Origin of the sequence: Nonomuraea jabiensis (assembly GCF_014204795.1) — a bacterium.
Classification (GTDB): domain Bacteria; phylum Actinomycetota; class Actinomycetes; order Streptosporangiales; family Streptosporangiaceae; genus Nonomuraea; species Nonomuraea jabiensis.
Window position 1 is genome coordinate 3,573,763 of sequence record NZ_JACHMB010000001.1, and the last position, 56,842, is coordinate 3,630,604.

54 protein-coding genes and 1 pseudogene are annotated in these 56,842 nt (G+C 69.8%); 40 read left to right on the forward strand and 15 right to left on the reverse strand.

The annotated features are described in order from the left end of the window. Window positions 1-26: 26 nt before the first annotated feature. Window positions 27-1,322: a cytochrome P450 gene (locus tag HD596_RS16120; RefSeq protein WP_185070024.1), complete on the forward strand. Its 1,296-nt coding sequence runs from the start codon at window positions 27-29 to the stop codon at window positions 1,320-1,322. On the opposite strand, the gene HD596_RS16125 is transcribed toward HD596_RS16120, so the two are convergent. Next, entirely contained in the window at window positions 1,252-4,047 is a 2,796-nt protein-coding gene (locus HD596_RS16125) for an AfsR/SARP family transcriptional regulator (RefSeq protein ID WP_185070025.1), read from the reverse strand. The two genes, HD596_RS16120 and HD596_RS16125, sit on opposite strands and share 71 nt — an antisense overlap. 189 nt (window positions 4,048-4,236) lie before the next feature. After that, window positions 4,237-4,833: a hypothetical protein gene (locus HD596_RS16130; RefSeq protein ID WP_185070026.1), complete on the reverse strand. Its 597-nt coding sequence runs from the start codon at window positions 4,831-4,833 to the stop codon at window positions 4,237-4,239. A gap of 291 nt (window positions 4,834-5,124) precedes the next feature. Between HD596_RS16130 and HD596_RS16135 the strand changes: the two genes are divergently transcribed. Beyond that, window positions 5,125-5,544, forward strand: coding sequence for a VOC family protein (locus HD596_RS16135; protein ID WP_185070027.1), 420 nt, complete (start codon window positions 5,125-5,127; stop codon window positions 5,542-5,544). Here HD596_RS16135 and HD596_RS16140 read toward each other — a convergent pair. After that, window positions 5,535-6,158 carry a TetR/AcrR family transcriptional regulator gene (locus HD596_RS16140; RefSeq protein ID WP_313044233.1) on the reverse strand — a complete coding sequence of 208 codons (624 nt, stop codon included), beginning with the start codon at window positions 6,156-6,158 and terminating at the stop codon, window positions 5,535-5,537. The genes HD596_RS16135 and HD596_RS16140 overlap by 10 nt on opposite strands. Before the next feature lie 68 nt (window positions 6,159-6,226). On the opposite strand from HD596_RS16140, the gene HD596_RS16145 reads away from it, so the two are divergent. From HD596_RS16145 to HD596_RS16210, 14 genes are all read left to right on the forward strand, one after another. Continuing rightward, complete coding sequence (locus tag HD596_RS16145) at window positions 6,227-6,592, forward strand: MmcQ/YjbR family DNA-binding protein (RefSeq protein ID WP_185070029.1); 366 nt, start codon at window positions 6,227-6,229, stop codon at window positions 6,590-6,592. Window positions 6,593-6,627: 35 nt separating this feature from the next. Continuing rightward, the gene (locus tag HD596_RS16150) at window positions 6,628-7,143 is read left to right on the forward strand and encodes a GNAT family N-acetyltransferase (RefSeq protein ID WP_313044235.1); all 516 of its coding nucleotides are present in this window, start codon (window positions 6,628-6,630) and stop codon (window positions 7,141-7,143) included. A gap of 131 nt (window positions 7,144-7,274) precedes the next feature. Further along, window positions 7,275-7,652: a hypothetical protein gene (locus HD596_RS16155; RefSeq protein WP_185070031.1), complete on the forward strand. Its 378-nt coding sequence runs from the start codon at window positions 7,275-7,277 to the stop codon at window positions 7,650-7,652. 19 nt (window positions 7,653-7,671) lie between these two features. After that, entirely contained in the window at window positions 7,672-8,562 is an 891-nt protein-coding gene (locus HD596_RS16160; protein ID WP_185070032.1) for a DMT family transporter, read from the forward strand. Next, a complete protein-coding gene (locus HD596_RS16165; protein WP_185070033.1) occupies window positions 8,559-9,182 on the forward strand; it encodes a GntR family transcriptional regulator in 624 nt (207 codons plus the stop codon). Before HD596_RS16160 ends, HD596_RS16165 begins: the two co-directional genes overlap by 4 nt. A gap of 68 nt (window positions 9,183-9,250) precedes the next feature. Then, on the forward strand, window positions 9,251-9,601 hold the full coding sequence (locus HD596_RS16170; RefSeq protein ID WP_185070034.1) for a hypothetical protein: 351 nt from the start codon (window positions 9,251-9,253) through the stop codon (window positions 9,599-9,601). 269 nt (window positions 9,602-9,870) lie between these two features. Next, complete coding sequence (locus HD596_RS16175) at window positions 9,871-11,349, forward strand: sugar transferase (protein WP_185070035.1); 1,479 nt, start codon at window positions 9,871-9,873, stop codon at window positions 11,347-11,349. 2 nt (window positions 11,350-11,351) lie between these two features. Next, window positions 11,352-12,419 (forward strand): glucose-1-phosphate thymidylyltransferase, encoded by a 1,068-nt coding sequence (locus HD596_RS16180; RefSeq protein ID WP_185070036.1) that lies wholly within the window; start codon window positions 11,352-11,354, stop codon window positions 12,417-12,419. Beyond that, complete coding sequence (rfbB, locus tag HD596_RS16185) at window positions 12,416-13,342, forward strand: dTDP-glucose 4,6-dehydratase (RefSeq protein ID WP_185070037.1); 927 nt, start codon at window positions 12,416-12,418, stop codon at window positions 13,340-13,342. The genes HD596_RS16180 and rfbB overlap by 4 nt, the downstream gene beginning before the upstream one ends. 25 nt (window positions 13,343-13,367) lie before the next feature. Further along, window positions 13,368-14,219 (forward strand): dTDP-4-dehydrorhamnose reductase, encoded by an 852-nt coding sequence (rfbD, locus tag HD596_RS16190; protein WP_185070038.1) that lies wholly within the window; start codon window positions 13,368-13,370, stop codon window positions 14,217-14,219. After that, on the forward strand, window positions 14,204-15,160 hold the full coding sequence (locus tag HD596_RS16195) for an endonuclease/exonuclease/phosphatase family protein (protein ID WP_185070039.1): 957 nt from the start codon (window positions 14,204-14,206) through the stop codon (window positions 15,158-15,160). The genes rfbD and HD596_RS16195 overlap by 16 nt, the downstream gene beginning before the upstream one ends. Before the next feature lie 52 nt (window positions 15,161-15,212). After that, the gene (locus HD596_RS16200; RefSeq protein WP_185070040.1) at window positions 15,213-15,992 is read left to right on the forward strand and encodes a WecB/TagA/CpsF family glycosyltransferase; all 780 of its coding nucleotides are present in this window, start codon (window positions 15,213-15,215) and stop codon (window positions 15,990-15,992) included. Then, complete coding sequence (locus HD596_RS16205; RefSeq protein ID WP_185070041.1) at window positions 15,989-17,104, forward strand: hypothetical protein; 1,116 nt, start codon at window positions 15,989-15,991, stop codon at window positions 17,102-17,104. The genes HD596_RS16200 and HD596_RS16205 overlap by 4 nt, the downstream gene beginning before the upstream one ends. Window positions 17,105-17,173: 69 nt before the next feature. Next, window positions 17,174-20,053 (forward strand): LamG-like jellyroll fold domain-containing protein, encoded by a 2,880-nt coding sequence (locus HD596_RS16210; protein ID WP_221519351.1) that lies wholly within the window; start codon window positions 17,174-17,176, stop codon window positions 20,051-20,053. Here the strand turns inward: HD596_RS16210 and HD596_RS16215 are convergent. Further along, complete coding sequence (locus HD596_RS16215) at window positions 20,050-20,880, reverse strand: glycosyltransferase family 2 protein (protein WP_185070042.1); 831 nt, start codon at window positions 20,878-20,880, stop codon at window positions 20,050-20,052. The genes HD596_RS16210 and HD596_RS16215 overlap by 4 nt on opposite strands. Beyond that, complete coding sequence (rfbC, locus tag HD596_RS16220; protein ID WP_185070043.1) at window positions 20,874-21,431, reverse strand: dTDP-4-dehydrorhamnose 3,5-epimerase; 558 nt, start codon at window positions 21,429-21,431, stop codon at window positions 20,874-20,876. The genes HD596_RS16215 and rfbC overlap by 7 nt, the downstream gene beginning before the upstream one ends. A gap of 97 nt (window positions 21,432-21,528) precedes the next feature. Here rfbC and HD596_RS16225 point away from each other — a divergent pair, with 97 nt between their 5' ends. From HD596_RS16225 to HD596_RS16270, 10 genes are all read left to right on the forward strand, one after another. Then, complete coding sequence (locus tag HD596_RS16225) at window positions 21,529-22,734, forward strand: class I SAM-dependent methyltransferase (protein WP_185078513.1); 1,206 nt, start codon at window positions 21,529-21,531, stop codon at window positions 22,732-22,734. Continuing rightward, on the forward strand, window positions 22,731-23,510 hold the full coding sequence (locus HD596_RS16230; protein ID WP_185070044.1) for a sugar phosphate nucleotidyltransferase: 780 nt from the start codon (window positions 22,731-22,733) through the stop codon (window positions 23,508-23,510). The genes HD596_RS16225 and HD596_RS16230 overlap by 4 nt, the downstream gene beginning before the upstream one ends. Continuing rightward, the gene (locus HD596_RS16235) at window positions 23,507-24,154 is read left to right on the forward strand and encodes a PIG-L deacetylase family protein (RefSeq protein ID WP_185070045.1); all 648 of its coding nucleotides are present in this window, start codon (window positions 23,507-23,509) and stop codon (window positions 24,152-24,154) included. Before HD596_RS16230 ends, HD596_RS16235 begins: the two co-directional genes overlap by 4 nt. Next, a complete protein-coding gene (locus HD596_RS16240; RefSeq protein ID WP_185070046.1) occupies window positions 24,154-25,170 on the forward strand; it encodes an NAD-dependent epimerase/dehydratase family protein in 1,017 nt (338 codons plus the stop codon). Before HD596_RS16235 ends, HD596_RS16240 begins: the two co-directional genes overlap by 1 nt. Continuing rightward, on the forward strand, window positions 25,167-26,432 hold the full coding sequence (locus HD596_RS16245) for a DUF4910 domain-containing protein (protein ID WP_185070047.1): 1,266 nt from the start codon (window positions 25,167-25,169) through the stop codon (window positions 26,430-26,432). Before HD596_RS16240 ends, HD596_RS16245 begins: the two co-directional genes overlap by 4 nt. Further along, complete coding sequence (locus tag HD596_RS16250; RefSeq protein ID WP_376775851.1) at window positions 26,420-27,409, forward strand: hypothetical protein; 990 nt, start codon at window positions 26,420-26,422, stop codon at window positions 27,407-27,409. Before HD596_RS16245 ends, HD596_RS16250 begins: the two co-directional genes overlap by 13 nt. Before the next feature lie 11 nt (window positions 27,410-27,420). After that, window positions 27,421-28,896 (forward strand): oligosaccharide flippase family protein, encoded by a 1,476-nt coding sequence (locus tag HD596_RS16255; RefSeq protein WP_185070048.1) that lies wholly within the window; start codon window positions 27,421-27,423, stop codon window positions 28,894-28,896. A 16-nt stretch (window positions 28,897-28,912) separates the two neighbouring features. Further along, on the forward strand, window positions 28,913-29,791 hold the full coding sequence (locus tag HD596_RS16260; protein ID WP_185070049.1) for a glycosyltransferase family 2 protein: 879 nt from the start codon (window positions 28,913-28,915) through the stop codon (window positions 29,789-29,791). Between the two features lie 7 nt (window positions 29,792-29,798). Then, window positions 29,799-30,620, forward strand: a complete 822-nt coding sequence (locus HD596_RS16265; protein WP_185070050.1) for a class I SAM-dependent methyltransferase — start codon at window positions 29,799-29,801, stop codon at window positions 30,618-30,620. Window positions 30,621-30,751: 131 nt separating this feature from the next. After that, entirely contained in the window at window positions 30,752-31,597 is an 846-nt protein-coding gene (locus HD596_RS16270; protein WP_246554494.1) for a hypothetical protein, read from the forward strand. Here HD596_RS16270 and HD596_RS16275 read toward each other — a convergent pair. Next, window positions 31,590-32,714, reverse strand: coding sequence for an acyltransferase family protein (locus HD596_RS16275; protein WP_185070052.1), 1,125 nt, complete (start codon window positions 32,712-32,714; stop codon window positions 31,590-31,592). The genes HD596_RS16270 and HD596_RS16275 overlap by 8 nt on opposite strands. A gap of 149 nt (window positions 32,715-32,863) precedes the next feature. On the opposite strand from HD596_RS16275, the gene HD596_RS16280 reads away from it, so the two are divergent. The 3 genes from HD596_RS16280 to HD596_RS16290 are packed head-to-tail and all read left to right on the forward strand — an operon-like array spanning window position 32,864 to window position 35,847. After that, window positions 32,864-33,703, forward strand: coding sequence for a hypothetical protein (locus tag HD596_RS16280; RefSeq protein WP_185070053.1), 840 nt, complete (start codon window positions 32,864-32,866; stop codon window positions 33,701-33,703). Between the two features lie 9 nt (window positions 33,704-33,712). Beyond that, window positions 33,713-34,444, forward strand: coding sequence for a GumC domain-containing protein (locus HD596_RS16285; RefSeq protein ID WP_185070054.1), 732 nt, complete (start codon window positions 33,713-33,715; stop codon window positions 34,442-34,444). After that, the gene (locus HD596_RS16290; RefSeq protein ID WP_185070055.1) at window positions 34,441-35,847 is read left to right on the forward strand and encodes an O-antigen ligase family protein; all 1,407 of its coding nucleotides are present in this window, start codon (window positions 34,441-34,443) and stop codon (window positions 35,845-35,847) included. The genes HD596_RS16285 and HD596_RS16290 overlap by 4 nt, the downstream gene beginning before the upstream one ends. Here HD596_RS16290 and HD596_RS16295 read toward each other — a convergent pair. Together HD596_RS16295 and HD596_RS16300 are read right to left on the reverse strand one after the other, a co-directional pair. Continuing rightward, window positions 35,736-36,284, reverse strand: coding sequence for a dTDP-4-dehydrorhamnose 3,5-epimerase family protein (locus tag HD596_RS16295; protein WP_185070056.1), 549 nt, complete (start codon window positions 36,282-36,284; stop codon window positions 35,736-35,738). The two genes, HD596_RS16290 and HD596_RS16295, sit on opposite strands and share 112 nt — an antisense overlap. Before the next feature lie 32 nt (window positions 36,285-36,316). After that, on the reverse strand, window positions 36,317-37,240 hold the full coding sequence (locus HD596_RS16300) for a glycosyltransferase family 2 protein (RefSeq protein ID WP_185070057.1): 924 nt from the start codon (window positions 37,238-37,240) through the stop codon (window positions 36,317-36,319). 106 nt (window positions 37,241-37,346) lie between these two features. Between HD596_RS16300 and HD596_RS16305 the strand changes: the two genes are divergently transcribed. The 3 genes from HD596_RS16305 to HD596_RS16315 all read left to right on the forward strand — a co-directional run bounded on the left by HD596_RS16305 (window position 37,347) and on the right by HD596_RS16315 (window position 40,656). After that, window positions 37,347-38,159, forward strand: coding sequence for a 2OG-Fe(II) oxygenase (locus HD596_RS16305; protein WP_185070058.1), 813 nt, complete (start codon window positions 37,347-37,349; stop codon window positions 38,157-38,159). Continuing rightward, complete coding sequence (locus HD596_RS16310) at window positions 38,159-39,082, forward strand: right-handed parallel beta-helix repeat-containing protein (protein ID WP_185070059.1); 924 nt, start codon at window positions 38,159-38,161, stop codon at window positions 39,080-39,082. The genes HD596_RS16305 and HD596_RS16310 overlap by 1 nt, the downstream gene beginning before the upstream one ends. 650 nt (window positions 39,083-39,732) lie before the next feature. Beyond that, a complete protein-coding gene (locus HD596_RS16315; protein ID WP_185070060.1) occupies window positions 39,733-40,656 on the forward strand; it encodes a right-handed parallel beta-helix repeat-containing protein in 924 nt (307 codons plus the stop codon). On the opposite strand, the gene HD596_RS16320 is transcribed toward HD596_RS16315, so the two are convergent. From HD596_RS16320 to HD596_RS16340, 6 genes are all read right to left on the reverse strand, one after another. After that, complete coding sequence (locus HD596_RS16320; protein WP_185070061.1) at window positions 40,653-41,309, reverse strand: class I SAM-dependent methyltransferase; 657 nt, start codon at window positions 41,307-41,309, stop codon at window positions 40,653-40,655. The two genes, HD596_RS16315 and HD596_RS16320, sit on opposite strands and share 4 nt — an antisense overlap. Window positions 41,310-41,367: 58 nt before the next feature. Next, window positions 41,368-42,291, reverse strand: a complete 924-nt coding sequence (locus HD596_RS16325) for an NAD-dependent epimerase/dehydratase family protein (RefSeq protein WP_185070062.1) — start codon at window positions 42,289-42,291, stop codon at window positions 41,368-41,370. 139 nt (window positions 42,292-42,430) lie between these two features. Then, on the reverse strand, window positions 42,431-43,477 hold the full coding sequence (locus HD596_RS16330) for a 2-oxoacid:ferredoxin oxidoreductase subunit beta (RefSeq protein WP_185070063.1): 1,047 nt from the start codon (window positions 43,475-43,477) through the stop codon (window positions 42,431-42,433). After that, on the reverse strand, window positions 43,470-45,314 hold the full coding sequence (locus tag HD596_RS16335; RefSeq protein WP_185070064.1) for a 2-oxoacid:acceptor oxidoreductase subunit alpha: 1,845 nt from the start codon (window positions 45,312-45,314) through the stop codon (window positions 43,470-43,472). Before HD596_RS16335 ends, HD596_RS16330 begins: the two co-directional genes overlap by 8 nt. Before the next feature lie 191 nt (window positions 45,315-45,505). After that, window positions 45,506-45,595: a putative leader peptide gene (locus HD596_RS65645; RefSeq protein WP_364758193.1), complete on the reverse strand. Its 90-nt coding sequence runs from the start codon at window positions 45,593-45,595 to the stop codon at window positions 45,506-45,508. Between the two features lie 33 nt (window positions 45,596-45,628). Beyond that, complete coding sequence (locus HD596_RS16340; RefSeq protein WP_185070065.1) at window positions 45,629-47,203, reverse strand: polysaccharide deacetylase family protein; 1,575 nt, start codon at window positions 47,201-47,203, stop codon at window positions 45,629-45,631. Between the two features lie 187 nt (window positions 47,204-47,390). Between HD596_RS16340 and HD596_RS16345 the strand changes: the two genes are divergently transcribed. From HD596_RS16345 to HD596_RS16365, 5 genes are all read left to right on the forward strand, one after another. After that, window positions 47,391-47,762, forward strand: coding sequence for an NADH-quinone oxidoreductase subunit A (locus tag HD596_RS16345; protein WP_185070066.1), 372 nt, complete (start codon window positions 47,391-47,393; stop codon window positions 47,760-47,762). Between the two features lie 856 nt (window positions 47,763-48,618). Beyond that, the gene (locus tag HD596_RS16350; protein WP_185070067.1) at window positions 48,619-49,149 is read left to right on the forward strand and encodes an NADH-quinone oxidoreductase subunit B; all 531 of its coding nucleotides are present in this window, start codon (window positions 48,619-48,621) and stop codon (window positions 49,147-49,149) included. Between the two features lie 512 nt (window positions 49,150-49,661). Next, complete coding sequence (locus HD596_RS16355; RefSeq protein ID WP_313044259.1) at window positions 49,662-50,192, forward strand: NADH-quinone oxidoreductase subunit C; 531 nt, start codon at window positions 49,662-49,664, stop codon at window positions 50,190-50,192. Then, on the forward strand, window positions 50,185-51,126 hold the full coding sequence (locus HD596_RS16360) for a complex I subunit 1/NuoH family protein (RefSeq protein WP_185070068.1): 942 nt from the start codon (window positions 50,185-50,187) through the stop codon (window positions 51,124-51,126). The genes HD596_RS16355 and HD596_RS16360 overlap by 8 nt, the downstream gene beginning before the upstream one ends. A 58-nt stretch (window positions 51,127-51,184) precedes the next feature. Next, window positions 51,185-52,150 (forward strand): hypothetical protein, encoded by a 966-nt coding sequence (locus HD596_RS16365; protein ID WP_185070069.1) that lies wholly within the window; start codon window positions 51,185-51,187, stop codon window positions 52,148-52,150. 272 nt (window positions 52,151-52,422) lie between these two features. Here HD596_RS16365 and HD596_RS16370 read toward each other — a convergent pair whose 3' ends face one another. Continuing rightward, on the reverse strand, window positions 52,423-53,805 hold the full coding sequence (locus tag HD596_RS16370; protein ID WP_185070070.1) for a serine/threonine-protein kinase: 1,383 nt from the start codon (window positions 53,803-53,805) through the stop codon (window positions 52,423-52,425). A gap of 313 nt (window positions 53,806-54,118) precedes the next feature. Here HD596_RS16370 and HD596_RS61760 point away from each other — a divergent pair, with 313 nt between their 5' ends. From HD596_RS61760 to nuoK, 3 genes and pseudogenes are all read left to right on the forward strand, one after another. Next, on the forward strand, window positions 54,119-55,444 hold the full coding sequence (locus tag HD596_RS61760) for a 4Fe-4S binding protein (protein WP_246556254.1): 1,326 nt from the start codon (window positions 54,119-54,121) through the stop codon (window positions 55,442-55,444). After that, a complete protein-coding gene (locus HD596_RS61765) occupies window positions 55,441-56,244 on the forward strand; it encodes an NADH-quinone oxidoreductase subunit J family protein (protein WP_313044263.1) in 804 nt (267 codons plus the stop codon). Before HD596_RS61760 ends, HD596_RS61765 begins: the two co-directional genes overlap by 4 nt. Further along, window positions 56,244-56,525: pseudogene (gene nuoK / locus HD596_RS16385) on the forward strand (NADH-quinone oxidoreductase subunit NuoK); the annotation flags it as partial. The gene HD596_RS61765 and the pseudogene nuoK, both read left to right, overlap by 1 nt. Between the last annotated feature and the right edge of the window lie 317 nt (window positions 56,526-56,842).

Below are 56,842 nucleotides of genomic sequence, written 5' to 3' on the forward strand. Positions count from 1 at the left end.
ACTTCTGGAACTAAGAGGGCCGACGAGTGACGCATGCAGCTGGTTCGGAGCGACCTCCCGGGCCCCGAGGGCACTGGTTGTTCGGCAACACCGAGGAGTATGACCGGGACAGGAACGCCTTCCTGGAACGGTGTCACCGCGAATACGGGGACGTCTTCTCGTTCGACGCCCGCACCATCGTGGTGTCCTCACCGGATCAGGTGCATGCGTTGCTCACCAGGACCAACAGAGACTTCCTGGCCGAGAATTCGCCGCTGGCGGGAAGCACGGACACCGAGCGGATGGCGGCCGACGCCGAGCTGTGGACGACGACCCGCCGCGCCGGCTGGCAGGGGCTGCACAGGAGGGTGGCGCAGGCGCACGCCGAACGGCTGCGGGAGATCTTCCTCAAGACCGTCGGTGAGGGGGAGATCGACGTGCTCGCCACGATGGCCGACTTCTTCGGCCGGGCGACCGCCGACTTCTGCCTGAGCGCGGACGCGGAAGGCGTGCCGGAGGCGCTGGCCGAGAGCGTCGCGGCCATCGACCCTTTGTCGCGTGATTCGCTGCAGCTCCCGCCGTGGTGGCCGTCGCGCAAGGTGCGGCGCTTCGCCCGCTCCCGCAAGCGGCTCCTGGCCCTCATGACCGACATCGTGCGCCGCCGCCGGCAGGCCGCCGAACCCGCCGCCCGGGATCTCCTCGGCGTGCTGCTCGCCCCGGGCGATCAGCAGCTGTCCGACCTGCAGATCGAGCGGTTCCTGCGCGGGATCATGCTGGCCGCGCTGGGCGTCCCGGCCGCCGCGCTCACCTGGATCGTGTACGAGCTCAGCACCCGGCCCGACGTGCTGGCCCGCCTGGAGGCCGAGGCCGCGTCGGCCGGCGACGTGCCGGTCATGGGGGACCTGCCGTACACCGAGGCGTTCGTCAAGGAGGTGCTCAGGCTGTGGCCGCCGACCTGGCTGATCGGCAGGACCGTACGTCATGAGACCGAGCTCGACGGGTGGCGTCTCAAGAGGGGGGATCAGGTGCTGTTCAGCCTGTATCGCCTGCATCGCGATCCGCGCTGGTGGTCCGACCCGGACCGGCTGGTGCCGGAGCGGTGGCTGGAGCCCCGCGCCGCGCCCGTCAGGCACACCTACCTGCCGTTCGGCGCCGGGCCGAGGGTGTGCGTGGGCACGCAACTCGGCATGATGCAGCTGACCCTGGCGACGGCCTGGCTGGTCGGCGGCATGAGCCTGGCGCGGACGCGGGAGACGGCGATGGTGCCCGACTTCAGCGGTCTGCTGGTGCCGCGTGACCTGAGGGTCCGGCTGGAGCGGAAGGCGGTGCGGCAAGGCGCCTGATCTTCTCCTCAACGTTCCCGGCCTCGGCCGTGCGGTGCTGCTTGCGGTAGAGATCGAGCGCCCGCTGCCAGGCGTCGCGGGCGGCGGCGGTCCGGCCCGTTTCGTGGTGGACGTCGCCGATGCGGACGAGGGTGTCGGCGCCCTGGTAGGCGTTGCCGAGCTTGTCGCGCAGTTCGAGACTTCGGCCGTAGTGGTCGAGCGCCTGATCGTGTTGCCCCGCCCAGTGGGCGATGTAGCCGAGGCTGTCGAGGGTGGCGGATTCGCCGTTCAGGTCCTCGTGCTTCTGGAACAGCTCCAGAGCCTGCTCGCAGTACGACCGCGCCTGCGGGTAGTGGCCGAGCTTGGCGTGGCACCAGCCGGCGGCGCTGAGCGCGTTGGCCTCCCAGAGGGGGTCCCGGAGTTCGCGCTGGAGGCGCAGGGCGTTCTCGACGTGCGGGAGCGCGCGCTCGGGCGCGCCTCGCTCCAGCCAGGCGAACCCGAGGGTGTGGCTGGTGTGCGCCTGCCCGGCGAGGTCTCCTTCCTGCTCGAACAGCTTGTACGCGAGCAGCAGGTGCTCCAGGCCCTCGTCGGCCCGGGAGTCCTGCGCGTAGGCGTACCCCAGATACCAATGGGCGAAGGCCCGGGGGCCCGGCCGGCCCAGCCGCTCGGCGGCGGCCAGGGCCGTCTCCCAGGACCGGGTGCGCAGCTCGTGCTGGCACCGCTTGTGGTAGGTGTCCATGGCCCACGCCAGCCGCCAGACGGCCGCGTCCAGGCCCAGCTTCTCGGCGTGCCGCTGTACGGCGATGAGGCTGGACTGCTCGTCCTCGAACCACGCCCAGGCCGACGCGGCGTCCTCGAACTCCTCCCGCCCTGCCTCGCCGGAGACCCGCGCGGCGAAGGGACGGTTGGGGTTGAGCAGCCGGTCTCCGGCGCACGCGGTGACCACGTAGGCGTCGACCAGGCGGGTCAGCGCCTGCGTCCGCTCGTGATCGGGCAGATCGGACTGCGCGCGTTCGGCGGAGTAGAGGCGGACCAGGTCATGCGTGCGATACCGGCCGGGACGGTGCTGCTGGATCAGGTTGGCGGCTTCGAGGCGCCGCAGCGACACCCTGGTGCCGGAGAGGGGCAGGCCGGCGAGCGCGGCGGCCGACCGCAGGCTGATGTCCGGCCACGGGGCCAGCCCCAGCAGCGCGAACAGGCGGGCGGTGCCGGGGTGGAGGGCCTCGTACGAGGACTTGAACGCGGCCCGTAGGTCCGCGTTCAAGTCGCCGGTCTGCAGGGCGTCGAGGCGGGTGGCGGGGCTGCTCAGCTCCTCGGCGAGGACCGACAGGGGGAAGTCGGGGTGCATGGCCGCGCGTGCGGAGAGCACGCTGATCGCCAGGGGGAGGCCGCCGCTGTGCTCCACGAGGGCGGCCGCGCTGCCGGGATCCGCGCCGATCCTCGATTCGCCCAGGTGCCGGCCGAGCAGGTGGCGCGTCTCGGCGGGCGTGAGGGCGTCCAGCCCGATCAGGCTCGCGCCGCGGGTGGCGTTCAGGCCCGGGAGCCGGTTGCGGCTGGTGATCACCACGACGCAGCCGGGGCTGCCGGGCAGCAGCGGCTCGACCTGGGCCACGTCGCGGGCGTTGTCGAGGACGACGAGCAGGCGGCGGTCGGCGACCAGCGACCGGTAGAGCCCGGCCTGGGCCTCCTCCCCGGCCGGGACGGCCGCCGCCGGGACCCCGAGGGAGCCGAGGAAATGGCGCAGCGCCACATGGGCCGGCAGGGGATCGCTGCCGGGGTCGAACCCGTGGAGGTTGACGTAGAGCTGGCCGTCGGGGAAGAGGTCGAGGTGGTCGTGCGCCCAGTGCAGGGCCAGCGAGGTCTTCCCCATTCCTCCGGTGGCGCTGATGGCGGCGATGGCCACGCTGCTCCTGGCCCGGTCGCGGGCGAGGCGGTCCAGCTCGGCGCGTTCGCGTTCGCGGCCGACGAAGTGCGGTGGCGGAGCGGGTAACTGCCGGGGGATCGGCGAGACCGGCGGGCGTGGCCGGGGTTCCGGCGTGGTGTCAGCGGTGAGGATCCGCTGGTGCAGCTGTTGCAGCTCGCGTTCGGGCTCCAGCCCCAGCTCCTCGCTGATCCGTTCGCGCAGTCCCCGGTAGACCGCCAGGGCGTCGGCGCGCCTGCCGCTCCGGTGCAGCGCGAGCATGAGCTGGCCGTGCGCCGACTCGCGCAGGGGATGGTCCGCGACGACCGCGGTGAGCTCGGTGACGGCTTCGGCGTGCCTGCCCGTCGCGAGCATGGCCGAGCCCCGCTCCTCCACCGCTTCCAGCCGCAGCTCCTCGAGCCTGGCCACTTCCGCCTGGACGAAGGAGCCGTCGATCCCCACCAGCGGCGCCCCGTGCCAGAGGCTCAACGCCTCGTCGTAGCGGGTCACCGCGGTCTCCGGGTCACCCGCGGCCATCGCCTTGCGGGCCCGCGCCACGCCGTCGAGGAACCTGGCCAGATCGAGCTGGCCGGGCGCCAGCCGTACGACGTACCCGGGCCGCTGCGTACGGATCAGCCCGTCCCCCGCGATGGCGCACGTCTTCCTGAGGTCGGAGACCAGCGTCCTGACGCGGGAGGAAGGGGAGTTCGGCAGCGGCTCGCCCCACAGCGACTCCGCCAGCCGCTGGACCGACACGACGCGGTTGGCGCTCAGCAGCAGGATCGCCAGCAGCGCCCCCTGCTTGCCGGTCAGGACGACGTGTCCGGTCTCGGTCCGGAGCTCCACCGGTCCGAGAAGGCGGAACCTGGCTCGCGCAAGACCTTCAGAACTCACCGGCGACCTCCAGCGGAACCAGCTCCCCGACGTGAGGATAGTCGAGGCTTGATCATCGGTCCCTTGGCGATCAGGTCGCCCGAGGCGTCACGGCGGAACGCCGCGGTGCGGGGGGCACCGGGCCGGCGCCCCCCGTACCGGTCACTGGGCGGCGGGCTCGGGGGTGTCCTCGGGGTCGGGCGCCGGCTCCTGCTCGGGCTCGTCGCCCACCTCGGTGCCGTCGGGCTGGACCCTGACCTCGCCCGAGCCGTGCAGGTTCCAGGTGAAGTCGGACTTGCCGTCGTCGTTGATGTTGTACGTGACCTTGCCGTCGCCGGTCCAGCCGTCCTGGGCGCTGCTGGTCACGTAGCTGGTCGTGCAGGTTTCCGAGCCTTCGTTGTCGTTGTTGAGCGTATCGGTGAGATTGCACGTCGCGCTGGCGATCACCCGGTCGTCGCGCTCGAGGCGCGCCTGGACCACGAACTTGTCGAACCGCTTCCCGATCCAGGCCCCCGTATTGGTGTCCCACCGGATCTCGATCCGGCCACGGCGCGTGTTGCCGTCCTTGTACACGCAGGAACGGGCCTTGGCGTTGACGTCGGGCTTGTTCGGCAGGTTGAACGTCCTCGTGTCCCAGCTCGCGCTGCAGGTCCAGCTGGCGGCGGTGGCGGGGGACGAGACGAGGACGGACCCGCCGGCCAGGGTCGCGGTGGCCACCGCCACCGCCGCGATCCCGGACCGAATGCTGATCGAAGGCATGCTCAATCTCCTGACAGTCGTTTTTCGCGTGCCTGATCAGGCTGTCGGACGGGCGCCCGGGTGTCGTTGGCCCCGCGTCCACACTTCTGCGCGGAGCGTCCACGCCGGATTCGTATTTCTCAATTGGCACGGTGCCGTCGCCGCCGGACCTGCCGTGTTTACTTCGCTGTCATCCGGATCTTTCATTATGAAATGAGTACGGCGCAGGCCGATGCCGGCCGCCGAATCACCGTCCAACCATGAACCCGCAGGTGGACAGGGGGATTCGGGCGGCAGAAAACGGAGGTATGCATGGACGTGCGGCTGGACCATCTCGTCTGCTGGGTCTCCGACCAGCTCGATTCCCTGCATTTCTACGAGCAGGTTATCGGCCTGCCCGGGGTGCGGGCCGAGGCGTTTCGCGAGGGAAAGGCGGCGTTTCCGAGTGTACGGGTCTCCGCCGAGACCATCCTCGACCTGATGGCGTACGACGCCTCCATGGGAGTGGATGAGGGCACCGGGGTCAAGGGCAGCGCCGGGCATCCGATCAACCACTTCTGCCTGGCCGTCGGAAAGGAGGATTTCGACGAGCTGCAGGTCAGGCTGAAGCGGCACGGGGTCGAGATCACGGGCTCCGGCGTCAACTCCTTCGGCGCCCAGGGCATCGCCCCCGAGACGATGTTCTTCCCCGACCCCGACGGCAACGTGCTGGAAGTGCGCTACTACGAATGACGGCGGAGCTTGGCCCGGGCGGCGCGGCGTACGACGGGGCCCATGTCCTCCAGGGCCGTCACCAGGCCCGCCAGGCTCTCCAGGGCGTCGAACGCCTGGTTCGCGCCGTCCGGGTCCACGCCTTCGTAGAGCTCCAGGCCCACGAACGCCGCCGCCGTGGCCTTGGCCAGGCCCGTCACGTCCACGAACTCGGCCAGCGGCGACCTGGCCAGCACCCTCCCGAGCGCCTGCTCGACCTCCTCGATCCACAGGTTGAGGCCGGTGGTGGTGGCCGGTGCGAGCTTGGGGTCGGTCTGGCCGCCCGCGAGGACCTGCGCGAGGGCGGCGACGGTGCCTTCCGCCCGTTCCTCCGCGTGCAGCGCGCGGCCGAGGTCGAGGAGCTCGCGGAGGGTGGTGACGGCGGCGAAGCGGGCGCGGTAGAGGGCGATGCGCTGCTGGGAGCCGTGCTCGACGGCGGCCGCGAGGAGCTGGTCGACGCTGCCGAAGTGGTAGAAGACGAGGGCCTGGTTGACGCCCGCCGTCGCGGCGATCGTACGGGCGGAGACGCCGGCGATGCCGTGCTCCTTGAGCGTCTCCAGCGCGGCTTCGAGCAGTCTGGTACGGGTGTCGGCCACCGGTCTCACGTTAGTCGGCTCCGGAGCCGCGATTGGAACTGTCGGTCGGGTTTGGTACACAGGCGGGCATGGGTGTGAGCGTCGATGAGTTCCTCCAGATGCTGGACGAGCTGCCTGGGGTCCGCATGAGCCACGGCGGCGAGTGGATCGGCCTCAAGGTCCGCGACAAGGGCTTCGGCTACCTGTGGGAGGCGACCGAGACCGTCGGGCTCAAGGCCACGATCGAGGAGCAGATCGCGCTGGTGGCCGAGCGGCCCGAGGTGTTCGAGGTGCAGTTCACGGCCGGGCGGTTCGGCTGGGTGGTGGTCCACCTCGACAAGATCGACTCTGAGGAGCTGTTCGAGCTGGTGGCCGAGGCCTGGTGCCTGACCGCGCCGAAGGCGATGGTGGCCGAGTTCGAGGCCGCGCATCAAATCGGGCAGGGCGCGTTATAGGTGCATTACGGGTAATGTCGGGCACCGTGGGCGCTGTGCACGTTCGGTTGCGGGAGTGGCGCGCGGACGACGCGCCGGTCGTGCTGAGGGCCTTCCGGGCGCCGGACCTCCGGACGCAGGCGTCCTGGCCCGTCGTCACCCTCAAGGACGCCTCCGGGTGGATCACCGCCTGGCAGGGGGTGGGCCACGCGTTCGCCGTCACGATCGAGGGCCCCGAGGGCGAGCAGGTGGTCGGCAACGTCGCGGTGTCCCGCCTCGACGAGCCCGGCAACGGCTGGGTGTCCTACTGGGTCGTGCCCGAGGCCAGAGGGCGGGGCATCGCCGCGGCGGCCACCGGGGAGCTGGCCCGGTGGGCTTTCGGCGAGCTGGGGCTCCACCGGCTGGAGCTGGAGCACCGCGTCAACAACCCGGCGTCGTGCCGGGTCGCCACGAAGGCCGGGTTCCGGCCGGAGGGCATCGAGCGCGGCAAGCTCGGTCACGAGGGCGTCCGCCACGACGTCGAACGCCACACCCGCCTGGCGACCGACCCCCCGCTCCAGACCGGCGAGTGACGCCGAGCGGGTGGCCACGCGCTATTGTCCGCATGCATGCTCGACCGGCCGGCCCACCCTCACCGCTCTCAGTGCACGGGCGACAGCGGAACGAATAGCCACTTACTGCCCCGCTGATCTACGCTTTCTTGGTGGACAGCGAGAGTCTGGCCGCGGCCGGTCTCCTGGAAGCCCTGAGCCGGGCGTCAGGGATGCTCGCGGAATTACGTCACCCGTTCGCCAGAAGCGAGCCCTTCTCCTATTTCCTCCCGCCCGCCGGCGCCCGCGTCGGCACCGGCCTCACGCTGCCCGACGGCCGCGAGGTCCGTTTCGAGGTCTCCATCACCGTCTCCGCCGGCGCCTTCCACATCGAGGGGTCGATCACCGCGGAGGACGAGACGCTGTTCGAGCTCCCGCGCAAGAGCGTGCCGGACCTCCACGACGCCCTGGCCGTGCTGGACGACTACGCGGGGGAGGTGGTGGCCCCGGCGGGGCGGCTGATCGACCAGCAATTGGACGAAATTGTCTAACTGTCAGACAATGGTGGGCATGAGAAACGGACCGCTCGCCGTTGTCGCCGCCTCTGTGCTCTGGGGCACGGCCGGGACGGCAGGACTGCTCGTCTCCGCCGACTCCGTGGCGCTGGCCGCCGCGCGGCTGGTCATCGGGGGGACGGCGCTCGCGCTCGTGGCCGGGGCCGGCGTCAGGAAGGCGATCAGGCCGAGCCTGCTGCTGGCCGCCGTCGCGGTGGCCGCGTACCAGCTCTGCTTCTTCGCCGCCGTCGGCCGCACGGGGGTCGCCATCGGCACGGTGGTGGCGATCGGGAGCGGCCCCGTCTTCACGGGGCTGCTGTCCTGGCTCCTTCACGGCCGGCGGCCGAGCGGGCGGTGGGCCGCGGCGACCGCGGCGGCCATCTGCGGGTGCGTCGCGCTCATCGTGGGAGGCGGGGCCGAGGCCGGCGGGCAGACGGTCTCGGGGGTGCTGTTCGCGCTGCTCGGCGGCCTGCTCTACGCCTTCTACGCGGTCATGGCCGCGCGGGCGATCGGCCGCGGGGCCGAGTCCAACGCCGTCATGGGGGTCATGTTCGGCGGCGCGGCGCTGATCATGCTGCCCGTCCTGCTGGCGAACGGGCTCGCCTGGACAGTCGAGCCGCGCGGGCTGCTCGCCGTCGTCTACCTGGGCCTCGGCACCACGGCCCTGTCCTACTTCCTGTACGGCAGGGGCCTGCGGACCACGCCGGTGGCCACGGCCGCCACGCTGGCCCTGGCGGAGCCGGCCGTCGCGGCCCTGCTCGGCCTGCTGGTGCTCGGCGAGCGGCTGGCCCCGATCTCGATCGGGGGCCTGGTGCTCCTCGCGCTGAGCCTGGCAGCCGTGGCGATCCCGGAGAAGGCCCGCGACCAAGAGCTCGTACCGGAAAGGGAGCTAGAGTCGCAGCCGTGACATTGCCGCTCAGACCCGTCTCCACGGTCGGCGCGCTCGCCGACGCCCTGCGCAGCAGGGTGCTCTCCGGCGAGATCCCGCCCGGCACCCCGCTGCCCGAGCAGGAGATCGCCGCCTCGTACGGGGTCGCCCGGCCGACCGTGCGGGAGGCGCTGGCGAGCCTCGTCCACGAGGGGCTGCTGAGACGCGAGCGCAACCGCAGCGCTTATGTCCCCGAGGTGACGCTTTCGGACCTCGACGATCTCATGTACGTACGCCGGCCGCTCGAAGACCTCATGGCGCAGGCCGTGGTCGGGCGGCGGGTCCCCGGAGCGGAGGCCGCCCTGCACCGGATGGCGGCCCTGCCCGCCGACGCGCCCTGGTCGGAGAGCGTGGCCGAGCACATGGCGATGCACCAGGCGTTGATCGACGCGGTGGGGAGCCCCCGGCTCGAACGGCTCTACGGAGTCCTGGCGGCGGAGACCCGGCTCGGGCTGGTGCGGCTCCGGGAGGTCTACACGGACCGGGAGGTCCTGGTGCGCGAGCATCGCGAGCTGCTCGACGCCATCGCAGACGGCCCGCAGGACGCGGCCAGGGCGGCGGTGGCCGCGCATCTCAGCCACTCCTGGGGCGGCCACTGAGGGGGTCAACCGCACCATTGTGTGCGAACCCTTGCGGGACAGCCCCTGAACTCGCAAGAATCGCGCCCATGCACGGCAACCCGATGCCGGACTCCTACGTGTATGTCACGGAAGAGGGCGTCACCCGTCACTACTCGGACGGTAGCGTCGAGGCTCTCGCCTGGGAGGACGTGGTGGAGGTCCGTGTCGTCACCGAAGCCGGGGAGGACGTCCTCTACATCCTGCTCGACCGCGACGGCGAGGGCTGCGTCGTGCCGCGTTCGGCCACGGACGCCACCTTCCTGGCGCGGCTGCGCTATCTGCCGGACTTCGACCTCGATCGGCTGGCCCTGGCCGCCGACTCCGCGCATGACGGGGTTGTGGTCGTCTGGCGCAGTCCTGACCCGCCGTCCGCATTGCCGGATCTGGAGTACGACTAGCGGCTTGATTCTGCCGCAACCTGCCGAAATGCAACCGTAAACCGCACATTTTGCGTGCCAGACCGCTGCACTTTTGGATCGTTCCGTCAAGCCCTTCTGTTGCTGAGCCCTCGTCCGATTGTGGACATTGGACGTTATTCCCCGTACCGGAATCGATCTTTACTCTTTAGTGGGGGCCGCCGCCCTTGATTGTGCGTGGGACATGTCAACCCATGTGGTTCAAGGAACGTCCTGTTATCGCGGTGCACAAGAGTTCTCAGGGTGGTGCTATGAGGGTGGGGACTGGGGAGTCCGCTGTCGTGCTCCTCGGGGCCGTGCCGCGCCGCGCGTCGAGCATCTGGACGCGCGCGTACCTACGGCTCCTGTTAGGCGGGGACACGACCTGCGCACTGCTGGCATGCGTCTGCGTGCTGGGCATCCGGCTCATCGCCGGGGTGTTCATACCGTGGGCCGAGTTCATGCTCGGACTCGGCCTGATCGTCGCCTGGCCCGTCGCGCTCATGATGGGCGGCGCGTACCGGCAGCGCGCCAACGGCGAGGGAACGGACGAGTTCAAGGCCGTCTTCAACGGCGGTGTCAGCCTGATGGCGACCGTCGCCATCCTGGCCTACGCCACGCAGACCGCGGTCGCGCGCAGTTTCGTGATGGCGATGCTGCCGCTGGCGCTGCTGTCCACGCTGTTCTTCCGCTACCGGATGCGCAAGCGTCTCCACCGAAGGAGAGCGGTGGGCGACTACATGCGCCAGGTGATCGCGGTCGGGCACCGGGAGTCGATCCTCGACCTGGTGATGCAGTTCAGGCGGCAGCCGCACCACGGGATGCAGGTGGTGGGAGCCTGCCTTCCCCAGGGCGCGATGGACAGCGCGATGGACAGTGCGATGGACATCGATCTCGACGGCATCCCCGTGCTCGGCTCCTTCGGCGACGTGGCCGCGGTGGTCGAGCGCGTGCAGGCCGACGCCGTGGCGGTGCTGGCCTGCCCGGAGCTGGACGGCGCCGCGCTGCGCCGGCTGGCCTGGAGCCTGGAGACCGCGCGCACCGACCTCTTCGTGGCCCCCGCGCTCATGGACGTGGCCGGGCCGCGCATCAGCATCAGGCCCGTCGCGGGGATGCCGCTCCTGCACCTGGAGCACCCCGAGTTCGACGGCACCAAGCAGGTCGCGAAGACCGTCTTCGACCGCCTGGTCGCGGCGACGGCCCTGCTGCTCCTGGCGCTGCCGCTGCTGGCCATCGCGCTGGTGATCCGCCTCACCAGCCAGGGGCCCGCGCTGTTCCACCAGATCAGGGTCGGCAAAGGCGGCAAAGAGTTCCATGTCGTGAAATTTCGTACGATGGTGGTTGATGCGGAGCGGCTCAAGGGCGCACTTCTGGACGAGAACGAGTTCGACGGGGTGCTCTTCAAGATTAGGAACGATCCAAGAATCACTCGGGTAGGCGCTTTCCTGCGGAAATACTCGCTCGACGAGCTGCCCCAGCTGCTGAACGTGCTCCGAGGAGAGATGTCCCTGGTCGGCCCCCGCCCGCCGCTGCCGGAGGAGGTCGGCCAGTACGGCGCCGACGTCCGCCGCCGCCTCGTGGTCAAGCCGGGCATGACCGGGCTCTGGCAGGTCAGCGGCCGCTCCGACCTGAGCTGGGAGGAGTCCGTACGCCTCGACCTGCGCTACGTGGAGAACTGGTCGCTCATCCTCGACCTGCAGATCCTCTGGAAGACCTGGTCCGTCGTCACCCGTGGAGAAGGGGCTTACTAGCGGTGAAAGCACTCGTGCTCGCCGGGGGGTCGGGCACACGGCTCCGGCCCATCACGCACACCTCCGCCAAGCAGCTGGTGCCGGTCGCGAACAAGCCGGTCCTGTTCTACGGCCTGGAGGCGATCGCGGCGGCGGGGATCAGGGAGCTCGGCCTGGTGGTCGGCGACACCCACGCGGAGATCGAGTCCGCCGTGGGGGACGGCTCGGCCTTCGGGCTGCAGGTCACCTACCTGCGGCAGGAGGCCCCGCTCGGGCTCGCGCACGGCGTGCTGATCGCCAGGGAGTTCCTGGGCGACGAGGACTTCGTCATGTACCTGGGCGACAACTTCGTCGTGGGCGGCATCAACGACCTGGTGGACAGGTTCGCCCGCGAGCGGCCCGCCGCCCAGATCATGCTCACCAGGGTCGGCGACCCGCGCCAGTTCGGGGTGGCCGAGCTGGACGCCTCCGGCCGGGTGGTCGGCCTGGAGGAGAAGCCCGCCCAGCCCAAGAGCGACCTGGCGCTGGTCGGCGTCTACCTGTTCAGCCCGGCCGTCCACGAGGCGGTGGCCGAGCTCAAGCCGTCGGGGCGGGGCGAGCTGGAGATCACCGACGCGATCCAGTGGCTGATCGAGGCGGGGCTGCGCGTCGAGTCCTCGGTGATCTCCGGCTACTGGAAGGACACCGGCAACGTCACCGACATGCTGGAGGTCAACCGGCTGGTCCTGGAGTCGGTCGAGCCCAGCGTACGCGGGCACGTGGACGACGCCAGCGAGCTGGTGGGCCGGGTGGTCGTCGCGGAGGGGGCCGTGGTCGAGCGGTCCAGGATCGTCGGCCCGGTGATCATCGGCCACGGCGCGCGGATCCGTGAGAGCTACGTCGGCCCCTTCACCTCCATCGGCGCCGACTGCGCCGTCACCGGCAGCGAGATCGAGTATTCGATCGTGCTGCCCAGAGCCTCCATCGCCGGGGTCGGCCGCATCGAGTCGTCGCTGATCGGCCACGACGTCGAGGTCACCCCGGCGCCCAACACGCCCAGAGCACACCGTCTCGTGCTGGGCGATCACAGCAAGGTACAGATCAGTTCATGACCCGGATCCTGGTGACGGGCGGTGCGGGCTTCATCGGCTCCCACTTCGTCCGCAATCTGCATGATGTGTACGTCACGGTGCTGGACAAGCTCACGTATGCCGGCAACCGGGCCAACCTCGAAGGAGTGCGGCACGAGTTCGTACACGGGGACATCTGCGACGCCGACCTGCTCAGGAGCGTCGTCCCCGGCCACGACCTCGTGGTGAACTTCGCGGCCGAGTCGCACGTGGACCGGTCGATCGAGGGCGCGGCCGAGTTCATGCGCACCAACGCGCTGGGCACCCAGACCCTCCTCCAGGCGTGCCTGGAGGCCGGGGTGCCGAAGGTGGTCCAGGTGTCGACCGACGAGGTGTACGGGTCGATCGACATCGGCTCTTGGGACGAGGACGCGCCGCTGCGCCCGCGCTCGCCGTACGCGGCGTCGAAGGCCGCCGGCGACCTGATCGCCCGGGCCTACGCGATCACCTACGGCCTGAACGTCTCCATCACCAGGTGCGGCAACAACTACGGGCCGAGACAGTACCCCGAGAAGCTCATCCCGCTGTTCCTGACGAACCTGATGCGCGGCCGGAAGGTCCCCCTCTACGGCGACGGCGGCAACGTCCGCGACTGGATCCACGTCGCGGACCACTGCGCCGGCATCCGGCTGGTCGCCGAGAAGGGCGAGCCGGGCGAGGTCTACAACATCGCGGGCACGGCCGAGCTGACCAACAAGGAGCTGACCGGCCGCCTGCTCCAGGCCTGCGGCAGGGGCTGGGACGCGGTCGAGTACGTCGAGGACCGCAAGGGCCACGACCGCAGGTACTCGATGGACGACGCGAAGCTGCGGGCGCTCGGCTACCGGCCGGAGATCCCGTTCGAGCAGGGGCTGAAGGACACCGTCCGCTGGTACGCCGAGCACCGGGACTGGTGGACCTCGTGATCGATCGGTTGTGCCGGGAGGCGGCATGAGGTGGCTCATCACGGGCGCCGGCGGCATGCTCGCCGCCGACGTCCTGGACAGGGCGGCATTGACCGGGGACCCGGTGCTCGCGCTCGGGCGGGCCGAGCTGGACCTGCGCGACAGGCGCGCGGTACGCGACTTCGTGTCCGCCTACCGGCCGAGAGTCGTGATCAACTGCGCCGGCTGGACCGCCGTGGACGACGCCGAATCCGGCGAGGCGGAGGCGCTGGCGGTCAACGGGCATGCCGTGCGCTGGCTGGCCGAGGCCTGCGACCTGGCGGGGGCGCGGCTGGTGCACGTCTCCACCGACTACGTCTTCGGCGGGGACGGCGTGGTGCCGTACGCGGAGGACGCGCCGACGGGGCCGATCAACGCGTACGGGCGGACCAAGCTCGCCGGCGAGTACGCGGCGCTGGAGCACGGGCACTACGTGGTGCGCAGCGCCTGGCTCTACGGCACGGGCGGCGCGAACTTCGTGCGGACCATGATCCGGCTGGCGGACGAACGGCCCACGGTCGACGTGGTCGACGACCAGCACGGCCAGCCGACCTGGGCGGCCGACCTGGCGGACTATCTCGTCCGGCTGGCCCGGTCGGACCTGTCGCCGGGCGTCTACCACGGCACCAGCGAGGGCGAGACGACCTGGTGCGGGTTCGCCAAGGAGATCTTCGGCCTGCTCGGCGCCGACCCGGACCGCGTGCGCCCCGTGACCAGCGAGGCCTTCCCCCGCCCGGCCAAGCGGCCGGCCTACAGCGTGCTCGCGCACACGAGGGGGGAGCCGATCCGGCACTGGCGCGCGGCGCTGCACGCGGCCTGGCCGGTGCTGATGCGTGGGCGTCGGTGCAGCCTCGCCTGAGGGACTCGGTGCTGTGGCTCATGGTGGCGGGCCTGGCCGGGTGGGCGGGCCTGCGCCTGTGCGGGTGGGAGCCGAAGTTCGTCTGGTCCCAGCTCGTGTCGTTCACCCCGTACGCGGCGGTGCTCGCCCTGGTCCCGCTGGGGTTCGCGGTCTTCGTGCGCTCCGGGGCGCTGCTGGCGGCCGCGCTCGTCGTGGCGGCCGCCTTCGCGGTCATCGTGCTGCCGCGGGCGATCCCGGAGGGCAACCCGCCCGCCGGCGGCCCGGTGCTGCGGGTGATGGCCGTCAACCTGCTGCACTCTTCCGTGCTGCCGCCCGATCTGGTCGCCGCGGTCGAGCGCGAGCGGCCGGACGTGCTGCACCTGCTGGAGTTCACCGGCCTGATGCGGGAACGGGTGGAGGAGCTCGGGCTGGGGCGGCTGCTGCCGTACCAGATCGTCCTGCCGGGGGAGGACTCCCAGGGCGCGGCGATCTACTCGCGCTACCCGCTGCGGCTGGGCGCGCCGATCGCGGCCCCCGCCTTCGAGGAGAGCCCGCGCCACCTTCCCGCCGTCGTCACCCTGCCGGGCGGGCGCGAGGTGGACCTCGTCGCGGTCCACGCGTGCGCGCCCTCCGAGGGCTGGCGTACGGCGTGCTGGGCGTCGAGCATCCGGGCGCTGCCACCCGCCGGCGGGCGCCCGCGGGTGCTGGCCGGAGACTTCAACTCCACCCTGGACCACGCGGTGCTGCGCGACCTGATCGCCACCGGCTACCGGGACGCCGCCGACGTCACCGGAAAGGGGCTGTCCATGACCTGGCCCTACTACGAGCAGCCGCGCTTGTTCCCGAAGGTGGCCATCGATCACGTGCTGGCCGACCGCCGGATCGCGATCCGGAGCTTTCAGACGCTGCGGGTGCCCCGTACGGACCATCGCGCGACGCTCACCGAGCTGGTCCTCCCGTGATGTCACGTTTCCTGAGCCGGAACCGATATGTCATGGACACCCAGGGGGATGGATGACGAGGTTGCCGGAGCAGGCCTCCAGGAAGACGATACTCGGCACCACACTGGACGCCCTCACCATGAGCCAGGTGATCGCGCGGTGCGTGGCGGCGGTCTCCGAGAACAGGAGGCTCACCATCGGCGTGGTGAACGCCGCCAAGGTGGTCAACATGCGTACGGACCCCGCGTTACGGCAGTCCGTGGCCGACAGCGACCTCGTGCTCGCCGACGGGCAGGCGGTGGTCTGGGCGGCGCGGATGCTCGGTCACCGGCTTCCCGAGCGGGTGGCGGGCATCGACCTGTTCACCGAGCTGATGGCCGAGGGGGACCGGCGCGGCTACCGCGCGTATTTCCTCGGCGCGACCGACGAGGTGCTGGCCCGGGTGCTGGCAGAGGTACGGCTGCGCTATCCGGGGCTGGGCATCGCCGGCTCGCGCAACGGCTATTTCCCGGTGGAGGACTCGGCCGAGGTCGCCGCCGAGATCGCCGAATCCCAGGCCGACCTGCTGTTCCTCGGCATCACCTCGCCGAAGAAGGAGATCTTCATCCGAGAGTGGGGCGCGAGCACCCGGGCGCGGATCATCCACGGCGTGGGCGGCTCGTTCGACGTGCTGGCCGGGCACACCCGCAGGGCGCCGCTGCGCTGGCAGCGCCTGGGCCTGGAATGGCTCTACCGCATGCTGCAGGAGCCGCTGCGGCTCGGTCCGCGCTACGTGCGGACCAACGGCAGATTCCTGCTCCTGGTGCTCCGGGAGCGGGCCGGTGTCAAACGCAGGATCGAGGAGACGACGTGACGGATCACCGGATCGCTCTGCTGAGCTCCGGACATCAGGACTTCGTGACGGGCATGGTGGACCTGTCCGTGCGCGGGCTGCCGCCGGGCTATGCCGGTGGCGAGTTCGTGTTCACCCGCCGTGGCCGCCAGAACGCCGACGGGACGTGGACGGCGGTGCCGGAGGGGCGCAGCATCCGTTACTCGGCGATCGTCGCGCTCGGCGTGGGGGCCCTGACGGAGCAGCGGCAGCGGGCGGCCCTGGCCGGTGACAGCCTCCTCGACCTGGTGGGCAACCTGGTCAAACGGCTGCCGGAGGTGACGGGGGCCGGCGACGCCGCGCTGATCTGCTGGGCCGCCGCCGAGGCCGGGCACGCCGATCTGGACCTGGCGCTGAGCCGGCTCGCGGAGCTGGACACCGGCGCCCAGATCTACACCGTCGAGGCGGCGTGGGTGCTGGCCGCCCTGGTCGCGGCCGGCGTGACCGACGGCCGGGCCGAGCGCGCCCGCGAGCGGCTGCTGGCCGGGCTGGCGGGCAACCGGCTCTACCCGCACGCGCTCGGGAAGGGGCCGCTGGTCCCCCGCTACCGCGCCCACGTGGGCTGCTTCGCCGACCAGGTCTACCCGCTGCAGGCGCTGGCCAGGCTGCACGCCGCCACCGGCGACGCCGCGGCGCTGCGCGCGGCCGAGCAGGTGGCGGAGGGCATCTGCCGCGCGCAGGGCCCGCAGGGGGAGTGGTGGTGGCACTACGACGCCCGTACCGGGTCGGTGATCGAGGGCTATCCGGTCTACAGCGTTCACCAGCTGTCGATGGGGCCGATGGCGCTGCTCGACCTGGCCGACGCCGGGGGCACCGCCTACGTGGCGGAGATCTCCAAGGGGCTCGACTGGATGATCGAGCGGCCCGCCTTCGTGCTCGAAGAGCTCGCGCTGACGTGGCGCAAGGAGGCCAGGGCGGATCCCCGCAAGCTGGTGCGCGGGGTGCGGGCGGTGGCGACGGGAGTGCATCAGGGGATGCGCCTCGGCGTGCTGGACCGGATCTATCCGCCGGTCGCCGTCGATCGGGAGTGCCGGCCGTACGAGCTGGGGTGGTTGCTTTATGCGTGGCTGTCCACTTGTGGACAGACCTCGTGACTTCTGCCTGATTTGGTGCGATAGATCGAGTTCAGGGCTCGGGGGAGTTTCGGCTCAAGGGGGGTTCTCGTGTTGAGGCGGCTTCGCCATGCGCTCCTTTCCGTCCTGCTGCTCACCACCGGCCTGACGCTCATCGCGCCGTCCGCGGCGCAGGCGCTGCCGGGCAGCTTCCAGAGACAGGTCGTCTTCAGCGGACTGACCAACCCGACCAACATCGAGTTCGCCTCGGACGGCCGGGTGTTCGTCGCCGAGAAGAGCGGCCTGATCAAGGTCTTCGACTCGATCGCCGACACCACGCCGGCGATCTACGCCGACCTGCGCACGCAGGTGCACAACTTCTGGGACCGCGGGCTGCTCGGCATGGCCCTGCACCCGAACTTCCCGGCCGACCCGCGCATCTACGTCCTGTACGCCTACGACGCCGTGCCCGGCGGCACCGCGCCGCGCTGGGGGACGGCGGGCGTGAGCGCCGACCCGTGCCCGACCCCGCCGGGCGCCACCGGTGACGGCTGCCTCGTCACCGGGCGCTTATCCTCGCTGGCGCCCTCGGGCGGCTCGGTCGCCGAGACCCCGCTGATCACCGACTGGTGCCAGCAGCACCCCAGCCACTCCGTCGGCGACCTCAAGTTCGGCCCCGACGGCATGCTCTACGCCAGCGGCGGCGACGGTGCCAGCTTCAACTTCGCCGACTACGGCCAGGACAACCTGACCAGCTCCGACGTCACCCCGGACAACCCGTGCGGCGACCCGCCGTCGGCGGTCGGCACGGCGCTCACCCCACCGGCCGCCGAGGGCGGCGCGCTGCGCTCGCAGGACCTGCGCACCGGCGGTGACCCCGCGGCGCTCAACGGCACCGTCATCAGGATCGACCCGGACACCGGCGCGGCCGCGCCCGGCAACCCGAACGCCGGCAGCAGCGACCCCAACGTGGCCAGGATCATCGCCTACGGCCAGCGCAACCCGTTCCGCTTCACCATCCGGCCGGGCACCGGCGAGGTCTGGGCCGGTGAGGTCGGCTGGAACACGTGGGAGGAGATCAACCGGATCGCCGACCCCACCGGCCCGGTCAAGAACTTCGGCTGGCCCTGTTACGAGGGCGCCGCCAGGCAGGGCGGCTACGACAACCTCAACCTGACCCTCTGCGAGAACCTCTACGCGGAAGGCGCCGCGGCGCACGCCCAGCCGTACTTCGCCTGGAACCACGGCTCCAGGCCCGCGCCGAGCGATCCGTGCCCGTCCGGCGGCTCCTCCTCCAGCGGCGTGGCCTTCTACAACGGCGGCCCCTACCCCGACGCCTACGACGGCGCGATGTTCTTCTCCGACTACAGCCGATCGTGCGTCTGGGTCATGACGAAGGGGGCGAACGGCCTGCCCGACCCGGCCACCATCACCACGTTCGACTCGGGCATGCCCGCTGTCGAGCTGCAGACCGGCCCCGGCGGAGACCTCTTCGCGGTCGACTTCGCCAACGGGCAGATCATCCGCTACCTCTACAACAACGCCCCGCCGACCGCGGTCATCGGCGCGAGCGCCACGTCGGGCACCGCGCCGCTCGCGGTGAACTTCACCTCCGCCGGATCCGCGGACGCCGACGGCGACCCGCTCACCTTCCGGTGGGACCTGGACGGCGACGGCGACTTCGACGACTCCACCTCGGCGACCCCGTCCTTCACCTACACCCAGCCGGGCTCGTACGTGGTGAAGCTGCGCGCCGACGACGGGCGCGGCGGCCTGGGGGACGCCACCGTCACGGTCAACGTGAGCAACACGGCGCCGACCGCGACCATCAACTCCCCGTCGGCCGCCCTCACCTGGGCGGTCGGGGACACGATCGCGTTCTCCGGCACCGGCACGGACGCCCAGGACGGCACGATCCCGGGGGCGCGGATGTCCTGGAAGCTGATCATGCATCACTGCCCCGGCACCTGCCACGAGCACGAGATCACCACGTTCACCGGCGCGAGCGGGTCCTTCGCCGCCCCGGACCACGAATACCCCGCTCACCTGGAGCTCAGGCTGACCGTGACCGACGCGCACGGCCTCACCGACACCAAGAGCGTGACACTCCAGCCGAAGACGGTGAACCTGACCTTCCAGACCGCGCCCGCCGGGCTGCAGCTCGGCTTCAACAGCGAGCAGACCGTCGCCCCGTTCACCCGGACGGTGATCGTGGGCTCCCACAACTCGGTCTCCGCACCCTCGCCGCAGAGCGCCGACGGCTTCAGCCACACGTTCACCTCCTGGTCCGACGGCGGGGCGGCCAGCCACAACCTCACCGCGCCCGCCGCCGCGGCGACCTACACCGCGACCTACCAGCGCTCGCAGGCGCCGGACGGCCTGGTGGCCGCCTACGCGATGGACGAGGGCGGCGGCACGGCCGTCGCTGACGCCTCGGGCAAGGGCAACAACGGCACGGCCGCGAACACCGCGTGGAGCGTGACCGGCAAGTACGGCCAGGCGCTGTCGTTCAACGGCACGTCGAGCTGGGTGACGGTGGCCGATTCCGCGTCGTTGCGGTTGACGGGCGGGATGACGCTGGAGGCGTGGGTGCGGCCCGCGAGCGTCAGCGGGTGGCGGACGGTGCTGATGAAGGAGTTCGGCGCCGATCTGGCGTACGCGATCATGGGTAGCGGGAGCAGCGGTCCGGCGGCGTTCATCTACACCTCGTCGGGGGCGAATGCGCCGGCGGCGGGCAATCTGCCGTTGAACACCTGGAGTCATGTGGCGGCGACCTATGACGGGTCGACGTTGCGGATGTTCGTGAACGGCACGCAGGTGGCCACCAATCCGACGGGTGGCAACCTGCGTACCGGGACGAGTCCGTTGCGGATCGGCGGCAACAGCGGTTCGGGTGAGTACTTCAGCGGACTCATCGACGAGGTCCGCGTCTACAACAAGGCACTCACCGCGGCCGAGATCACCGCCGACATGAACACGCCGGTCGGTTAGTCCCGGCTGCTCTCGTCACGCAGCCAGGTGGTGTAGTCGCCCGCGCGGATCGCGCGGGCGGCTCTCCGCCTGGCCAGCACCGCCACCATGACGAACACGACCGCCGCGCCCACCAGGCGCGGGTCCCCGGCCACGATGGCCAGCAGATCCCGCAGGCCGGTGCGCTCCCCGGCCGTGGCCGAGGTCTGCTCCAGCTCGCTCACGCTGGTCGTGGCGCGTACCCGGCGGCGCATCAGGTCGGCGACGGTACGCGGAGTCTGGATCACCGCACGCGCGCCGGCCACGATCACGCGCTCGTCCGGGGAGAACGCCAGCGACGCGGCCAGGTCGTCGGCCATCGCCGGCGGCAGGGCGCGGATCCGGGCGTTGCCCTCGTCGTTCACCGCGATGACGCCCCGGCCGAACAGCCCGGCGCGCACGTGCGGCAGCCGCGTCCAGATCGCGTAGTAGGCCCGGATCGGCCACGGGCGATCGGCCAGCGCCAGCTCCCGTTCGGGCGCGGCGGCGAGCGGCCCGTCCGGCGCGGCCAGCACGTCGGCCAGCGCGCGGACGGAGGCGGTGCTCAGCTCGACGTCGGCGTCCACGTACAGCCGGGGATACCCGCGTGCCGCCTCGTCGCCCATCCGCAGCGCCTCGCGCTTGGACGGGACCGGCGTCGACAGGACGCGGACGTCGTACGGCTGCGCCGCGGCGACCGTGCCGTCGGTGCAGCCGTTGGCCACCACCACGACGTCGAACTCGCCGGGCGCGGCCTCCCGGAGGAGGCCGTCCAGCAAGCGGCCGATCACCTTGGCCTCGTTGTGGGCCGGTATCACGACGCTCACCACGATGGGAGTATCCCCGCTTCCTGGGCCTGCTTGAGCGTGGGCGCGGCGGCGTCCTTGGCGGAGATGATCGGCTCCCCGTCGAGGGGCCATTCGATGCCGAGATCCGGGTCCAGCGGGTGGACGCCGTGCTCGCGGGCCGGGTCGTAGGTGGTGGAGCAGAGGTAGACGACGGTGGCCGACTCGCTGATCGCCATGAAGGCGTGCCCCAGGCCCTCGGAGAGGTAGATCCCGCAGCGCGACACGTCGTTGAGCCGCACCGCCTCCCACTGGCCGAAGGTGGGCGAGCCGACGCGCACGTCCACGACGACGTCCAGCACCTCGCCAGAGACGCACATGACGTACTTGGCCTGGCCCGGGGGGACGTCGGCGAAGTGGATGCCGCGCAGCACGCCGCGTTTGGAGACCGAACAGTTCACCTGCGCGAGGTCCATTGATTGCCCCAGCGCCTCCCGCAGGTCGGCGGCGCGGAAACTTTCCAGGAAGTCGCCCCGCGGATCGCTGTGGATGCGGGGGGTGTAGACAAGTGCTCCACTGATGCTCAGGTGCTTCATGAAGATACTTGTAACACTCCTTGGCGCCCACCCGAAGTACGGAAGTGGGTTTGCCATAGGGGGAAATCTTGTCATTTTCGGGTGGGGCCCATTGTCGATGACATCGTGCCGGCTGTGCGGTTCGGCCGACCTGGTCGGTGTGGTGGATCTCGGGGCGACTCCGCCCTGTGAGCTCTTCCTCACCGCGGAACAGCTCGACGAGCCCGAGCTCACTTATCCACTTCATCTGCGGGTCTGCACCAGTTGCTGGCTGGCGCAGATACCGCCGCTGATCACACCGGAAGAAACTTTCACCGAATACGCCTACTTTGCCTCTTATTCCGCCTCATGGGTGGAACACGCACGGAAGTTTGTCGACTCCGCTGTGGAACGTTTGAAGCCGTCGTTCGTGGCCGAGGTGGCCAGCAACGACGGCTACCTGCTGCAGCACGTCGTCGAGCGCGGCATCAGGTGCCTGGGCATCGAGCCGTCGGCCAACGTGGGACAGGCGGCCAAGGAGAAGGGCGTGCCGACGCTCACCGCGTTCCTGACGCCGCAGACGGGTGCCGCGGTGCGGGCCGAGCACGGTCCGGCCGACCTGGTCGTGGCCAACAACGTCTACGCGCACATCCCCGACGTGGTCGGTTTCACCGAGGGCCTGCGCGCCCTGGTGGCCGACGACGGCTGGGTGTCGATCGAGGTCCAGCACCTGCTGACGCTCATGGAGCTGAACCAGTACGACACGATCTATCACGAGCACTTCCAGTACTACACGGTCGCCTCCGCGCAGCGGGCGCTGGCCTCCGGCGGGCTGACGCTGGTGGACGTCGAACTGCTGCCCACCCACGGCGGATCCATCCGGCTGTGGGCCCGGCCGTCGGGGAGCCCGTCCGACCGGGTGCTCGACGTGCTCGCCCGGGAGAAGGCGGCCGGACTGCATGATCTGTCCGGCTACGCCGGGTTCGCCGACCGGGTCGCACGCGTCCGCCGCGACCTGCTCCGCTTCCTGATCGACGCCGCCGACGAAGGCAGGACGGTCGTCGGCTACGGCGCGCCCGGAAAGGGCAACACGCTGCTCAACCACTGCGGCATCCGCCAGGACCTGCTGGCCTACACGGTTGACCGCAACCCCTACAAGCACGGCAGATTCACCCCCGGCACCCGGATCCCCATCGTCGCTCCCGAGCGCATCGCTCAGGATCGCCCGGACTACGTGCTGGTCCTGCCGTGGAACCTGCGCGAAGAGCTCACCGCTCAGCTCTCCTATGTGCACGAATGGGGAGGCCGTCTGGTCTTCCCGATCCCACACCTGGAGGTCGTGTGAAGGTTGTCCTGTTCTGTGGAGGCTTCGGCACGCGCATGCGGACGGGTGTGCCGGGCGAGGTGCCCAAGCCGATGGCGCTCGTCGGCCCGCGGCCGCTGCTCTGGCACGTCATGCGTTACTACGCGCACTTCGGGCACAAGGAGTTCGTCCTGTGCCTGGGCTACGGTGCCCACCACATCAAGGACTTCTTCCTCGGCTACCAGGAAGCCACGTCCAACGACTTCGTCCTGCGCGGCGGCAAGGTCGAGCTGCTGTCGAGCGACATCTCCGACTGGTCCATCTCGTTCGTGCAGACCGGGACCAACTCCCCGATCGGCGAACGGCTGCGCCGCGTCCGCCGCCACCTGGACGGCGACGAGATGTTCCTGGCGAACTACGCGGACGTGCTCACCGACGCGCCGCTGCCCGACATCATCGACCGCTTCGTCGAGTCGGGCGCGGCCGCCTCGATGATGGTCGTGCCGCCGTCGCAGACCTTCCACTGCGTGGACGTGGGCGAGAACGGCCTGGTCGGCGGCATCTCGCCGGTCAGCGAGATGCCGGTGTGGGTCAACGGCGGCTACTTCGTGCTGACCCAGGAGGTCTTCGAGCACATCCCGGAGAACGGCGACCTGGTCGCCGACGGCTGCGTGGAGCTGGCCAAGCGCGGACGCCTGCTGGCCTACCCGCACCGCGGCTACTGGCGGCCGACCGACACCGTCAACCAGCGGATGGAGCTGGACGAGGCCTACTCCCGGGGCGAGCGCCCGTGGGCCCTTTGGGAACGGTCCCGGTGATCGGCCTGCGCGCGGGGCGGCTCGACGGCATCGTGGCGCTCGCCGCGCACTGTGACGACCTGGCGATCGGGGCGGGCGGCAGCCTGCTGACGCTCTGCGCCGCCCGCCCCGGCCTCCGCGTGGACGCGCTGGTGCTGTCCGGCGGCGGCACCGAGCGCGAGGACGAGGAGCGCGCGGCGCTGGCGGACTTCTGCCCGGGCGCGGAGCTGCGCGTCACCGTGCTGAAGCTGCCCGACGGCTACCTGCCGGCCAGGTGGGAGGAGGCCAAGGCCGCGGTGGAGGAGCTGCGCGCCCGTACCGAGCCCGGCCTGATCTTCGCGCCCTGGCGCGGCGACGCCCACCAGGACCACCGGGGGCTGGCCAAGCTCGTGCCCACGGCCTTCCGCGACCACCTGGCGCTCGGCTACGAGATCGTCAAATGGGACGGCGACCTCGCCGCGCCCGCCGTCTTCCAGCCGCTCACGGAGGAGGTGGCGGAGCTGAAGGTCGATCTGCTCCAGCGCCACTACGCCTCCCAGCGGCACCGGCCCTGGTACGACCGCGAGGCGTTCCTGGGCCTGGCCCGCATCCGCGGCATCGAGTGCCACGCGCGCTATGCCGAGGCGTTCCACGTTTCCAAGCTCACCGTCGATCTGGAGAACTGATGCGGGTACTTCTCACCGGCCACCAGGGCTACCTGGGCAGCGTGATGGCCCCCATGCTGGCCGAGGCCGGGCACGACGTGGTCGGCCTGGACTCCGGCCTGTTCGCCGACTGCCTGCTCGGCCCCGAGCCCGAGCAGATCGAGGCGCACACGGTGGACCTGCGGGACGCGGGTCCGGAGCACGTGGCGGGATTCGACGCGGTGATCCACCTGGCCGCGCTGTCCAACGACCCGCTCGGCGCGCTCGCGCCCGACCTGACCTACGACATCAACCACCACGCCTCGGTCCGGCTGGCCAGGCTGGCCAAGGAGGCGGGCGTGCGGCGCTTCCTGTACGCCTCCACCTGCTCAGTCTACGGCGCGTCCGGCGGCGAGGAACTGCTGGCCGAGGACGCGCCGCTGCGGCCGGTGACGCCGTACGCCGAGTCCAAGGTGCGGGTCGAGGACGACCTGGTCACGCTGGCCGACGACGACTTCACGCCGGTGTTCCTGCGCAACGCCACCGCCTTCGGGTTCTCCCCGAGGCTGCGCGCCGACATCGTGCTGAACAACCTGGTGGGCCACGCCCACCTGACCGGCGAGGTCCGGGTGCTGTCCGACGGCACGCCCTGGCGCCCGCTGGTCCACGCCAGGGACATCGCCGACGCCTTCGCGGCCGCTCTCGTCGCGCCCCGCGAAGCCGTGCACACGACGGCCTTCAACGTGGGCACCGAGGTCAACAACGTGACCGTCGCCGAGATCGCGGCCGAGGTCGTCGCCGCGGTGCCCGGATCGACGCTGACCATCACCGGTGAGACGGGCTCCGATCCGCGCTCCTACCGCGTCGACTTCTCCCGGATCAGGGCCGCGCTGGGCTACGAGGCGCGCTGGACGGTCAAGGCGGGCGCGGTGGAGCTGATCGACGCCTACCGCGAGTACGGCCTGACGAAGCAGGACTTCGCGCGCCGCTTCACCAGGCTGGCCCGGCTCGCCGACCGGCGCGAGGCCGGCACCGTCGACGACACCCTCCGGCCATGAACGGGCAGGACATGCACGACCTGGTACGGCGGCTCTACCCGCTGTGCCGGAGCATCACCGGCGACGGGCTGCGGGAGACCCTGGAGATCATCGGCGAGTCGATCCCGCTGGACGTCACCCAGGTGCCGACCGGCACCAAGGTCCTCGACTGGACGATCCCCCGGGAATGGAACATCCGCGACGCCTACGTCAAGGACGCCGCGGGCAACAAGGTGATCGACTTCCAGGACTCCAACCTGCACGTCGTGGGATACAGCGCGCCGGTCGAGGCCACGATGTCCCTGCAGGAGCTGCGCGGGCACCTGCACACCCTGCCCGAGCAGCCGGACCTGATCCCGTACCGGACCAGCTACTACGCCGAGACCTGGGGCTTCTGCCTGAGCCAGAACACCCTGGACGGGATGGCCGACGGGCCCTACGAGGTCAGGATCGACTCCACGCTGGCCGACGGCTACCTGACCTACGGCGAGCACGTGGTCCGGGGCAGCAGCTCGCAGGAGGTGCTGATCTCCTGCCACGTCTGCCATCCCTCGCTGGCCAACGACAACCTGGCCGGCGTGGCGGTGGCCGTCGCCCTGGCGCAGCGGCTGTCCGATCCCTGGTACACCTACCGGTTCATCTTCGCGCCCGGCACCCTCGGCGCGATCACCTGGCTCGCCCTGAACCGGGAGCGCACCGACCGGATCAGGCACGGCGTGACGCTGGCCTGCGCCGGGGACGGCGGCACGATCACCTACAAGCGCAGCAGGCGCGGCGACGCCGAGATCGACCAGGTCTTCGCGCACGTGCTGAAGGACCGGCCGCACACCGTCCTGGACTTCTCCCCGTACGGCTACGACGAGCGGCAGTACTGCTCGCCGGGGTTCAACCTGGCCGTCGGCTCGCTGACCAGGACCCCGTACGGCGGATACCCGGAATATCACACCTCGGCCGACAATCCCGACTTCGTGCGTCCCGAGGCGATGGAGGACACCCTGGAGACGCTGTGGGCGGCCGTGCGGGTTCTGGAGGGCAACCGCCGCTACCAGAACCTCAGCCCGTACGGCGAGCCCCAGCTGGGCGCCCGGGGCCTGTACGGGTCACTCGGCGGGCGCAGTGACACGAAGCAAGCGCAGATGGCGATGTTGTGGGTGTTGAGCCTCTCCGACGGGCTGAACAGCCTCCTGGACATCGCGGAACGGTCGAACCTGCCGTTCCAGGCAATAGCGGACGCGGCTCACGCCCTGCAGAACGCGGGCCTGGTGAAGGAGTGGATGGGTTGAACCTGGCGCTGAAAGTCGGCGACGTGGTCGAGGTCCTCAGTGCGGAGGAGATCCTCGCCACGCTGGATGACAAGGGGGAGCTGGACAGCCTCCCTTTCATGCCGGAGATGCTGCGGTTCTGCGGGCAGCGGCTCACCGTTCACAAGGTGGCCAACAAGCTCTGCGACACGATGACCAGGACCGGGATGCGGCGCATGGAGGACGCCGTCCATCTGGCGGGCTCCCGCTGCGACGGCTCGGCCCACGGCGGCTGCCAGACCGCCTGCCTGCTCTACTGGAAGACCGCCTGGCTCAAGCGGGTGGACGGGCCGCCCACCTCGGAGCCGGCCATCCGCCCCGAGCGGCCGCTGCTGCCGATCCTCGAGGTCAACACCCGGCGGGAGCCGGGGCCCGAGGGCGAGGAACGCTTCCGCTGCCAGGCCACGGAACTGCTGCGCGCCGCCCCGGAACAGCTCCCGTTCCGTGACATGAGGCAGTACGTCACCGACATCCAGGTGGGCAACGCCGGGATCGGGCCGACCCTGCGCACGCTCTTCTTCGGGCTGTTCAACCGCTACCAGCGCCTGTCCAGGAAGTTCCCGAAGTGGCTGCGCATCAAGGACGGCCTGGCCTGGGGCTTCGTACGGCCGGGCCCGCACGAGGGCCGCACGCCGACCGGCACGACCGACCTCCAGCCGGGCGAGCTGGTGCGGATCAAGTCCAGGGACGAGATCGTCGCCACGCTGAACACCAAGGGGTTCAACCGCGGGCTGGGCTTCGAGGAGGACATGGCGCGTTCGTGCGGCCGCGTCGCCCGCGTGAGCGCCCGCGTCGAGCGCTGCATCGACGAGAAGACCGGCGAGATGCTCGAGATGAAGAACCCCTGCATCGCGCTCGAAGGAATCATCTGCGACGGCGTCTACAAGTCCAACTGCCCCCGCGCGTTCGTCCCGTTCTGGCGGGAGATCTGGCTGGAGCGGATCAGCGAGCCTAGCTAGGGAAGGCCGGCATGGCAGAGCAACCGGGCCCGGACATCAGTGACATCGGGCGCAAGGCGGGCCGAGGGGCCGTGTGGAGCTTTCTCGGCACACTGGTCACCCGCGCGGGCTCGTTCATCCTCGGCCTGATCCTGGCCAGGCTCCTCGCGCCGGAGGACTTCGGCATCTACGCCGTCGCGCTCGCGGCCACCCAGTTCGTCATGGTGGTCAAGGACGTCGGCGTCATGTCGGCCGTCGTGCAGTGGCGTGGGCGGCTGGAGGACATCGCGCCCACGGCGACGACCCTGACCATGATCTCCGCACTGGGCCTGTACGGGATCTTCTGGGTCGGCGCGCCGTACTTCTCGGCGCTGGCGGGCAGCGCGGAGGCCACGTCCGTGGTGCGCATCCTCACCGCGGTCATCCTCGTCGAGGCGGTCACCGCGGTGCGCAGCGCGGCCCTGTTGCGCTGGTTCCGCACCGGCAAGAACGCCAAGGCGGTCCTCGCGGGCTTCCTGGTCAACGCGCCCGTGGCGATCGTCCTGGCGGTCAACGGGGCGGGCGCGTACAGCTTCGCCTGGGGGCAGCTCGCGGGAGCCGTGGTCACCGGCGTCTTCATGCTGCTCTACGCGCGCCTGCCCTACCGGTTCGGGTTCGACCGGCAGATCGCGGCCAAGCTGCTGCGGTTCGGCATCCCCTCGGCGGCGGGGATCGCGCTGGAGATCATGCTGCTCAACGTGGGCTACATCATCGTCGGCAACATCATGGGCGACGCGTGGCTGGGCTTCTACCTGATGGCCTTCAACGTGTCGAGCTGGGTGCCCGGCATCATCGGCAGCGCCATCCGCATGGTGTCGATCGCCGGCTTCTCCCGGCTGGCCGAACGTGACGAGGAGTCCCTGTCGCTCGGCGTGCAGCGAACCGTGCCGCTGCTCATCGCCATGGTGCTGCCGCTGGCCGTCTTCATGGCGCTGCTCGCGCACCCGATGATCATCTTCATCTACGGCCCGAAGTGGGAGCTGGCCGCCGGCGTGCTGCGGTTCCTGGCGGTGCTGATGGTGGTGCGCATGCTCACCTCCTTCGCCCTCGACATCCTGAACGGGCAGGGCGCCACCCGCTCGACGGTCTGGATGAACCTCGGGCACGCGGCGGCGATGATCCCGGCGGTCATCGTCGGCACGCATCTCGACGGCATCCGCGGCGCCGCGATCGGGCAGGCGGCCGCCGCCGTGCTCGTCGCCCTTCCGCTCGCCGTGCTCGCCGTGCAGCGGGCCGGGGTACGGCTCGCGCCGGCCCTGCCGGGTCTCGTCCGCCCGGCGGCGGGGGCGCTGGTGTGCGCGGCCGTCATGCTGGGCCTCGCCCTGCTGACCCAGGGGAGCCCCCTGGTCCAGCTCATCGTGGCGGGCGGCGGCGGCCTGCTGGCGTACGTGCTGGTCGTGGTGACCCGCGACCAGTTCCACATTGTGAGTGATCGCCTGGTGCGGCTGCTTCCCGCCCGCGCGCGATGACCCCCGAGGAGAAGCGATGCTGGTGTCCATCGGAATCCCGGTCCGCAACGGTGCGGACCGCCTGGAGGCGGCCGTACGCTCGGCGCTCGCCCAGGACCATGCCGAGATCGAGGTGGTGATCTCGGACAACGCCTCCACCGACGGCACGGAGGAGCTCTGCCGCGAGCTGGCGAGGCAGGACAGCCGCATCGCCTACTACCGGCAGCCGCGTGACCTGCACGTGGTCGGGAACTTCGTGGAGGTGCTGCGGCGGGCGCGGGGGGAGTTCTTCCGCTGGATGGGCGACGACGACCTGCTCGAACCGACTTACGTCTCCCGGACGCTGGAGCCGTTCCTGGCCGATGAGCGGCTCATCCTGGTCACCTCGGACGTCAGCTACACCGGGGCGGACGGGAGGGTCCACCAGCCCCGCTACCGCGGCACCCGGATGCTCTCCGACGACCCCATCGACCGCCTGGACGAGCTGTGGGACGTCGTCACCACCCAGCATCACGGGCTCGACCCCCTCTACGGCCTGATGCGGCGCGAGCAGGTGGCCGCCGTGCCCCGGCCGCTGATGATCCGCGAGGACGAGGTCTACGCCACCATGCTCGCGCTGACCGCGCCCTGGGGCCACGTGCCGGAGATCCTCGCCCACCGCAACCTGCGCGAGCGGCGCCTGTCCGGGATCGCCGCGGCGCTCGGGGTGCCGGCCTGGACCGCGCATTTCGCCACCACGCTGCAGTTCCGGGCGATGCATCGGGCCCTGAGCATCACGGAGCTGTCGGCGGAGCAGCGCACCCGCGCCAACGCGGTGCTGCTGCGCACCTACTGGCGCCGGCAGCACCAGATGCTGACGCACCGCAGCCGCAAACTCGCCGGGTTGGCCGCGCGACTCGTCTCCTCGAAAGGGTGATCTCCCCGTGTTGATTCGCATCGTGCGGCTGCTCATGCAGCCGGGCCGGATCCTGCTGGCCGTCATGCGGCGCCTGCCGTTCGGCTCGTACGAGCTGCGCTGCGCGCTCGACCTCTACCCGAGGCCGCACTACGCCTACGGCGTGCAGCAGGCGGCCGAGCTGGCCAGGCGCCTCGGCGTCGGCCGGATCAGCGTGGTCGAGTTCGGCGTCGCGGGCGGCGCGGGCATGGTGGAGCTCAACCGCATGGCGGCACTGGCGTCGGCCGCGTCGGGTGTGAAGATCGACGTCTACGGCTTCGACACCGGCGCCGGGCTGCCCAAGCCCACCGACTACCGCGACCTGCCCTACATCTGGCGCGAAGGCGACTTCGTCATGGACGTCGACGCCTTGCGGGCCCGGCTGGGGGAGGCCACTCTGATCCTCGGCAACATCGAGGACACGGTCGGCGAGTTCCTCGACGGCGAGCGTCCGGCGCCGATCGGGTTCGTCTCCATCGACGTGGACTTCTACTCCTCGACGGCGGCGGCGCTGCGGCTGTTCAAGGGCGACCACAAGTATTTCCTGCCCCGCGTGTTCTGCTACCTCGACGACACCGTGGGCGACGACGACCAGATCATCCACAACGAGTACGTCGGCGAGCTCAGCGCGATCCGGGAGTTCAACGAGGAGAGCGAGCTGATGAAGCTGGCGCCGATCAACGGGCTGCGGCACAAGCGCCCGGTTCCCGCCCCGTGGAACGACAACATCCAGGCGCTGCACCGCTTCGACCACCCGGACTACTCGGTCTACGTGGGCAGGCCGGACACGCAGACGCAGCTTCCTCTATAACCTCTCTAACCTCCCTGTAACAAAGAAGCGGGCTAAGGCGAGAGAAAGGAAAAGAACCACGCGAGGGGGAAAATCTCGCTATGTCCGTTTTATTGGCAAATAGCCGAATCAATGATGATGTCCGGCGCAAAATGCTCTTCCAGGGAGACCTCTTCCTTTACTCCGCGACGCCTGCCTCGACCAAGCTGATCGAGTTCGCCCGCGAGTTGATCGAGGAGGCGTTCGAGGGCCGCGACCCCCAGACCGCCCAGTACGAGATGCCGGTGGAGGAGTTCGCGGCACTGCTCGCGGACCTCAAGCCGCGCTTCATCCACCACCCCACCAGCAAGAAGCTCCTCGTCACCCTGCTCGAGGAGCTGGGCATGGCGCTGGACAAGACCTACTTCGACGTGCCGCGGCTGCGCACCTCCACCGCCGATCACTACCTCGACTCCGGCATCTCCTACGCCTACCACGCTCATCGCGACTGCTGGTACGCCGCGCCGTTCTGCCAGGTCAACTGGTGGATCCCCATCTACGAGGTGGTCCCGGAGAACGTCTTCGCCCTGCACCCGCAGTACTTCGACCGCCCCGTGCGCAACGGCAGCGGCCGCTACGACTACGCGGAATGGACCGCCGTGAGCCGGCCCACGGCCGCCCAGCACATCCACAGCGACACCCGGGAGCAGCCCAAGCCGGAGGAGGCGCTCGACCTCGAAACCGAGCTCCGGCTGGTGCCGGAGCCGGGCGGCATGCTGCTCTTCTCCGGGGCGCACCTGCACTCGACCGTCACCAACACCTCCGGCAGGACCCGGTTCAGCATCGACTTCCGCACCGTCCACATCGACGACGTCCGCTCCCGCGCGGCGGCGCCCAACGTGGACGCCACCTGCCGCGGCACCACCCTGCGCGACTTCTACCGGGCCGACGACCTGACGCGCATCCCGGAGGAGCTCGCGGCGGCGTACGAGGCCGAGGCGCTGGCCAAGCTCACCTGACCAACCGCGCGCGTACGGCGTCGCGCAGCCCCCTCCAGCTCCGGTGCCGCTGGAAGGGCAGCTCGAAGACCGAGGCGAACAACCACGCCGTCCCCACGCTCACCGGCACTGCCAGGGCGAGCGTGAGGAGAAAGGCCGGCATGCCAGGCGCCACGTGCGGGGCCACGACCAGCCGGTTGATCATGACGACGAGCGGTGAGTGAATCAGGTAGAGGCTGTAGGAGAAGGAGCCCAGCCGCCGGAGCGGACGCGTGTCGAGCAGCCGTACGAGCCAGGCCGGTTTGCCCGTCGCCACACCCGTCAGCAGCAGCCCGGCGGCCGGGCCGACCGCCAGGTCCACCCAGAAGAAGTTCGCGACCACCCAGACCGGCCCGGCGAGCACGATCAGCAGGAGCACCGGGACCGCGGCGGCCGCCGCGAACCAGTGCCAGGGCAGGCGCTCGGTACGCTCCTGCGCGCGCACGACGCCGGCGCAGACCGCGCCCATGGCGAAGAGCGCGGCGAACTGCGGCGTCAGCCGCATCAGCAGGTCCACGGCCGGCACGGAGGGCGCCAGCGCCCCCACCGCCACGACGATCAGGGTCACCGCGCCGAGCATCACCGCCGCGCCCATCCTGCGCAGGACCAGCAGCATCAGCGGGAACACCAGGTAGAGCTGCGCCTCGACGGCGATCGACCACAGGGCCCCGTTGGGGCTGGGGGAGCCGAAGACGTCCTGCAGGAGGAGCCCGTAGATGACGACCGACTGCCCGGTGGGCGGCTGCTGCCCGGGCTGGGGGATGACCGCCCACGCGACCACCAGGCTGAACGCCAGCGCCGCCCAGTACGGCGGCAGGATGCGCCAGGCGCGGCGGTTGAGGAAGGTGGGGATGCCGCCCAGCTGCCAGCCGGACCGGGCGGGCGAGATCGCCAGTGAGAAGCCGGACAGGACGATGAACACCACGACCGCGAAATGGCCGTAGAGCAGCCATCCCGTCCACCAGGGCGCGTCGTTGACCGGGAACCCGGGGAAGGACAGGAGCCAGCAATGGTGCAGGACGACGAACAACGCCGCCAGGCCCCGTAAGCCGTCGAGTCCGGTCAGCCTGCGTCGCGTCGCCGGACGCTCTACCGTCATCCCCACCGAAGCCCCCGTCGCCGTAGTCGGTAGGTCTATCGCTGCGACTACGCGCGGTGTAACCGTTCTACGCAGATGTAACGTCTGGCCGCGAATGGGCGATGGTCCGCTATAGAGCAAGCATTGCTGATGCGGGGGAACGTACCAAAATGGAGTTCTGGAAGAGGATCCTTGGTCTTCTCCGCCGAGTTCTCGTAGGCCCGCCGCTGATCTGTCTCTCGATCCTGGTGGGCGTCGTGGTGTACGCGGTCGTTCCGGCGCACTACACGACCGACGTCTCCCTCGTCCTGGCCACGCCGGTGAACGGGGGCACCGTTCCCTCCGACAAGACCAAGCAGGGGCTCACCAACCCGTTCCTCTCCTTCAACGACGCGCTGAAGACCGGGGCGAGCATCGTCATCCTGTCGATGAACACGCAGGACGTCTGGACGCAGCTCGGCGCGCCCAAGGACGGCCCGACGGAGATCACGATCGACGACGGGCGCTCCAACCCCAACGTCCTGGACATCAACGGGCCCTACATCTACATCAGGGTCGACAGCGAGTCTCCCCGGCAGGCCACGGCCGTGCTGATGGCGGCGCGCGAGCGCGTGGCGAGCGAGCTGTTCAAGTGGCAGAAGGCGCTCGGCGCTCCGCCGAACACCTTCATCACGTCCACCGACATCGTGCCGCCGTCCACGCCCGAGGCCGACCACAGCATGAACTGGCAGGCGGGGATCGGCAGCGCCGTGCTCTGCCTGCTCCTGGGCCTCGGCATCGCCTACGGCGTGGTGACCCGGCGCGCCCCCAAGCAGCCGGAACCCCCAGCACCCCCGGCGGTCCCTGTGGCGGTCCCGGAGCCGGTGGAAGCGCAGGCGGACGAGCCCGTCGAACTGCCGGAGCCCGACGAGGACAGCTCCTCCACCATGGAGTTCCCCGTCTACCGCGGGGAGCCTCTCTCGCCCGTGCCCTGGCCCGGGAAGGCGACCCAGGACAAGAGCGAGGGATGAGGCCCGCGCATGGACTTCTGGGCGACGGCGACCGTTCTGTTCAAGCGGTGGTACGTGACGATTCCGGCCTTCCTGCTCACGATCGTGGGGGCCGTCGGCGTCTTCGCCGTGGCGCCCAAGACATTCGTCTCCAGCTCGGCGCTCGTTCTCACCCTGCCGGTCACCGGTGGCAGCGTGCCGAGCGACCCCAAATTCCCCAACCCGCGCACCAACCCCCTGGTCTCCTTCGACCAGGGGCTGAGCATGACCTCGTCGATCCTCATCCAGGCCCTGAACACCCCTGAGGCGGTCGCCAAGGTCGGCGCGCCGATCGGCGGCGACGTCACGCTCAAGATCACCAGCGGCGGCACCAACCCCGAGATGATGCCGGCGACCCCCTTCATCGTCATCACCTGCGAGGCGCCGACCGCCGAGCTGGCCCACGGCATCGTCGTGAAGGTCACCGCGCTGGCCCAGCAGGAGCTGCGCGCCCGGCAGCAGCAGGTCAAGGCGCCGCCCACCACCTACGTGAGCGCCACCGTCGTGGTGCCGCCCACCCAATCGGACGAGAAGAAGGGCAGCCGGATGCGCGGCGCGGTGGTCACCGGGGCGCTGGCGTTCTTCATGAGCCTGTTCGCCGCCTTCGCGGCCGAGAGCTTCGCCCGCCATCGCCGGGCGCGCCGCCCGGCGCAGCCCGAGCTCGGACTCTACGAGCCCGTCGCGAGCAACGGCACGCGGTCGCTGGCTGGACGCGAAGGATGACCGCGGTCAACCTGGCCCAGCGGCCGCTCCGCCGCGCCGACGGCGCCACGCTGGTCTGCTTCTTCGTCGTCGTCCTGCTGATGCTGCCGGCCCGCCTGGCGGTGGCCGGGCTCCCGCTGTCGCTCACGCCCGCCGAGATCATGGCTCTGGTGCTGGGCGTGGTGTGGGTGTGCGCCCAGATGATCAGTACGACCGGCGTGGCCAAGGGCGCCAACCCGGTCCGCACCGCGATCTTCGTGTACGGCATGCTCCTGCTGGCGATCTACGGGTACACGACCTACCTGTACCTGCCGTCCGACGAGCTCAACCTCTCCGACCACACGTTCGTGCTCTACGCGGGCTACGTGAGCCTGCTGCTGATGGTCTGCGACGGCATCGACAGCCGCGAGCGCCTCGACTTCGTGCTCAAGGCGGTCGTGATCGGCGGCACGTTCGCGGCGATCGTCGCCCTGCTGCAGTTCAGGCTCGACTTCGACCTCACCAAGTACATGCAGATCCCCGGGCTGCGCCACTCCTCCGTCGAGGAGGTGCCGACCGTGATCTCCCGGTCGGACCTGCGCCGCGTCGCCGGCACGCTCGGGCACCCGATCGAGTTCGGCGCGCTGTCGGCGATGCTGCTGCCGCTGGCCGCGCATCTCGGCTTCCAGGCGCGCAGCCGCGGCCAGGCCGCGACCCGCTGGTGGATCTGCGCCGTCATCATCGCGGCCGGCCTGATGTTCTCGGTCTCCAGGACCGCCGTGCTCGGCCTGGCGGGGGCGGGGCTGATCCTCCTGCTCGGCTGGTCCAACCGGCGCCGGATCGTCACCATCGGCGCCTTCGTGGTGTTCCTGGGCTTCATGAAGGTCCTGGCGCCGGGCCTGATCGGCACGTTCTACAACCTGTTCGCCGGGGCCGGCGAGGACAGCAGCATCATCTACCGCACCCACGACTACCCGTTCGCGATGCGGGAGTTCGACAAGAGCCCGATCTTCGGCCGCGGGCTCGGCACCTGGTACCCGTTCAAGCATCAGGTGTTCGACAACCAGTACCTGCTGTCGCTGGTCGAGACCGGGCTGCTCGGCGTGCTGGGGTTCGTCGGCGTGATCGGGTGCGGGATCGTCGTGGCCCTCTGGGTGCGCCGGCTGAGCTCCGATCCGAACGTACGCAACCTGGGCCTGACCATCGCCGCCTGCCTGGTGATCCCGCTGCTGGGGGCGGCCACCTTCGACCTGCTCTCCTTCCCCGGCATCACCAGCGTGATGTTCCTGCTGGTCGGCGCGGCGGGGACGCTGCTGCGGCTCGAGCGCCGGGATCAGGCGGACAGGATGCTCCTGAGCTCCTTCCAGGAGCCCGCCGACCTGTCGCGCTCGCTGATCGCGGTGACCGGCAACGGCCAGGGCAGCGCGAGGTCGGGGTCGTCGTAGCGGACGGCCAGGTCCTCGGCGGGGTCGTGCTCGCGGTCGATGCGGTAGCAGACGTCGGCGTGCTCGGTCAGCGCCTGGTAGCCGTGCAGGATGCCCGGCGGCACGTAGAGGTGCGCGAACGACACGTCGTCGAGCCGGACGGTGACGTGGGAGCCGAACGTCGGTGACGCCGGCCGCGCGTCCACCAGGATGTCGAGCACGGCGCCGTGCGCGGACCGTACCAGCTTGGCCTCGCCGCGGCCCGAGCGGCCGTGCATCCCCCTGATCGTGCCCAGGCGCGAGCGCGACTGGCTGTCCTGGACGAACGCGGTGTGGTCGAGCCCGTGCTCGGCGGCGATCGCGGCGTCGAAGGTCCTGGTGAAGAAGCCCCGATCGTCGTGGCTGGGCGTCGGCACGAACAGCAGCACGCCTTCGAGCTCCAGATGCTCGACTCTCATGGTGTTCCTCTCATCCGGGTAGGGTCCGCGGCTCATCCAGGCAGGGCCCGCAGCCGGCGGGAGGGCCGCAGCAGGGCCACGACCGACGCTCTGGCCGTGCGGCGGCCCGCGGCGGCCCGCATGGCCTCGCCGAGCAGGACGGCGAGATAGAAGCCCGCGCTCGCGATCCTGCCCCTGCGCCGCCGGAACAGCCGCACGCGGTTGACCGTGAGCAGCGCGGCCAGCATCGGGCTCGTCTTCGCCTCGCCGCCGATGTGCTCGACCACGGCGGCGGGCTCGTACCAGAGGCTCCAGCCCGCGTCCGCGGCCCGCAGCGCGTACTCGGTCTCCTCGCTGTACAGCAGGAAGGACTCGTCCCACGGGCCGACCTGGTCGAGCGCCGCGGCGGAGATGAGCATGGCGGCCCCGGTGGCCCAGTCCGCGGGGCCCGGCCGCTCGTAGCGGCCCGGATCGACGATCATCTCGCCCAGCGCGCCGACGCGACCGGCCAGGTGCCCGCCGAGCAGCGCCTCGGCCAGCGCGCGGCGTACGGCCGGCGTGCGGCGCAGCGAGTGGTGGAGCACGCCCTCGGTGCTGATCAGCCGGGGCACGGCGATGCCGGTGCCCGGACGACCGAGGGCCTGGCTCAGCACGGCCAGCGAGCCCGGGCGAAGGCGGCAGTCGGGGTTCATCACGAAGATCGCGTCGAGCTCGTGGAGGTCGAGCGCCGCGATCCCGGCGTTGATCGCCGCCGCGTACCCGGCGTTCCTGCCCACCTGCACGGGACGCATGGGCAGGCCGGCAGCCTTCTCGGCGATGCGGAGCGAGTCGTCCTTGGAGGCGTTGTCCGCCACGACGACGGCGGCGAGATCCACCCCGTCGGTGCCCTCGGGCAGCGAGGCCAGGCAACCGCCGAGGACCGGAGCGCTGTTGTAGGTCACGATCACGATCGCGACTCGGGGGCAGCCGGGCTTCACATGTCCCCATCGCGCCCCAGGAATGGAGCGTTACAGGTAACAGCTGACACGGCTGAGGCGATGACGAGGTAGGGGCCGCGGTGTCGTAGAGACGGAGACACATTTCATGCAGGATCTGCAGGCTTTCACCTTCCGCCGGGACGACCTCTTCCCGCTGGCGGACAAGTATTCCGAGCAGTTCCGTACGGCCTCGCCGTTCCGCCACGTGGTCATCGACGACTTCCTGCCGCCGGAGGTGCTGGAGCCCGTCCTCGACGAGTTCCCCGAGCCGCGGGACGCCACCTGGCAGCGGTTCGACACCGCCCGCGAGGTGAAGCTGGCGCTGGCCGACACCGAGCGCATGGGGCCGGCCACCAGGCACCTGCTGGCGGAGTTCAACAGCGGGGTGTTCGTCCAGTTCCTCGAGCGGCTGACCGGCATCACGCAGCTCGTCTCCGACCCCCACTTCGAGGGCGGCGGCCTGCACCAGATCCGGCCGGGCGGCTTCCTCAAGGTGCACGCCGACTTCAACAAGAGCCGCAAGCTCAACCTCGACCGCCGGCTCAACGGCCTGCTCTACCTCAACAAGGACTGGGAGGAGAGCTACGGCGGGCACCTGCAGCTGTGGAACAAGGACATGACCCAGTGCGAGGGCAAGATCCTGCCGGTCTTCAACCGGTTCGTGGTGTTCGCCACGACCGACGACGCCAACCACGGGCACCCGGACCCGCTCACCTGCCCGCCGGACCGGGCGCGGCGCAGCATGGCGCTCTACTACTACTCCAACGGCCGGCCCGAGGACGAGACCACCGACGAGCACACCACGCTGTTCAAGCAACGCCCCGGCGAGGCATGGAAGAGCAACCTTCGCCAGGTCGCCAAGCGCTGGACGCCACCCGCGCTGGCCGACCTCGTCGGCGGCCGGAAGCCCAACGCCTAGTGAGGTCGTCCGCCATAGGCTGGTGTCTCGGCCTGGGCCTGATCGTGCTGCTGAGCGGGTGCCAGAACGGCGGCGCCCAGAACAGGCCGCTCGCCACCCAGTCGCTCGCCACGACCCCGACCGCGTCCGCCTCGGCCCCGCCGCTGAACCCGGCCGAGCGGAGCTGGCCGGGGCCGGACAACACGGGTGTGCCCAGCGGCGTGCGGCTGCGCGAATCCGGGTCCATCCGGGTGACCAAGAACGGCACGGTCATCGACGGCGTCGAGGTGACCGGCTACATCACGGTCGAGGCCGACGACGTGACCATCCGCAACACGCGCGTCCGCGGCACCAAGGGCTGGTGGGGGATCCTTCAGCGCGAGGGGCGCACCGGGCTGACGGTCGAGGACAGCGAGGTCTTCGGCAACGGCAAGGAGCGGACCCAGTTCGGCATCCTCAACCAGGGCAAGCTGATCACGGTGCGCCGGGTGGACATCCACACGATCTCCAACGGCATCCTGACCCAGCAGGGCGTGGTCGAGGACTCGTACGTGCACGACCCGAAGTACTACTCCGGCGACCACACCGACATGATCATGTCGACCGGGCCGCCCGCCGCCGGGACCGAGCTGATCATCCGGCGCAACACGGTGATCAACACGCTCGACCAGACGGCCGCGATCGCGCTGTTCCAGGACTTCGGCGTGGTCAAGAACGTGACGGTGGAGGGCAACCTGCTGGCCGGGGGTGGCTGGTCGCTGTACGCGGGGGCCGGGGTCAAGGGCACCTCGTCGAACATCAAGGTGATCGGAAACGTCTTCAGCCGCAGGGTGTGGCCGAAGGGCGGGTCTGCCGGGCCGGTTTCATATTGGGATAAGGACGGGCCCGGAAATACGTGGCACAGTAACACCTGGGAAAATGGTGGGGCGGTAAGTCCGGGATAACGGGCTTTTTGGTGATCATTGTGAAAGGTGAGCTTTCTGGGAATTGAGGGGTAAAGGAGCCTTTTTCGGCAAAAAGCCCCTCTTAGTGCTTCCGGCATGGCTACTCTCTCCCCTTGGGGACTCGATGTGGCCGTGATCGGAAGGAGTCACCTGTGTCAAGGCATCGGCGGAGTACGCGAAGTAAGAGGCGGACCGGGTGGTTATCCCTGGCCGGTGTCTCCGCCGTGGCGGTGCTGGCGGGCGGATACGGCGTCATCGCCTCCGATGTGCTGAAGCCTCAGGCGGTTCTGACGGATGCGAGCGGGGCGCGGGTTTCGACCTCGCCGCGGGCTGCCGCCGGTCAGAAGTCCCGGCCGCGTCCCACCACGGAGAGCCCGCGGCCACGGAAGACCAAGGGCTCATGGTGGTGGCCCCGGCGGCCCACCAAGAAGCCGACCCTGATCTCCTCACCGACGCCCAGGCCGACGAGGACGAGGACGCCCACTCCTTCTCCTCCTTCTCCACCTGTGACGCCGACTGAGACTCCTCCCCGGACGCCGACTGAGACTCCGCCCAGGACGCCGACTGAGACTCCTCCCCGGACGCCGACCGCGGCTCCGCCTCGGACACCGACCGAGACTCCTCCCAGGACGCCGACCGAGACTCCGACGGTGACGCCGACCAGGACCTCGACCGCGACGCCCACCAGGACGCTTCCCGGCACTCCCACGCAGACGCCCCCTGGCACCCCCACCCCCACCCCCACTCCCACTGCCACTCCCACTCCGACGAAGACGCCGACGACCGCCCCGCCGCCGAGCGGTGGCTGGCCCGGGCCCGGGAACACGGGCGTCCCCGACGGCACCGAGCTGGTCCGCAAGACCGGCTCGATCGTCATCAAGGAGGACGGCAAGGTCATCGACGGCTGGGACGTCACCGGCGACATCACGGTCGAGGCCGACAACGTGACCATCCGCAACACCCGGGTGCGCGGGCAGACCGACTACTGGGGCATCCTCCAGCGCGAGGGCTTCTCGGGCCTCAAGGTCGAGGACAGCGAGATCTTCGGCAACGGCAAGCAGCGCACCCAGTTCGGCATCCTCAACCAGGGCAAGCTGATCACGATTCGCCGGGTGGACATCCACACGATCTCCAACGGCATCCTCACCGACCAGGGCCTGATCGAGGACTCGTACGTACACGACCCGAAGTACTACTCCGGCGACCACACCGACATGATCATGTCCACCGGCACCGCAGCCGCCGGCACCGAGCTGATCATCCGGCGCAACACCGTGATCAACACGCTCGACCAGACGGGCGCGATAGCGCTCTTCCAGGACTTCGGCGTGACCCGCAACGTCACCGTGCAGGGCAACCTGCTGGCCGGGGGCGGCTGGTCGCTCTATGCGGGCGCCGGCAGGAAGGGCCTGTCCTCGAACATCAAGGTGATCGACAACGTCTTCAGCCGCAAGGTGTGGCCGAAGGGCGGCTACGCCGGCCCGGTGTCGTACTGGGACTCCAACGGGCCGGGCAACGTCTGGAAGGGCAACACCTGGGAGAGCGGCGGCGCGAGCGTGCTCGCCGCGGACTAGGTGCGGATCGCGATGACCGACTTCACCAGCCCGGCCAGCCGCTCGAAGCGGATGTGGGACTTGGGGAAGTAGTGCCGCATCTCGGTCACGCTGAGCAGCTCGACCTCCATGGCGATCATCCGGGCGGCGTCGCGGTCGGAGGTCGGGGTGTGGACGAGCGGCCAGCGGCGCAGGATCGTCGTCCGCGCGGCGAGCGGCAGGAACTGGAACCCCGGGAACAGGAAGTGCGGCTCGACCGGGAAATAGCGGTAGGGCGTCTGCACCCAGTGCCGTTCGGCCATCTCGTGCACGGTGTCGGCGAACCGCTGCCGCCGCTGGTGCCCGCCGACGTGCTCGATGACCGCGTTGGAGAAGACCAGGTCGTAGCGGGTGCCGCGGATGGCCGCCGGTAGGTCGCAGGCGTCGGCGACATCGGCCCGCAGCCATCCCGGCAGGTCGGCGGGCGGCTGCTCGAGGTTGACGATGTGTACGTGGGCCGGCCTGACCGGGGCGCGCATCCAGGCCCCGGCCGTGCCGCCGAGGTCGAGCACGTTCATCTGGTCGAGGTCGGGGAACCGGTCGGCGAACCACTGCCACCTTCGCGCCCGCGCCTTGGCCCCCAGGGAGTCCGGAGCGTCCACGAAACGGCTGCGCAGGGCATTAAGACGGCTCATAAAGGCGCTCCTCCGGCCAGACAAGTACCCCTATGCTCGCAGAATTATGCCGGCCCGGCTAAGCGTGCGATTCTTTGTGACATTCTTGCGACGCGTACCAATCGACTGTTCGGCGCAACCCGTCGTCCAATTTCGTGACAGGACGCCAGCCGAGCCGGTCCGCTGCCGGTGCTATGTCGCCGACCTGCGTAATATCGTGCGGGCGATCGGGGGCGGCGCCGAATTCGGGCCGCGTGCTCGTGCCGGTGATCCGATAAATCCGCTCGACGACCTCATGGGCCGGGGTCTTGACGCCGGTGCCGATATCCAGCGCGTGCCCGATGGCTTTGTCTGTTTCGCCCGCCAGGACGAACGCGTCGACGACGTCGTCCACGTAGATCCAGTCGGCGAGCTTGGTGGCCTTGGTGAGCCGGGGGTGTTGGCCCCGCAGGAGGCAGAGCGTCACGTACGGCACGAGCTTGGTGGTGTCGGGCTGGGCGGGCCCGTAGACCATGCTGGGACGCAGGACGGTGACGGGCAGGTCCCAGAGCCGGTGGTAGAGCTGCGCGTAGCCGGTGGCGGCCCATTTGGACATCGCGTACGCCGACGACGGCGGCGCCTGGCCGTTGCCCGGGCGGGGCTCCTCGATGGAGCCGGTGAAGACGGTCTTGATGCCGCGTTCGTGCGCGGCGGCCAGCACGTTGACCCCGCCGATGACGTTGCTGTCCAGGGTGGCGCGGAGGACCTCGTCACCTCTCGATCCGGTGACTTCGCCGGCGAGGTGGAACAGGAGCGTCGGCCGTACCGACCGGAAGAGCCGCGTCGTCGCGTCGGCGTCGCTCAGGCTCGCCACGTGCCAGGTCTCGCCATGGCGAGCCTGCTGGGGGCGGCGGCTGACGGCGTGCACCTGAGCGCCGAGCGCTCGCAGGCGCGTCACCAGATGCGACCCGATGAACCCGGCCGCCCCGGTCACCAGCACCACGGTCTCCGGCCAATACGACATCGTGGATTGACCTCCGCGTTGACTGGTCGCGCTCACTTGACCCCTCGCTGGTCACGCGAGCTACCGCTCTCGGGCCTGAACGTTCGCCGTTCCGCGGAAGATGGAGCCGTCCGGGCCGACGGCTCCATCTAATCATCAACTAGCCGATGCGCCAGGTGTCTCCACCCAGGAGCAGCTCGCTCAGGTCGCCGGGGCCCTTCTGCGCCACGGCCGCCTCGAGCTGCTCGGCCATCAGCACGTCGTACGCCGGCCGGTCGATCTGCCGGAAGATGCCGATCGGCACGTGCTCGAACGCCGGCTCGTCCAGCCTGCTGAGCGCGAAGGCCACCGACGGGTCGGGAGCGTGCGCGTCGTGCACGAGGATCTGGTCCTCGCTCACGCCGTCGCGCGCCACCACCTCGACGCCGCCGTTGGCGGCCCGCACGACGGCCTTGGAGGCGCTCACGATCGGCTGCCCGTGCTCCAGGCGCAGCGTGATGTCGTCGCGGACCTCGGGGTCCTTGAGCTGCTCGAAGGCGTTGTCGTTGAAGATGTTGCAGTTCTGGTAGATCTCCACCAGCGACGTGCCGCGGTGCGCGGTGGCCTCGCGCAGCACCGACTGCAGGTGCTTGCGGTCGGAGTCGATGGTGCGGGCCACGAACGACGCCTCGGCGCCGAGGGCCAGCGAGATCGGGTTGAACGGCTTGTCCAGCGAGCCCATCGGCGTCGACTTGGTGATCTTGCCGACTTCGGAGGTGGGCGAGTACTGGCCCTTGGTCAGCCCGTAGATCCGGTTGTTGAACAGCAGGATGTTGAGGTTGACGTTGCGGCGCAGCGCGTGGATCAGGTGGTTGCCGCCGATCGACAGCGCGTCGCCGTCACCGGTGATCACCCACACCGACAGGTCGGGCCGGGAGGCGGCCAGCCCCGTCGCGATGGCGGGCGCGCGGCCGTGGATCGAGTGGAAACCGTACGTGTTGAGGTAGTACGGGAACCGCGACGAGCAGCCGATGCCCGACACGAACACGATGTTCTCGCGCTTGAGCCCCAGCTCCGGCAGGAAGCTCTGCACCGCGGCCAGGATGGCGTAGTCGCCGCAGCCCGGGCACCAGCGCACCTCCTGGTCGGACTTGAAGTCCTTCAGGGTCTGCTTGGCGTCGGTCTTGGGGATGAGCGACAGGCCCTTCCCGTTAACGAGCTCAGTCACTGTCGATCACGTCCTGGATGACTCCGGCCAGCTCCTCGGCCTTGAACGGGAGCCCGCGCACACGGTTGTAGCTGATCACGTCGACGAGGTAGCGGGCCCGCAGCAGCAGCGCGAGCTGGCCGAGGTTGATCTCGGGCAGCAGCACCTTGTCGTAGCTCTTGAGCACCTCGCCGGTGTTGGCCGGCAGGGGGTTGAGGTGGCGCAGGTGCGCCTGGGCGACCTTGCCGCCGTTCCTCCTGATCCGGCGGACGGCCGCGGCGATCGGCCCGTACGTCGAGCCCCAGCCGATGACCAGCACCTTCGCGTCGCCGTCGGGGTCGTCAACCGCCAGCTCCGGCACGTCGATGCCGTTGATCTTCGCGGCACGCGTGCGGACCATCAGGTCGTGGTTGTTCGGGTCGTAGGAGATGTTGCCGGTGCCGTCGGCCTTCTCGATGCCGCCGATGCGGTGCTCGAGGCCGGCCGTGCCGGGGATGGCCCACGGGCGCGCCAGCGTCTCGGTGTCACGCTTGTACGGCAGGAACTCGCCGTCGGCGCCGTTGGGGGCCTCGGTGAAGGGCTGCGAAATGTCCGGCAAGTCGGAAACTTCGGGCAGGCGCCAGGGCTCCGAGCCGTTGGCCAGGTAGCCGTCCGAGAGCAGCATGACCGGGGTGCGGTACTTGACCGCGATCCTGGCGGCCTCGATGGCGGCGTCGAAGCAGTCGCTCGGCGACATCGGCGCCACGATCGGCACCGGCGACTCGCCGTTGCGGCCGAACATGGCCATGAGCAGGTCGGTCTGCTCGGTCTTGGTCGGCATGCCGGTGCTCGGCCCCGCGCGCTGCACGTCCACGATGATCAGCGGCAGCTCCGTGGTGACCGCCAGGCCGACGGTCTCGGCCTTCAGCGCCACACCCGGACCGGACGTGGTGGTCACGCCGAGCGCCCCGCCGAACGCGGCCCCGAGCGCCGCGCCGACGCCCGCGATCTCGTCCTCCGCCTGGAAGGTGCGGATGCCGAACCGCTTGTGCTTGCTCAGCTCGTGCAGGATGTCGCTGGCCGGGGTGATCGGGTAGGAGCCCAGGAACAGCGGGAGCTTGGACTGCACGCTGGCGGCGATCAGGCCGTACGCGAGGGCCTGGTTGCCGGAGATGTTGCGATAGACGCCGGGGGCGAGCTGGGCGGGCTTGACCTCGTACGAGACGGAGAAGGACTCGGTGGTCTCGCCGTAGTTCCAGCCGGCCTGGAAGGCGGCGATGTTGGCCTTGGCGATGTCCGGCTTCTTCGCGAACTTCTGCTCGAGGAACTTGACCGTGTGCTCGGTCGGCCGGTGGTAGAGCCAGCTGAGCAGGCCCAGCGCGAACATGTTCTTCGACCGCTCGGCGTCCTTCTTGGACAGCTCGAAGCCCTCCAGGGCCTTGACCGTGAGCGAGGTCAGCGGCACCGCGTGCACGCGCCACTCGCTGAGCGAGTCGTCCTCCAGCGGGTTGGCGTCGTAGCCGACCTTCTGCAGGTTGCGCTTGGTGAACTCGTCGGTGTTGGCGATGATGTCCGCGCCTCTGGGCAGGTCGCCCAGGTTGGCCTTGAGGGCCGCCGGGTTCATGGCCACGAGCACGTTCGGCGCGTCGCCGGGCGTGAGAATGTCGTGGTCGGCGAAGTGGAGCTGGAAGCTCGACACTCCCGGCAAGGTGCCTGCGGGCGCGCGGATCTCGGCCGGGAAGTTGGGGAGCGTCGACAGGTCGTTGCCGAACTCCGCCGTGCCCGCCGTGAAGCGGTCGCCGGTGAGCTGCATGCCGTCGCCGGAGTCTCCGGCGAATCTGATGATCACGCGGTCGAGTTGCTGGACCTGCTTGTTCACAGCGCCTCCCTCGTCAGTGCTGTGAACGAAACTCGACTGTGCTCATTGGTGCCCTCGCTGCGCTGGGTCACGGCTCAGTCCTCCTCGACGCCCGGGGCGCGGTCGCCCGGGGCGCGTTCTCTGTATCCATGCTAGATCCTCGGAAGGTGACGCGTTTGCATCCCGGGCAGAGCGGGTAAACGCGGTCGACGTCAGGGTGAGGTGGGAGAACGACGACACAGCCCGGACGCGAGCCTGCAGAGATCCACATGCAGGCGGGCGTGCAGAACGGTTCGGGTCACGAGCGCCAACTATACGTCCCCCCAATACGTGACTTACGTCAGGGGGCGCTTACCCGGCAGCTCGCTCCCCGACCGGTACAGGTGTCCGGCCTGCATCCCTGCCGAGCCGTACAACTCAGGAACGGTGACGAAGCTGTAACCCTTCCCGCGCAGCCGTTTGAGGATGTCCGGAACGGCGTCAACGGTTTCCCGGTGGATGTCGTGCATGAGAATGATCGCACCTGGATGCGCCTTGCGCACGGCAAGGTCCGTGATGTCGCCCGCTTTATCTGCGAACAGATCATCCGCGTCGACGTCCCATTCGACCAGGGCCAGCCCCAGCTCGGCCGCGACGTCCCGCACTGCCTGGCTCGCGGTCCCGTACGGCGGGCGCGCGAGCGCCGGCCGCTGCCCGATGGCGGCCGAGACCGCCTCCTCGGTGCGCGCGAGCGAGTCGGTGATCCGGCTCGTCGCCTGTTTCGAGAGGTCCTTGTGGTCCCAGGTGTGGTTCCCGACGAGGTGCCCTTCGGCGCTCATCCGCTTGAGCAGGCCGGGCTGGGCGGCGGCATTGGAGCCGACCACGAAGAACGTCGCCCTCGCCCGTTCTTTCCGCAAGATGTCCAGCAATTTCGCGGTATACGGCCCGGGTCCGTCGTCGAACGTCAGTGCCACGCACTTGGCCTTGGCGCAGTCCACGGTCCCCGCCTGGTTGCTGACGGCCTGCGGACTCTCCGTGGGCGCCGTTCCGGGCCGCCGGATCGGCGCCTGCTTGGCCGCCTCGCCCATGCTGTCCTGTGCCTGCCTGGCCGCCTCCCGCATGCTGTCCTGCGCCTGCCTGGCCGCCTCCCGCATGCTGTCCTGCACCTGCCTGGCAGCCTCGCGCACGCTGTCCTGCGCCCGCCGCCCGAACTCGGACAGCAGCGGACGTACCCGCTCCGCCAGGATCGCCACGGCCAGCCGCCCCAGCGAGCACGGCCCGATCTGGCAGTCGTCGAACTCGACCACCAGGTCCCCGTCCCGGTTGAACGCCATCGAGTCGAACCGGTCGCCTCCGGCGGCGACCTCCTCCCGCTCGACCTGTGACCCCCGCCCCTTGAGCCGCTCCTGCACCAGCTGGGCGAGCTGCCGCAGGGCGTGCTCGCCGTCGAGCAGCCCGGCCGACTCCGCGACCTTGCCGCCGCGCCGGTCGAACCAGTACGTACGCGTGGAGTAGGCCCAGCCCGCGCCCTGGAACTCGCCCGTGCGCAGCCGTACCGCGATCGCCTGGGGAGAGGCGGCGGCGAGCTGCCAGTCCACGTTCAACTCGGGCCGCGAGTAGGCGGCGCGGCCCTTGGTCCGCCCCCCGAAGTCCCGCCACTTCCGCTCGGCCTCGGCGCGCAGGGCGCGGTTGAGCGCGGGGGCGTTCTGGAACTCGGGGTAGCTGATGTGCACGTATCGGTTGCCGGAGTAGTGGCCGTCGGTGAGCGTCCTGGTGGACAGGCCGGCGACCGCCGCCGGGTCGACAAAGTCGATCATCGTCGGCTCTGCCGGGACCACCACGTCCCTCCCGGGAGAGGCGGCCGCCAGACCGCAGGCGGTCGCCGAGAGGGCCAGCAGAGCGATTCCGGAAAAGAATCGCAATTTGTGCATAAATGTCAGGGTATGGGGGTGATCTTGGTATTTACCCCGTCTTGACGTGATCACCACCGAGCCTTTGACCGGCGCGGGTACCTGCCGCGGTGGCTGGCTGGCTGACTGGCTGGCTGGCTGGGGTTTGTGGTGGATTCCTGAGCTTTGACCGGGTTCGTGATGGGGGTTCCGGGTTACGATCTCACTCATGGAGGGCTACTTCGGGTCCTACGTGCTCGTCGCCGCACTGCTCGCCATCGGCGTCGCCATCGTGGCCGGCGCCCTGATGGCCAACCGCCTCCTCCGCCCGACCCGCCCGACCCCCGAGAAACTCACCACGTACGAGTGCGGGGTCGACCCGGTGGGGGAAGGGTGGGCGCAGTCGCAGGTCCGTTACTACGTCTTCACTTACCTGTACGTGGTGTTCGCGGTGGACGCCGTCTTCCTGTTCCCCTGGGCGACGATCTTCGACGCGCCTGGTTACGGGTTGACGACGCTCGTGGAGATGTTCGTCTTCCTGGGCTTCATCGCCCTCGGCATCCTGTACGCCTGGCGCAAACGCGTACTCACCTGGACCTAACCACCCCCACCGCCACCCCCGCGTACATCGCCCCCTGCCCGCACCCTCACATCGCCTTCTGCCCCACCCTCGCGGCCATCTGTCCCCGCGCTCACATCGCCTTCTGCCCCACCCTCGCCGCCCACTGCCCCGCTCTCGTGCTGCCCCGCTCTCGTGCTGCCCCGCCCTCGCGTAGCCCTCCCGCTCGCGCCCGCACTTACCTTCACCCCCGCTTCCCTTTCCTGCGCCTTCCTCGCGCCGTGACCTCGCGCCGTGACCTCGCGCCGTGACCTCGCGCCGTGACCTCGCGCCGTGACCTCGCGCCGTGACCTCGCGCCGTGACCTCGCGCCGTGACCTCGCGCCGTGACCTCGCGCCGCCAGGACCCGCGCACCGCCGGAACCCCTGCACCGCCGGGACCCCCTGCACCGTCAGGGACCCGTGCACCGCCAGGACCCGCGCACCGCTGGGGCTCCCGCACCGCGGACCCCTGCACCGCCAGGACCCCTGAACCGCCAGGACCCCTGAACCGCCAGGACCCCTGAACCGCCAGGACCCGGGGCACCGCGGGAACCCCTGCACCGCGGGGACCTCCGTCCCGCCAAGACCCCCTACACCGCCAGGACTTCCGACACCGTCGGCTTCCCCGTCAGCGCCGAGCCCTTCTCCCACTCCGATGCGCCAGCCCGCCACCCCGCCCCCCGCTGCTCGGCCGGATCAGCAACGAGGCCGAGGCGCCCGCGCCAACACGCCGCCCGCCGCCACATCGCCCAGATCCCGGGAAAGCCACGCCACCCCCACCAAGCCAAGAAGTCCCCAACCACCCCCCAACCGAAGCTTCCTTTGCCTGACCTGCGATCCGCGCAAGAATGGTCAACATGGCAGCAACAGACCTCCCGATGCCCACCGTGGGCCCGATCTCCAGGTTGGCGCCCAAGCCGATGCGCTTCGTGCTCAACTGGGGCCGGCGCTACTCACTGTGGGTGTTCAACTTCGGGCTGGCCTGCTGCGCCATCGAGTTCATCGCGACCTCGATGAGCAGGCACGATTTCATCAGGTTCGGCGTGATCCCGTTCGCGAACGGCCCACGCCAGGCCGACCTGATGATCGTCTCCGGCACGGTAACCGACAAGATGGCCCCGGCCGTCAAGCGGCTCTACGAGCAGATGCCCGACCCTAAATACGTGATCTCGTTCGGCGCCTGCTCCAACTCCGGCGGCCCCTACTGGGACTCCTACTGCGTGACCAACGGCGTGGACCAGATCATCCCCGTCGACGTGTACGTGCCCGGCTGCCCGCCCCGCCCGGAGGCGCTCCTGTACGGGATCATGAAGCTGCAGGAGAAAATCGCCGACGAGAAGCTCAGCGACCGGTACGTGTGGTCCCGCCCCCACGGGGAGGACGCGTGACCACCGAGGGAACTCCGAATCGACCGGACAACACCCCGCAGCCCTCGAACGCCTCCAACCCCCACAACCAGCAGCCCCCCGAACGTCCCGAAACCCGCCCGCCCGCACAGTCGTCCGAGCGCCCCGAACCGCGCCCGCCCGCCCAGCCGTCCGAGGGACCCGGAACGCGTCAGCCCGAGCGGTCTGAAACTCGCCCGCCCGCACAGTCGTCCGAGCGCCCCGAACCGCGCCCGCCCGCCCAGCCGTCCGAGGGACCCGGAACGCGTCAGCCCGAGCGGTCTGAAACTCGCCCGCCCGCACAGTCGTCCGAGCGCCCCGAACCGCGCCCGCCCGCCCAGCCGTCCGAGGGACCCGGAACGCGTCAGCCCGAGCGGCCCGAAAGTCGCCCGCCTGCGCAGCCCCCCGAGCGGCCCGAAACCCGCCCATCCAACCAACCGACGCACGATCGCACCCACCAGCCGACGCCGCACCAGCCCACCGAAGCCATTGCCCTCCCTAACGGCCTCACCCAGGTGCAGGCCCGGTTCGGTGACCGTGCCGAGATCTCCGAGTCCTACGGCGACACCACGATCGACGTGACCCCCGCCGACTGGATCGAACTCCTGACGTTCGTCCGAGACGACCTCGGCTACGCCTTCTTCGACTGGCTGACCGGCGTGGACGACCCGCCGGACGCCTTCCTCGTCGTGGCCCACGTCTACAACCTGACCGCCGGAGCACGCCTGCTCCTCCGCACCCGCGTACCCCGCGAAGACCCCCACCTCCCCACCGCGGTAGGCGTCTACCGGGGCGCGAACTGGCACGAGCGCGAGACGTACGAGATGTTCGGCGTGATCTTCGACGACCACCCCTACCTCGTGCCTCTTCTCCTGCCCGACGGGTTCGAGGGCCACCCGCTCCGCAAGGATTTCATCCTCGCCGCCCGCGTGGCCAAGCCATGGCCCGGCGCCAAGGAGCCCGGCGAATCGGGACACGGCGCCCCGAGCCGCCGCAAGACGCTTCCGCCAGGAGTTCCAGCCGACTGGGGGCCGCCCGATGCTTGAAGTGGTGCTGAGCTTCGCCGTCATCCTCATCGTGTTCCTGGTTCTGCCGCTGATCGTCGGCCAGGCCGAGCACAAGGTCATGGCCCACATGCAGTCGCGGCTGGGCCCCATGTACGCGGGCCGTTTCCACGGCTGGGCGCAGCTCATCGCCGACGGGGTGAAGTTCGCGCAGAAGGAGGACGTCATCCCGGCCGCGGCCGACCGCCGAATTTTCATGATCGCCCCCGGTGTGGCGCTCGTCCCGTACCTCGTCGTACTGATCGCCATCCCCATCGACCGGGGCCGCGTGGCCGTGAACCTCGACCTCGGCCTCTTCTTCGTCCTCGCCGTCATGGGCGTCGGCGTCCTCGGCTCGATCATGGCCGGGTGGGCCTCGGCCAACAAATACTCGGTGCTCGGCGGCATGCGTTCGGCCGCCCAGCTCATGTCGTACGAGCTGCCGCTGGTCCTGGCGGCCTCCTCCGTCGCCATGGCCGCGGGCACCCTGTCGATTCCCGGCATCGTCGAGGCGTGGCAGTGGTGGTGGCTGCCGTGGCAGGCCGTCGGCGGCGTCGTCTTCTTCCTGGCGGGGCTCGCCGAGCTGCGCCGTCCCCCGTTCGACATGCCCATCGCCGAGTCCGAGATCATCATGGGCCCGATGACCGAGTACACGGGCATGCGCTTCGCGCTGTTCATGCTCTCCGAGTACGTCGGAATCGTGGTCCTGTCGTTCCTGACCACCGTCCTGTTCCTGGGCGGCTGGCACGGCCCGTTCCTCCCCGGCTGGTTGTGGACTCTGATCAAGGTCTTCGCGCTGTCGTTCGTGGTGATCTGGCTGCGCGTCACGTTCCCCCGGCTGCGCGAGGACCAGCTCCAGAAACTCGCCTGGGCCATCCTGGTTCCCCTGGCCCTGGGCCAGCTGGCCCTGACCGGCATCATCAAAGTTCTCGTCTAGCGTCGAAACTTTAGGTTCGCTTTATTCGTCGTACCTGGGCAGGGGGCCTTTGGGGGGTATGACTGTGGACCATCTTGTCCCGATCTCAGGCGCGACAAAGGGCGAGTTCCGCCCGGAAACCGTTCTGACATCACACGGCCGAACCTTGGTCGTCACTGACAATGCTTCAAGCCATTCCGTACGCGTGACACCTGCGAGCCTCTACCACTACAACTGTCAGCAAGTCACCGCCAAAACCGGCAAACTCCAACCCGTGCAAGGCATAGCCGCCCTGGACGCGGACGGCCTGGTCCTGCTCGACCTGCCGGGCGAGTGGCACAAGCCCGACCTGGACATCTTCGCGCACAGGGCAGGCATCCCCTTGCTGGACGCCCGCTCCTCCCCGCCCGCCCGCGTACGCGCGGTCCTGGCAAGCCGCGCCCCCGGCTGGCAACGCGTACGCGGCCTCCGACCGTTATTCCCGCGCAAATGGCACAAGCCGGTGGCCATTTGCGCAGGAATCGCAGGCATGGCCCTCATGGCCTACCTCGCCTCCCTGGGAATGTGGGCCGCCTGGCGCGCCGTCTCGTCAATCGGCCGCTTTCTCCTGGAAATGTTCGAATCCAAATGGCTGATGGTCGCCTTCAGCCCCGCACTACTGGTCCTACGCCCCGTCCTCGGACGAATAAACCGCTGGCGGGCACGCAGAGGCACCCTCCTGCCCTCATCGGGCCGCGGACCGGACCTCAGAGCAGACTCCTCCGGCACACTCCAGATCTTCCATGGCAATGAGGTCACGGCCACCCGGCGAATCGGCGCATCCCCACGCGAAGCCTTCAGCCTGCTGCTCTATCAGTACGACAGCCTCACCGGCCTCTTCATCCTCGACGTAACCGGCAGCCCTCTCCATCACCTGCCGGGCCGCTGGCTTCCCGAATACGCCCACACCTTCACGAAACGCCACAATCTCTCCCTCGCCGTACACCGCATCTCCCGCGAGGAGTACCTCAACCTCACCAGAGCCACCAAGGACGCCAACCCCTGACCACCCCAGGACAGCAGCTCCAGCCACGCCAAGACCAGCAGCGCTCAGCCACGCCACCAACGCAGCCGAACCAACTCCCGTTGGCGGACACCCGCGATAAACGACACCCACCCGCGCTAGCAACACACCCAGAGTCCAACCGATTGAACGACTCGTCCGATTGAACGGCCCGTCCGGCTGGACAGCCCAACCGGTTGAGGGCCCGCCCAGTTCAGCGGCGCCCAACCAGCCTGAGGGCATGCCCACGATCTACGAACGTCAACGGCAACAACTCAGTGCACGATCGCCAACATCACATCAGACGCCGAAGGCCGATCCTCAGGCCGCTTGTTAAGACAAGACCCCACAACCCCCCGTAAAGCAGGCGGCAACGGCGACAGGTCCGGATGCAGCGTGAGCACCCGGTTGAACACCGCAGGCACGGTGTCCTCCCCGAAGGCCGGCCGCCCCGTAGCCGCGTACATGATCGTCACAGCCCAGCTGAACACATCGGAAGCCGGCCCCACAGCCTCCCCGGTCAGCTGCTCAGGCGACATGTACGGCGGCGTCCCGACCATCTTCCCTGACGTCATCGTCACTTGATCCAACGCCCGGGCGATCCCGAAGTCGATCACCCGAGGTCCATCGTTCCCGATCAGCACATTGCTCGGCTTGAAATCACGATGCACGATCCCCGCCTTGTGGATAGCCGCCAGCGCTCCGGCTGTGGATAACGCCAGTCTGGTCAGACTGTCCTCATCCCGTGGCCCGTGCTTCTTGACGAGCTGCTCCAGCGAGGGCCCCTCCACGTACTCGCTGACAATGTAGGCGTGCTGGCCGGAGATGTTCACGTCGAGCACGCGGGCTGTGGAAAACGTCGCCACCCGCCGCGCCGCGTCCACCTCCCGCGCGAACCTGGCCCGCGCCATCTCATCGACGAGATCGTGCAGCACCTTCACGGCCACCCGCGTCCCGTTGGGCGCCATGGCCAGGTAAACCGCGCCCTGCCCACCGCGTCCGAGCGACTGGAGCACCCGATAGTGCCCGATCCACTCAGGCTCTCCGGGGCGCCGCGGGCGCGCCGCGGGCTCGGTCGTACGCCGCCGATAGTTTTCCCCAGGGCCGGAACGTGGCGGATGGGTCTCGGCGGAGTCGGTACGCCGCTGGTACGTCTCGGCGGAGGCGGGACGGGGCCGGTGCGTCTCGCCCGAGGTGGGACGGGGTCGGTGCGTTTCAGCAGGGCCGGGACGCCGCTGATAGGGGCCAGGCTCCCCATGCCCACGGTGATGGGAGGGCGCGGTCGTCCTCTGGTGCAGATTGGTGTGCGGTGGATGCATCGGCGCCCGAAGCCGCGCTCGCGCCATGACCGGCACCAGGAATCCCGAGTGGATGGCCCCGCCGAGCCAGCTGACGAACAGCCCCAACGAGACCAGCGTGGCCAGCGGCTGGGGAATGTCTTCGAAGGTGTCGTACGCCAGCGCCGAGATCACGAACGATCCGATGCAGACCAGATAGGCGGACGCCGCGAAGACCTGCCAGATGCTCCGCAGCCAGAACGCGGCGAACCCGATGGTGAACGGGGTCGCCAGCCCGCACGTGAACAGGGGCAGGCAGGCCCAGACGACGGCGGCCGCCCACGCCCCGCCACCGGGACGGACCTGATGGCTCTGCTGCATGGCGGAGAGACTATCGCCCCGGCACGGTTCATACCGGGCATGCACACAGCTTGTGGATAACTCCCCGTCAACCTGTGGACGGCTGTGGAAAACCGGGGACCCTGTCCCCACTCATTTGCCTGCGGGACCAATTGCGTCATGATATTGAAGCATGGGGCGGATACCAGGAGTCGGGCTAGCAAAGGGGCTGTCCATCACCCTGCGCCACATGCTGCGCAAATCCGTGACGCAGCAGTATCCCGAGGTCAAGCCTGCCCTCCCGCCCCGCAGCCGCGGCGTCATCGCCCTGGTCGAGGAGAACTGCACCTCTTGCATGCTCTGTGCCCGAGAGTGCCCCGACTGGTGCATCTACATCGACTCCCACAAGGAGACGATCCCGGCCCCCGAGGGCGGCCGCCCCCGCCAGCGGAACGTCCTCGACCGCTTCGCCATCGACTTCAGCCTGTGCATGTACTGCGGGATATGCATCGAGGTCTGCCCGTTCGACGCCCTCTTCTGGTCTCCGGAGTTCGAGTACGCGGAAGGCGACATCCGCAACCTCATCCACGAGAAGGACAAGCTGGCCGCCTGGACCCAGACCGTTCCCCCACCTCCGGCCCACGACCCGGGCGCCGAGCCCCCGAAGGAGCTCACCGCCGCCCCCCGTCGTCCTACCGCCCGTACGGCACGCACAACGGAACCACCCCAGCGCAGCAGAGGTACGGCAGCCACCCCAGCCCCGCCGAAGACCGCGCCGGCGGCGGGAACAAGCGAGACGAGACCCACCCCCGAAACATCGGACGCAGGGCCCACACCAGGAGCAAGGCCCACAATCAGTGGAGAGCGCCCAGCAGGCGTCCCCGGGACAACATCGGAAGCAAGTGTCCCGGGAGAAACGTCCGAGGCAAGGGTTCCCGGAACAACGTCCGAGGCAAGCGGTCCTGGAACAGCGTCCGAGGCAAGCGGTCCTGCAACAACGTCCGAAGCTGGCGTTTCTGGAACAACGCCGGAAGCTGGCGCATCCGGGACGATGCCCGAATCCAGCACTCCTGGAACGAGCGCCTCAGCGACGACGCCCATGCCCGACGCCCAGGACGGGGAGCCCACCGCTGGCGCGCCCGGATCAGGCCCTGCGACCGTTCGGTCCCGCACACCAGGCGGACGCCCACGCCGACCCATCCAGAACGTACGGGGGATCCGTCCTCCAGGCGCCCTCCCATCCCGCGCCAAGGACGACACCTCCACCACACCAGGTGAGACGAACACCGGCGCGCCCAGCTCCGCCCTCCCCCCGGAAGAGGGCCAGACGACCGCATCTCGCCCCGCGGAAGAAGACGAGACGCCCGCAGCCCCCACAACAAAGAAAGACGACACGACCGACGCGCCCTCCCCGCCGGCGGCCACTACCTCGTCCTCCACGGAAGGCGGCGAGACCGGCCCCTCTGCGAAGGAGCCACCCCAGGGACAGGCTTCATCCACAGGACAGCCATCCCGAGAAAAGTTGTCCACAGCCTCGGGCGTCCCGCAACCGAAGCCCGAGCCGGAGGAGCAAACTTCTGCCGCGAGCCCCCGCAGGCGCAGGATGGCCGATCCACGGTCCATCCGACCGCCCGGACGGCTCGGTCCTGACGAGACAAGGGAGTCCGAGGAGGAGTCGTGACCGAGGCGGTGCCCTCCTACCTGTCACCCACCGGGCAAGAGATCGTCTTCTTGCTGCTGGGCGCGGTAGCGGTTGGATCGGCGCTGCTTGTCGTCACGACCAAACAACTCGTCCATGCCGCCCTCTGGCTCGTGGTGTCCTTCGGCGCCCTGGCGGGCTGCTATCTCGTGCTGACCGCCGAATTCGTGGCCTGGGTCCAGGTGCTGATCTACGTGGGCGCGGTGGTGGTGCTGCTGCTGTTCGGCATCATGCTCACCCGGGCCCCCATCGGCCGCTCCACAGACCTGGACAGCGGCAACCGCCTGGTCGCAGCCCTGGTGGCGGTGGCGACCGCGGCCATTCTCGTCACGGTGGTGATCGACGGATTCCACACCGCCTACACACCGTTGACCCCAGGCCAGGGAGCCGCGAAGGAGCTGGGTGCCAGTGTGTTCGCCACCTGGGTGCTGCCGTTCGAGGCGCTGTCCGTGCTCCTGCTCGCCGCCCTGATCGGCGCCATCGTTCTGTCCCGTACGGACATCCCCGGCGGCGCGCCATCCGCTCAGACCGAGCGCAACACCCCATCCCGCGAAACGAGCGTCGCAAAATCGCCAACCGGAAGGGGCCCGGCTCCTGAGCAGGCGAGGGGCCACTCGACCGGGACGAGCACGCGCACGGGTGACAGGCCGCCATCCACCCACAGCGGGCAAAGCTCGCCTGCCCGGCCGGAGACCAGGCCGTCACCCCCCGACACCGGGGACAACTCAGTGCCCGACCGGACCGGGGGTAATCTGCCGCCCGATCAGACCGGGGGTCATTAGTGCACATCGTCTACCCGGCTGTGGTCTCCGCGCTCCTGTTCTCCATCGGCGTCTATGGCGTGCTCGTCCGTCGCAACACGATCCTCGTGCTGATGTCGGTCGAGCTGATGCTCAACGCCGTCAACCTCAACCTGGTGGCGTTCGACGTGTGGCTGGCCGACCGCCTGCACAGCGGCCAGGTCCTCACGCTGTTCGTCATCGTCATTGCGGCCGCCGAGGTGGGCCTGGGCCTCGCGATCGTGCTGGCGCTGTTCCGCAACCGCCGCACCGTCGACATCGACCACCTCCGCGACCTCGCCGAACCCACCGACGAGCCCACAGAAACGCCGGCGATCGCAGGCACTCCCAACGATCCCGCCGACGACGCCGCGCACTCAGCAACACCACCGGTACGAGGCCACGCCATCGCCCCGGAACACCCGCCTGCCCCCACCACGCCTGCACCTGCCGCCTCCGACCCGGCCGCGTCGGATGCCGCCCCATCCGCCACCGCAGGGTCCAGCCTCGCTGAGTCCGTCTCCACGGAGTCCGTCTCCACGGAGCCTGGCCCCACGGAGCCCGCCCCTACCGAGCCCGGCCCCGCCAAGTCCACCCCCGT

Bases quoted from the DNA above. Each gene is read 5' to 3' on its own strand.
- HD596_RS16360 (WP_185070068.1), top strand. From the start codon at position 50,185: ATGCTTGAAGTGGTGCTGAGCTTCGCCGTCATCCTCATCGTGTTCCTG.
- HD596_RS16225 (WP_185078513.1), top strand. From the start codon at position 21,529: ATGACATCGTGCCGGCTGTGCGGTTCGGCCGACCTGGTCGGTGTGGTG.
- HD596_RS16345 (WP_185070066.1), top strand. From the start codon at position 47,391: ATGGAGGGCTACTTCGGGTCCTACGTGCTCGTCGCCGCACTGCTCGCC.
- HD596_RS16325 (WP_185070062.1), bottom strand. From the start codon at position 42,291: ATGTCGTATTGGCCGGAGACCGTGGTGCTGGTGACCGGGGCGGCCGGG.
- HD596_RS16340 (WP_185070065.1), bottom strand. From the start codon at position 47,203: ATGCACAAATTGCGATTCTTTTCCGGAATCGCTCTGCTGGCCCTCTCG.
- HD596_RS16295 (WP_185070056.1), bottom strand. From the start codon at position 36,284: ATGAGAGTCGAGCATCTGGAGCTCGAAGGCGTGCTGCTGTTCGTGCCG.
- HD596_RS16130 (WP_185070026.1), bottom strand. From the start codon at position 4,833: ATGCCTTCGATCAGCATTCGGTCCGGGATCGCGGCGGTGGCGGTGGCC.
- HD596_RS16290 (WP_185070055.1), top strand. From the start codon at position 34,441: ATGACCGCGGTCAACCTGGCCCAGCGGCCGCTCCGCCGCGCCGACGGC.
- HD596_RS16135 (WP_185070027.1), top strand. From the start codon at position 5,125: ATGGACGTGCGGCTGGACCATCTCGTCTGCTGGGTCTCCGACCAGCTC.
- HD596_RS16175 (WP_185070035.1), top strand. From the start codon at position 9,871: ATGAGGGTGGGGACTGGGGAGTCCGCTGTCGTGCTCCTCGGGGCCGTG.
- HD596_RS61760 (WP_246556254.1), top strand. From the start codon at position 54,119: ATGCTCTGTGCCCGAGAGTGCCCCGACTGGTGCATCTACATCGACTCC.
- HD596_RS16200 (WP_185070040.1), top strand. From the start codon at position 15,213: ATGACGAGGTTGCCGGAGCAGGCCTCCAGGAAGACGATACTCGGCACC.
- HD596_RS16255 (WP_185070048.1), top strand. From the start codon at position 27,421: ATGGCAGAGCAACCGGGCCCGGACATCAGTGACATCGGGCGCAAGGCG.
- HD596_RS16245 (WP_185070047.1), top strand. From the start codon at position 25,167: ATGAACGGGCAGGACATGCACGACCTGGTACGGCGGCTCTACCCGCTG.
- rfbD (WP_185070038.1), top strand. From the start codon at position 13,368: ATGAGGTGGCTCATCACGGGCGCCGGCGGCATGCTCGCCGCCGACGTC.
- rfbC (WP_185070043.1), bottom strand. From the start codon at position 21,431: ATGAAGCACCTGAGCATCAGTGGAGCACTTGTCTACACCCCCCGCATC.
- HD596_RS16270 (WP_246554494.1), top strand. From the start codon at position 30,752: ATGCTCTTCCAGGGAGACCTCTTCCTTTACTCCGCGACGCCTGCCTCG.
- HD596_RS16240 (WP_185070046.1), top strand. From the start codon at position 24,154: ATGCGGGTACTTCTCACCGGCCACCAGGGCTACCTGGGCAGCGTGATG.
- HD596_RS16365 (WP_185070069.1), top strand. From the start codon at position 51,185: ATGACTGTGGACCATCTTGTCCCGATCTCAGGCGCGACAAAGGGCGAG.
- HD596_RS16275 (WP_185070052.1), bottom strand. From the start codon at position 32,714: ATGACGGTAGAGCGTCCGGCGACGCGACGCAGGCTGACCGGACTCGAC.
- HD596_RS16305 (WP_185070058.1), top strand. From the start codon at position 37,347: ATGCAGGATCTGCAGGCTTTCACCTTCCGCCGGGACGACCTCTTCCCG.
- HD596_RS16350 (WP_185070067.1), top strand. From the start codon at position 48,619: ATGGCAGCAACAGACCTCCCGATGCCCACCGTGGGCCCGATCTCCAGG.
- HD596_RS16160 (WP_185070032.1), top strand. From the start codon at position 7,672: ATGAGAAACGGACCGCTCGCCGTTGTCGCCGCCTCTGTGCTCTGGGGC.
- HD596_RS16285 (WP_185070054.1), top strand. From the start codon at position 33,713: ATGGACTTCTGGGCGACGGCGACCGTTCTGTTCAAGCGGTGGTACGTG.
- rfbB (WP_185070037.1), top strand. From the start codon at position 12,416: ATGACCCGGATCCTGGTGACGGGCGGTGCGGGCTTCATCGGCTCCCAC.
- HD596_RS16280 (WP_185070053.1), top strand. From the start codon at position 32,864: ATGGAGTTCTGGAAGAGGATCCTTGGTCTTCTCCGCCGAGTTCTCGTA.
- HD596_RS16260 (WP_185070049.1), top strand. From the start codon at position 28,913: ATGCTGGTGTCCATCGGAATCCCGGTCCGCAACGGTGCGGACCGCCTG.
- HD596_RS16170 (WP_185070034.1), top strand. From the start codon at position 9,251: ATGCACGGCAACCCGATGCCGGACTCCTACGTGTATGTCACGGAAGAG.
- HD596_RS16145 (WP_185070029.1), top strand. From the start codon at position 6,227: ATGGGTGTGAGCGTCGATGAGTTCCTCCAGATGCTGGACGAGCTGCCT.
- HD596_RS16370 (WP_185070070.1), bottom strand. From the start codon at position 53,805: ATGCAGCAGAGCCATCAGGTCCGTCCCGGTGGCGGGGCGTGGGCGGCC.
- HD596_RS16320 (WP_185070061.1), bottom strand. From the start codon at position 41,309: ATGAGCCGTCTTAATGCCCTGCGCAGCCGTTTCGTGGACGCTCCGGAC.